This window comes from Marinimicrobium koreense, assembly GCF_003762925.1.
Taxonomy (GTDB): Bacteria; Pseudomonadota; Gammaproteobacteria; order Pseudomonadales; family Cellvibrionaceae; genus Marinimicrobium; species Marinimicrobium koreense.
Window position 1 is genome coordinate 2,187,018 of record NZ_RJUK01000001.1, and the last position, 56,180, is coordinate 2,243,197.

The 56,180-nt window shown below is 59.9% G+C and carries 57 protein-coding genes (2 of these 57 cut by a window edge); 38 read left to right on the forward strand and 19 right to left on the reverse strand.

The annotated features are described in order from the left end of the window. Both epmA and efp read right to left on the reverse strand, forming a co-directional pair. A protein-coding gene (gene epmA / locus EDC38_RS09545) for an EF-P lysine aminoacylase EpmA (protein ID WP_123638308.1) crosses the window boundary here: on the reverse strand, window positions 1–485 show its 5' portion. It extends 463 nt beyond the left edge of the window; only the first 485 of its 948 coding nucleotides appear in the window; it begins with the start codon at window positions 483–485; its stop codon lies off the left edge, out of view. A 66-nt stretch (window positions 486–551) separates the two neighbouring features. Then, the gene (efp, locus tag EDC38_RS09550; RefSeq protein WP_024461289.1) at window positions 552–1,124 is read right to left on the reverse strand and encodes an elongation factor P; all 573 of its coding nucleotides are present in this window, start codon (window positions 1,122–1,124) and stop codon (window positions 552–554) included. A 35-nt stretch (window positions 1,125–1,159) separates the two neighbouring features. On the opposite strand from efp, the gene epmB reads away from it, so the two are divergent. The 3 genes from epmB to EDC38_RS09565 all read left to right on the forward strand — a co-directional run bounded on the left by epmB (window position 1,160) and on the right by EDC38_RS09565 (window position 6,419). Next, window positions 1,160–2,185 carry an EF-P beta-lysylation protein EpmB gene (gene epmB, locus EDC38_RS09555; protein WP_123638309.1) on the forward strand — a complete coding sequence of 342 codons (1,026 nt, stop codon included), beginning with the start codon at window positions 1,160–1,162 and terminating at the stop codon, window positions 2,183–2,185. 104 nt (window positions 2,186–2,289) lie between these two features. Continuing rightward, window positions 2,290–4,095, forward strand: a complete 1,806-nt coding sequence (locus EDC38_RS09560) for a hypothetical protein (protein WP_123638310.1) — start codon at window positions 2,290–2,292, stop codon at window positions 4,093–4,095. Window positions 4,096–4,322: 227 nt separating this feature from the next. Continuing rightward, complete coding sequence (locus EDC38_RS09565) at window positions 4,323–6,419, forward strand: EAL domain-containing response regulator (RefSeq protein WP_123638311.1); 2,097 nt, start codon at window positions 4,323–4,325, stop codon at window positions 6,417–6,419. A gap of 89 nt (window positions 6,420–6,508) precedes the next feature. Here the strand turns inward: EDC38_RS09565 and serB are convergent, their stop codons facing one another. Beyond that, window positions 6,509–7,732 (reverse strand): phosphoserine phosphatase SerB, encoded by a 1,224-nt coding sequence (serB, locus tag EDC38_RS09570; protein ID WP_123638312.1) that lies wholly within the window; start codon window positions 7,730–7,732, stop codon window positions 6,509–6,511. A 201-nt stretch (window positions 7,733–7,933) separates the two neighbouring features. Between serB and EDC38_RS09575 the strand changes: the two genes are divergently transcribed. The 12 genes from EDC38_RS09575 (at window position 7,934) to EDC38_RS09630 (ending at window position 17,410) form a co-directional block, all read left to right on the forward strand. Continuing rightward, the gene (locus tag EDC38_RS09575; protein WP_123638313.1) at window positions 7,934–9,064 is read left to right on the forward strand and encodes a hypothetical protein; all 1,131 of its coding nucleotides are present in this window, start codon (window positions 7,934–7,936) and stop codon (window positions 9,062–9,064) included. Between the two features lie 77 nt (window positions 9,065–9,141). After that, complete coding sequence (gene olsF, locus EDC38_RS09580) at window positions 9,142–10,857, forward strand: bifunctional ornithine lipid synthase OlsF (RefSeq protein WP_123638314.1); 1,716 nt, start codon at window positions 9,142–9,144, stop codon at window positions 10,855–10,857. A gap of 245 nt (window positions 10,858–11,102) precedes the next feature. Then, entirely contained in the window at window positions 11,103–11,777 is a 675-nt protein-coding gene (locus EDC38_RS09585) for a hypothetical protein (protein WP_123638315.1), read from the forward strand. A gap of 128 nt (window positions 11,778–11,905) precedes the next feature. Next, window positions 11,906–12,400, forward strand: coding sequence for a signal peptidase I (gene lepB, locus EDC38_RS09590; protein ID WP_170162885.1), 495 nt, complete (start codon window positions 11,906–11,908; stop codon window positions 12,398–12,400). Between the two features lie 93 nt (window positions 12,401–12,493). Beyond that, the gene (locus tag EDC38_RS09595; protein WP_123638317.1) at window positions 12,494–12,865 is read left to right on the forward strand and encodes a hypothetical protein; all 372 of its coding nucleotides are present in this window, start codon (window positions 12,494–12,496) and stop codon (window positions 12,863–12,865) included. 208 nt (window positions 12,866–13,073) lie between these two features. After that, complete coding sequence (locus EDC38_RS09600) at window positions 13,074–13,394, forward strand: VOC family protein (RefSeq protein ID WP_123638318.1); 321 nt, start codon at window positions 13,074–13,076, stop codon at window positions 13,392–13,394. Between the two features lie 140 nt (window positions 13,395–13,534). Beyond that, window positions 13,535–13,720 (forward strand): glycine zipper domain-containing protein, encoded by a 186-nt coding sequence (locus EDC38_RS09605; protein WP_123638319.1) that lies wholly within the window; start codon window positions 13,535–13,537, stop codon window positions 13,718–13,720. Between the two features lie 46 nt (window positions 13,721–13,766). After that, entirely contained in the window at window positions 13,767–14,276 is a 510-nt protein-coding gene (locus tag EDC38_RS09610; protein WP_123638320.1) for a GNAT family N-acetyltransferase, read from the forward strand. 14 nt (window positions 14,277–14,290) lie between these two features. Next, a complete protein-coding gene (locus tag EDC38_RS09615) occupies window positions 14,291–15,349 on the forward strand; it encodes an AraC family transcriptional regulator (protein ID WP_123638321.1) in 1,059 nt (352 codons plus the stop codon). A gap of 95 nt (window positions 15,350–15,444) precedes the next feature. Continuing rightward, window positions 15,445–15,969, forward strand: coding sequence for a YybH family protein (locus EDC38_RS09620; RefSeq protein ID WP_123638322.1), 525 nt, complete (start codon window positions 15,445–15,447; stop codon window positions 15,967–15,969). Window positions 15,970–15,983: 14 nt separating this feature from the next. Further along, entirely contained in the window at window positions 15,984–16,925 is a 942-nt protein-coding gene (locus tag EDC38_RS09625; protein WP_123638323.1) for an alpha/beta hydrolase family protein, read from the forward strand. Continuing rightward, the gene (locus EDC38_RS09630) at window positions 16,922–17,410 is read left to right on the forward strand and encodes a DUF1993 family protein (RefSeq protein ID WP_123638324.1); all 489 of its coding nucleotides are present in this window, start codon (window positions 16,922–16,924) and stop codon (window positions 17,408–17,410) included. The genes EDC38_RS09625 and EDC38_RS09630 overlap by 4 nt, the downstream gene beginning before the upstream one ends. 38 nt (window positions 17,411–17,448) lie before the next feature. On the opposite strand, the gene EDC38_RS09635 is transcribed toward EDC38_RS09630, so the two are convergent. Further along, window positions 17,449–18,054, reverse strand: coding sequence for a methyltransferase family protein (locus EDC38_RS09635; protein ID WP_123638325.1), 606 nt, complete (start codon window positions 18,052–18,054; stop codon window positions 17,449–17,451). A gap of 144 nt (window positions 18,055–18,198) precedes the next feature. Between EDC38_RS09635 and EDC38_RS09640 the strand changes: the two genes are divergently transcribed. Both EDC38_RS09640 and EDC38_RS09645 read left to right on the forward strand, forming a co-directional pair. After that, complete coding sequence (locus EDC38_RS09640; RefSeq protein ID WP_123638326.1) at window positions 18,199–18,819, forward strand: LysE family translocator; 621 nt, start codon at window positions 18,199–18,201, stop codon at window positions 18,817–18,819. Window positions 18,820–18,964: 145 nt separating this feature from the next. Continuing rightward, window positions 18,965–19,213 carry a hypothetical protein gene (locus EDC38_RS09645; protein ID WP_123638327.1) on the forward strand — a complete coding sequence of 83 codons (249 nt, stop codon included), beginning with the start codon at window positions 18,965–18,967 and terminating at the stop codon, window positions 19,211–19,213. Between the two features lie 5 nt (window positions 19,214–19,218). On the opposite strand, the gene EDC38_RS09650 is transcribed toward EDC38_RS09645, so the two are convergent. Next, window positions 19,219–21,168 carry an endo-1,4-beta-xylanase gene (locus EDC38_RS09650; RefSeq protein WP_123638328.1) on the reverse strand — a complete coding sequence of 650 codons (1,950 nt, stop codon included), beginning with the start codon at window positions 21,166–21,168 and terminating at the stop codon, window positions 19,219–19,221. A gap of 171 nt (window positions 21,169–21,339) precedes the next feature. Here EDC38_RS09650 and EDC38_RS09655 point away from each other — a divergent pair, with 171 nt between their 5' ends. The 4 genes from EDC38_RS09655 to EDC38_RS09670 all read left to right on the forward strand — a co-directional run bounded on the left by EDC38_RS09655 (window position 21,340) and on the right by EDC38_RS09670 (window position 24,613). Next, entirely contained in the window at window positions 21,340–21,852 is a 513-nt protein-coding gene (locus tag EDC38_RS09655; protein WP_123638329.1) for a hypothetical protein, read from the forward strand. 53 nt (window positions 21,853–21,905) lie between these two features. Continuing rightward, the gene (gene msrA, locus EDC38_RS09660; protein WP_123638330.1) at window positions 21,906–22,472 is read left to right on the forward strand and encodes a peptide-methionine (S)-S-oxide reductase MsrA; all 567 of its coding nucleotides are present in this window, start codon (window positions 21,906–21,908) and stop codon (window positions 22,470–22,472) included. An 87-nt stretch (window positions 22,473–22,559) separates the two neighbouring features. Further along, complete coding sequence (gene mpl, locus EDC38_RS09665) at window positions 22,560–23,921, forward strand: UDP-N-acetylmuramate:L-alanyl-gamma-D-glutamyl-meso-diaminopimelate ligase (protein WP_123638331.1); 1,362 nt, start codon at window positions 22,560–22,562, stop codon at window positions 23,919–23,921. 80 nt (window positions 23,922–24,001) lie between these two features. After that, entirely contained in the window at window positions 24,002–24,613 is a 612-nt protein-coding gene (locus tag EDC38_RS09670; protein WP_123638332.1) for a flavin prenyltransferase UbiX, read from the forward strand. 156 nt (window positions 24,614–24,769) lie between these two features. On the opposite strand, the gene waaA is transcribed toward EDC38_RS09670, so the two are convergent. Together waaA and EDC38_RS09680 are read right to left on the reverse strand one after the other, a co-directional pair. Then, window positions 24,770–26,038 carry a lipid IV(A) 3-deoxy-D-manno-octulosonic acid transferase gene (gene waaA / locus EDC38_RS09675; protein ID WP_123638333.1) on the reverse strand — a complete coding sequence of 423 codons (1,269 nt, stop codon included), beginning with the start codon at window positions 26,036–26,038 and terminating at the stop codon, window positions 24,770–24,772. A 59-nt stretch (window positions 26,039–26,097) separates the two neighbouring features. After that, on the reverse strand, window positions 26,098–26,997 hold the full coding sequence (locus tag EDC38_RS09680; protein ID WP_123638334.1) for a LysR family transcriptional regulator: 900 nt from the start codon (window positions 26,995–26,997) through the stop codon (window positions 26,098–26,100). 136 nt (window positions 26,998–27,133) lie between these two features. On the opposite strand from EDC38_RS09680, the gene EDC38_RS09685 reads away from it, so the two are divergent. The 9 genes from EDC38_RS09685 (at window position 27,134) to EDC38_RS09725 (ending at window position 36,266) form a co-directional block, all read left to right on the forward strand. Further along, window positions 27,134–28,708: an NADH-quinone oxidoreductase subunit L gene (locus EDC38_RS09685; protein ID WP_123638335.1), complete on the forward strand. Its 1,575-nt coding sequence runs from the start codon at window positions 27,134–27,136 to the stop codon at window positions 28,706–28,708. Further along, entirely contained in the window at window positions 28,705–31,197 is a 2,493-nt protein-coding gene (locus tag EDC38_RS09690; protein ID WP_123638336.1) for a YbcC family protein, read from the forward strand. The genes EDC38_RS09685 and EDC38_RS09690 overlap by 4 nt, the downstream gene beginning before the upstream one ends. A gap of 152 nt (window positions 31,198–31,349) precedes the next feature. Then, window positions 31,350–31,760, forward strand: coding sequence for a phosphoribosyl-AMP cyclohydrolase (hisI, locus tag EDC38_RS09695; protein WP_123638337.1), 411 nt, complete (start codon window positions 31,350–31,352; stop codon window positions 31,758–31,760). A gap of 2 nt (window positions 31,761–31,762) precedes the next feature. After that, window positions 31,763–32,116 carry a phosphoribosyl-ATP diphosphatase gene (locus EDC38_RS09700; protein WP_123638338.1) on the forward strand — a complete coding sequence of 118 codons (354 nt, stop codon included), beginning with the start codon at window positions 31,763–31,765 and terminating at the stop codon, window positions 32,114–32,116. A gap of 15 nt (window positions 32,117–32,131) precedes the next feature. After that, complete coding sequence (gene tatA / locus EDC38_RS09705; protein WP_024461318.1) at window positions 32,132–32,401, forward strand: twin-arginine translocase TatA/TatE family subunit; 270 nt, start codon at window positions 32,132–32,134, stop codon at window positions 32,399–32,401. A gap of 101 nt (window positions 32,402–32,502) precedes the next feature. Continuing rightward, the gene (gene tatB, locus EDC38_RS09710) at window positions 32,503–32,994 is read left to right on the forward strand and encodes a Sec-independent protein translocase protein TatB (protein WP_123638339.1); all 492 of its coding nucleotides are present in this window, start codon (window positions 32,503–32,505) and stop codon (window positions 32,992–32,994) included. An 8-nt stretch (window positions 32,995–33,002) separates the two neighbouring features. Continuing rightward, window positions 33,003–33,767 (forward strand): twin-arginine translocase subunit TatC, encoded by a 765-nt coding sequence (tatC, locus tag EDC38_RS09715; RefSeq protein ID WP_123638340.1) that lies wholly within the window; start codon window positions 33,003–33,005, stop codon window positions 33,765–33,767. Window positions 33,768–33,864: 97 nt separating this feature from the next. Then, window positions 33,865–35,358 carry a methyl-accepting chemotaxis protein gene (locus EDC38_RS09720; protein ID WP_123638341.1) on the forward strand — a complete coding sequence of 498 codons (1,494 nt, stop codon included), beginning with the start codon at window positions 33,865–33,867 and terminating at the stop codon, window positions 35,356–35,358. Between the two features lie 8 nt (window positions 35,359–35,366). Then, window positions 35,367–36,266 (forward strand): ABC transporter substrate-binding protein, encoded by a 900-nt coding sequence (locus tag EDC38_RS09725; RefSeq protein ID WP_123638342.1) that lies wholly within the window; start codon window positions 35,367–35,369, stop codon window positions 36,264–36,266. On the opposite strand, the gene EDC38_RS09730 is transcribed toward EDC38_RS09725, so the two are convergent. After that, window positions 36,263–36,445 (reverse strand): DUF2061 domain-containing protein, encoded by a 183-nt coding sequence (locus EDC38_RS09730; RefSeq protein ID WP_036160783.1) that lies wholly within the window; start codon window positions 36,443–36,445, stop codon window positions 36,263–36,265. The genes EDC38_RS09725 and EDC38_RS09730 overlap by 4 nt on opposite strands. Before the next feature lie 308 nt (window positions 36,446–36,753). Between EDC38_RS09730 and EDC38_RS09735 the strand changes: the two genes are divergently transcribed. Further along, on the forward strand, window positions 36,754–37,518 hold the full coding sequence (locus EDC38_RS09735) for an EAL domain-containing protein (protein ID WP_123638343.1): 765 nt from the start codon (window positions 36,754–36,756) through the stop codon (window positions 37,516–37,518). 177 nt (window positions 37,519–37,695) lie between these two features. Continuing rightward, window positions 37,696–38,883 (forward strand): cyclopropane fatty acyl phospholipid synthase, encoded by a 1,188-nt coding sequence (gene cfa / locus EDC38_RS09740; protein ID WP_123638344.1) that lies wholly within the window; start codon window positions 37,696–37,698, stop codon window positions 38,881–38,883. A 99-nt stretch (window positions 38,884–38,982) separates the two neighbouring features. On the opposite strand, the gene EDC38_RS09745 is transcribed toward cfa, so the two are convergent. Beyond that, window positions 38,983–39,780 (reverse strand): class I SAM-dependent methyltransferase, encoded by a 798-nt coding sequence (locus EDC38_RS09745; protein WP_170162886.1) that lies wholly within the window; start codon window positions 39,778–39,780, stop codon window positions 38,983–38,985. 82 nt (window positions 39,781–39,862) lie between these two features. Between EDC38_RS09745 and EDC38_RS09750 the strand changes: the two genes are divergently transcribed. From EDC38_RS09750 to EDC38_RS09760, 3 genes are read left to right on the forward strand one after another with little or no spacing between them, the layout of a single operon-like run. Next, on the forward strand, window positions 39,863–40,990 hold the full coding sequence (locus EDC38_RS09750) for a DnaT-like ssDNA-binding domain-containing protein (RefSeq protein ID WP_123638346.1): 1,128 nt from the start codon (window positions 39,863–39,865) through the stop codon (window positions 40,988–40,990). Further along, window positions 40,902–41,573, forward strand: coding sequence for a replication protein P (locus EDC38_RS09755; RefSeq protein WP_123638347.1), 672 nt, complete (start codon window positions 40,902–40,904; stop codon window positions 41,571–41,573). The genes EDC38_RS09750 and EDC38_RS09755 overlap by 89 nt, the downstream gene beginning before the upstream one ends. 60 nt (window positions 41,574–41,633) lie before the next feature. Beyond that, window positions 41,634–42,536, forward strand: a complete 903-nt coding sequence (locus EDC38_RS09760; RefSeq protein ID WP_123638348.1) for a glucosaminidase domain-containing protein — start codon at window positions 41,634–41,636, stop codon at window positions 42,534–42,536. Window positions 42,537–42,735: 199 nt separating this feature from the next. Here EDC38_RS09760 and EDC38_RS09765 read toward each other — a convergent pair whose 3' ends face one another. The 4 genes from EDC38_RS09765 to EDC38_RS09780 all read right to left on the reverse strand — a co-directional run bounded on the left by EDC38_RS09765 (window position 42,736) and on the right by EDC38_RS09780 (window position 46,888). Beyond that, entirely contained in the window at window positions 42,736–43,854 is a 1,119-nt protein-coding gene (locus EDC38_RS09765) for a polysaccharide deacetylase family protein (protein ID WP_123638349.1), read from the reverse strand. Window positions 43,855–43,864: 10 nt separating this feature from the next. Next, window positions 43,865–44,128, reverse strand: a complete 264-nt coding sequence (locus tag EDC38_RS09770; protein ID WP_024461329.1) for a PilZ domain-containing protein — start codon at window positions 44,126–44,128, stop codon at window positions 43,865–43,867. A 66-nt stretch (window positions 44,129–44,194) separates the two neighbouring features. Then, a complete protein-coding gene (gene parC / locus EDC38_RS09775) occupies window positions 44,195–46,447 on the reverse strand; it encodes a DNA topoisomerase IV subunit A (protein WP_123638350.1) in 2,253 nt (750 codons plus the stop codon). A gap of 21 nt (window positions 46,448–46,468) precedes the next feature. Further along, window positions 46,469–46,888: an LEA/WHy family protein gene (locus tag EDC38_RS09780; RefSeq protein ID WP_246004376.1), complete on the reverse strand. Its 420-nt coding sequence runs from the start codon at window positions 46,886–46,888 to the stop codon at window positions 46,469–46,471. Between the two features lie 469 nt (window positions 46,889–47,357). On the opposite strand from EDC38_RS09780, the gene EDC38_RS09785 reads away from it, so the two are divergent. Further along, the gene (locus EDC38_RS09785) at window positions 47,358–47,702 is read left to right on the forward strand and encodes a hypothetical protein (RefSeq protein ID WP_123638352.1); all 345 of its coding nucleotides are present in this window, start codon (window positions 47,358–47,360) and stop codon (window positions 47,700–47,702) included. A 102-nt stretch (window positions 47,703–47,804) separates the two neighbouring features. Then, window positions 47,805–48,932: an FAD-dependent oxidoreductase gene (locus tag EDC38_RS09790; RefSeq protein WP_123638353.1), complete on the forward strand. Its 1,128-nt coding sequence runs from the start codon at window positions 47,805–47,807 to the stop codon at window positions 48,930–48,932. A 35-nt stretch (window positions 48,933–48,967) separates the two neighbouring features. Here EDC38_RS09790 and EDC38_RS09795 read toward each other — a convergent pair whose 3' ends face one another. The 4 genes from EDC38_RS09795 to EDC38_RS09810 all read right to left on the reverse strand — a co-directional run bounded on the left by EDC38_RS09795 (window position 48,968) and on the right by EDC38_RS09810 (window position 52,837). Next, a complete protein-coding gene (locus EDC38_RS09795; protein ID WP_024461334.1) occupies window positions 48,968–49,330 on the reverse strand; it encodes a DUF2750 domain-containing protein in 363 nt (120 codons plus the stop codon). Window positions 49,331–49,364: 34 nt separating this feature from the next. Then, complete coding sequence (locus tag EDC38_RS09800; RefSeq protein ID WP_246004377.1) at window positions 49,365–50,048, reverse strand: M48 family metallopeptidase; 684 nt, start codon at window positions 50,046–50,048, stop codon at window positions 49,365–49,367. A 32-nt stretch (window positions 50,049–50,080) separates the two neighbouring features. Beyond that, complete coding sequence (locus tag EDC38_RS09805; RefSeq protein ID WP_123638355.1) at window positions 50,081–51,202, reverse strand: GNAT family N-acetyltransferase/peptidase C39 family protein; 1,122 nt, start codon at window positions 51,200–51,202, stop codon at window positions 50,081–50,083. Window positions 51,203–51,268: 66 nt separating this feature from the next. Next, on the reverse strand, window positions 51,269–52,837 hold the full coding sequence (locus EDC38_RS09810; protein WP_123638356.1) for a Na/Pi cotransporter family protein: 1,569 nt from the start codon (window positions 52,835–52,837) through the stop codon (window positions 51,269–51,271). Between the two features lie 92 nt (window positions 52,838–52,929). Between EDC38_RS09810 and asd the strand changes: the two genes are divergently transcribed. After that, complete coding sequence (asd, locus tag EDC38_RS09815; RefSeq protein ID WP_123638357.1) at window positions 52,930–53,781, forward strand: archaetidylserine decarboxylase; 852 nt, start codon at window positions 52,930–52,932, stop codon at window positions 53,779–53,781. Window positions 53,782–53,820: 39 nt separating this feature from the next. Here the strand turns inward: asd and EDC38_RS09820 are convergent, their stop codons facing one another. Next, window positions 53,821–55,188, reverse strand: coding sequence for a cyclic di-GMP phosphodiesterase (locus EDC38_RS09820; protein WP_123638358.1), 1,368 nt, complete (start codon window positions 55,186–55,188; stop codon window positions 53,821–53,823). A gap of 328 nt (window positions 55,189–55,516) precedes the next feature. Next, window positions 55,517–56,180: the 3' portion of a uroporphyrinogen decarboxylase gene (hemE, locus tag EDC38_RS09825; protein WP_123638359.1), read on the reverse strand. The gene runs 404 nt beyond the window's last position; only the last 664 of its 1,068 coding nucleotides appear in the window; the start codon falls outside the window, past its right edge; its stop codon occupies window positions 55,517–55,519.

Genomic DNA, 56,180 nt, shown 5'->3' on the forward strand with positions numbered 1-56,180 from the left:
GCCGCCAGCTCCGCCACCGAGGCAGTGTGCGGATCGATCTGCAGGTGCCGCTCAAACCACTGGCGATAGCTCAGGTAAGTCACTTCCAGGCCTGGCATCAGTAACTCGATGAGTGCCTGAACTTCCCCCATCAGCGCCCGGTCATCCCACCCGGTGCGATACCACTCAAGCAGAGTGAACTCCGGGTTGTGTTTGCGCCCCCGCTCACCGTTGCGAAACACTTTGCCCAGGGCGTAGATCGGCCCCGCACCCGCCGCCAGCAGGCGCTTCATGGCAAATTCCGGTGAGGTCTGCAGATAATAGGTACGGCCCGCGCACTGAGCGGTGACCGAGCCGATAAACGGGTCGGTCACCGCCGCGGCGCCCATCACCGGCGCTTCAATTTCCAGCACCTCGCGCTCGGCAAAAAATTGCCGGATACGCTGGTACACACTCGCACGCAGATGCACAAGCTCCAGTGAGGCGGAAGGTTGCCAATCAGTCATGGGCGGAACATCAGGGAGGAGAAAGGAAAGCACCACCCGACCGATGTCGGGTGGTGAAGGCGGGCATCAGTCTTTGGACGCACGCCCCAGGTATTCGCCGGTGCGGGTGTCCACACGGACCACATCGCCCACGTTCATGAACAGCGGTACCTTCACCACGGCGCCGGTGCTCAGGGTGGCCGGCTTGGTGCCGCCCTGGGCGGTGTCGCCCTTCAGGCCCGGATCGGTTTCGGTCACTTCCAGCTCCACGTGGTTGGGCGGGGTCACCGCCAGCGGCGCGCCGTTGAACAGGGTAATCACGCACTTGTCCTGCTCTTTGAGCCACTTGGCCGAATCGCCCACGGCGCTCTTGTCCGCCTGGTGTTGCTCAAAGGTGGTCGGCTCCATGAAGTGCCAGAACTCACCGTCGTTGTACAGGTATTCCATATCCAGGTCAGTCACATCAGCGCCTTCGAGGTTCTCGCTGCCACGGAAGGTACGCTCCCACACGCGCCCGGTTTTCAGGTTGCGCAGCTTGACCCGGTTAAAGGCCTGACCCTTGCCCGGCTTGACCAGCTCGTTCTCGACAATGTTACAGGGATCGCCATCGAGCATGACTTTCAGACCGACGCGGAAATCGTTGATAGAATAGGTGGCCATTACGCCCTCTCGCTTCTCTGGATTAAAAGGCGCACATGATACATCGAACCGCTGCCACTTGGCAGGCCCCTGCCGGCAAAAGTACCCCCCGCTGGCAAAACGAGCTCGCAGACCTGATTCGCTCGCCTAAGGAGTTGATCACCCTGCTGGAGCTGGACCCGGCCCAGTTGCCGGCGGCCCTCGCCGCCAGCCAGGATTTCGCCTTGCGGGTGCCCCGCGCTTTTGTCGAGCGAATGCGCAAAGGTGACCCGGACGACCCACTGCTGCGCCAGGTGCTGCCTCTGGGCGAGGAGCTTCAAGCGGCCCCGGGCTACAGCCAGGACCCGCTGGGCGAAGCCGACGCCAACCCCCATCCCGGGCTGATTCACAAATACCACGGGCGGGTGCTGCTGATCGTCTCCGGCGGCTGCGCGATCAACTGCCGCTACTGCTTTCGTCGCCACTTCCCCTACGCCGACAACAACCCCGGCCGGGCCCGCTGGCAGGAGGCGCTGGATTACATTGCCGCCGACCCGAGCATCACCGAAGTAATCTACAGCGGCGGCGACCCCCTCAACGCCCCGGACCGGCAACTGGCTTGGCTGACCGAGCGGGTGGCGGCCATCCCCCACGTCAAACGCCTGCGGGTCCACTCCCGCCTGCCAATCGTGCTGCCCAACCGGATTGACGATGACTGTCTGGACTGGCTCACCGGCCATGGCCTGCAGACCACGCTGGTGATTCACAGCAACCACCCCCGGGAGCTTGACGACAGCGTGGGGGCCGCACTGGGCCGGCTGCGCCGGGCGGGCATCACCCTACTCAACCAGGCGGTGCTGCTGCGCGGCATCAATGATCAGGCGTCCACGCTGGCCGCGTTGAGCGAAGGGCTGTTCGACCGGGGCGTCCTGCCCTATTACCTGCACCTGCTCGATCCGGTCGCCGGTGCCCACCACTTTGACGTTCCGGAGGCTGAAGCACGTGCTCTGATGGACCACCTGCGCGCCCGACTGCCCGGCTACCTGGTACCCCGGCTGGTGCGGGAAATCGCCGGGGAGCCGAACAAGACCCCCATAGCCTGAACTGCCCGATCTGCTACCGACGGAGCGATCTGCTATAGTCAGGACAACTCAAGCCGGACCGCCGCCCCCCAGTGCCGCGGCGGCCGCCTCAGACAGGATAGTGAATGACCGCCGACATGCCGCCGAACGAGCTGCTGAACCGTTTCAAAGTCCCGCCCCAGGACCTGGACACACTGTCGTTTTGTGCCCCCAAGGCCGCCAAAGTCGCCGACTGGGTGCGCGCCTTGCCCATGACCCGCATCAGCTTCGTGAGCAGCCTGCTGTATAAAGCACTGCCTGAAATCGGCCGGCTCAAAACCACCCCCCAGGTACGCCTGGACATGCTTGAGGCACTGCGCCCCGCCGTGCAACAGGCCATTCAGGGGCTGACCCCGCAGTTTCTCAATCAACCCCTGATTCTGCCCGAAACCGCCCGCAAAACCGCCACCGTCGCCCAGGCCCTGCAAAAGCACATGAGCAACGCCTATCTGGTGACGGTGCGCGAGCTCGGGCAAGCCACCAAAGGGGATGCCGAGGCCTTGCAGAACCAGCGCGCACTGGCGCTGCACCGGGCCATGACTGGCCTGGGTCTGCTGCTACTGCGCAGCTACCAACTGTACACCCCGGTTCCCAGCCGACTGTGGCTGGAAATTCATACCCTGTACCAATTGGCCGAGCAGTGGCAGGTCCACCGCCAAGCGGTGACCGAACCTCTGCCCGGCCATCAGCAGACCAACACCATCGAGCGCTGCTACCAGCGTCTGCTGCTGCTCGCCAGCGCCCGTCCTAACCAACTGCGGCAGACCGAAGTCAGCAACACCTACGACGCCCTGGAGCAACTGGCCCCACTGGCGCATATGGTGGCCTACGATCCCGCGCAGGAAGACAACCTGTTTGCGGTGGTGCTCGACAGCGACAGTGCGCCCTTATATAAGTCCCGTCTGCCCGAAGCCCCCGGCGGGGCCATCCGGGAGTTGGATACCGGACCGGTGGTCACCGCGCTGGAAGAGGCCCGGGCATCACTCGGCACTCGCCCGGGCGGTGGCCGGGACAACCTGGGGCTGACGCTCTCGCTCAACGAGCACCTGAGCCACTCCTGGCACCTGCTCGCCCAGCGCAGCTTTGAGCGGCGCGCCAGCGGCGGGCAGATGAATGTCACCATCGGCCTGTCCAACGTGCACTTCCAGATGGCCGGAGGACAACCCTTCAAGCTGTTCATGAACCAGGCCACCCATGTACACCGGGAGGAAAACGGTCTGTTTGGTGGGCGCCTGCCTACCGCCGCCACCGCCGAGCCGGACCCCTGGGGCTCCGCGTTCGATGCCGGCGGCGGCAAACTGGCCGGCGACCACCTGGCCACCTTCAACATTGAGAACAATATTCGTCAGCGCCAGCAGCAGGACTATCGGGGCGAGCACCCCACCTTTCAGGTACCTATCGTGGACGTCAGTCTGGGCGGTTACTGCCTGGAATGGCGCGAACAGGTACCCACACAGTTGAAAGCCGGTGAGCTGCTGGGCCTTCAGGAAGTGGGCCGACTTAAATGGAGCATCGGGGTGGTACGCTGGGTGCAGCAGTCCCGGGAGTCCACCCTGATTGGCGTTCAGACACTCGCCCCACAGGCGACGCCACTCGGCGCGGCGGTGATCTACAAGACCGGCGGTTTCTCGGAATTCCTGCGCGCTCTGGAAATTCCGCCCCTGAAGGCCATTAACCAGCCGGCCACCCTGATCACCAACGCCGTGACCTTTCACGAATACAGTAAGGTGCGCCTATACCGGCGCAACAGTGGTCAACAGGAAGACAACCATAGAACCCAGACCACCGTACAACTCACCCGGCGCCGTTTTTCCACCGGCGCCATAAGCCAATTCGAATTTCGTGAGCTGATGCCCGGCCAGAGCGATGCGGGTGAAAGCGACGATTTATAGCGTCGTCACCCCGAGAACAGAAGGCTGATTCACAAATATCGCCATCAATGAACGGTTGTTGGCGGATGTATCAACATTAGTATTGAGGGTATTTGTCAATCAGTTAATATAGCCGAAACGAACAGGATTAAAGGGATGACAACCCCTGTCCGACGCACGGAAGCATTCATCGACCGAGCGGCCTCACAGACACGGGTCAGGCTTGCAAGAGAGTGCAGTAACCTTTTATGGATCCCAACGAGACAATCCGCCTGCTGATTTTGAACGACTCCCGCTCAGAGGCCGAGCGGTTGACCAGCATGCTCCACAACGCCGGTCGCTCCAGTCGCGCCCAGCACGTCGACAGTGAGGAACGCCTGGGAAAGCTGCTACAAGAGCAGACCTGGGACCTGCTCATCGGTCATGACAAGACCACCAATGTCACTCCCGAGGCCGCCATCCGGCAGATCCGGCGCCTGAACCGCGATGTCGCCGTCGTTCTGCAAACCGACGATGAAAGCAGCGCGGCCGTGGTCGAGGGGATGAAGCTCGGCGCGGCCGATGTGGTGCGCCTGGACGAAGACCAACACCTGCTGCTGGTCATCCAGCGCGAAATGGACAACCGGGAGCAGCGCCAGCAACGGCGCATCGCCGACCGCCGTTTCCGCGAGGCCGAGCGCCGCAGCCAGGCCCTGCTCGATAGCTCCCGGGATGCCATCGCCTACGTCCAGGACGGCCTGTACCTCTACGCCAACGAATCCTTCGCCGAGCTGTTCGGCTATGAGGATCGCGATGATATCGACTGCCTGCCGATCATGGACATGGTGGCCGAGAAGGATCACAAACAGCTCAAGCAGTTCCTGAAAAACTTCACCCTCAAGGGCGATGACGCCGAGACCACCAAGGTCGAATTCGAAGGGGTCAAGCACAACGGCGAGGCCACCCATATCAGCCTGGAAGTCTCCCGGGCTACCTATGATGAAGAGCCTTGCATCCAGTTTCTGGCCCGCGCCGGCGTCGCCGAGACCAGCGAGGAGCTGGAAGCGCAGATCGCCCAGATCAAGTGGCAGGACCTGGCCACCGGACTGTACAACCGCCAGTACCTGGTGGATCGCCTGGAAAAGATGCTCACCAGCGAGGCGGGCAAGCAGCCGGCAGAAGCCAGCCTGATCTATATTGATATCGACCACTACGCCGAGCAGGTCCAGGCCGCCTTCGGTGTCGCCGGTGCCGACATGGCGCTGAGTGACATCGCCGCGCTGCTGCGCGAGCATGCCCAGGAGAATGACCTGCTGGCCCGTTTTGGTGACAGCGCCTTTATTATGCTCGCGCCCAACATCAAACCCGACGCCGCGGTCATGCGGGCGGAGAAAGTCTGCAAGGCCATCGAGGACCACATCGTCGATGTGGACGGCAAGACCATTCAGTTGACCGCCAGCATCGGCGTCTCCCTGATCAACGACACCAGCTCCAGCGCCGAGTCGGTGATTGAGCAGGCGGTCAGTGCGATGGAAAAAGTCCGCACGGAAAACCAGGGCAACGCCGCGCGCCTGTACGAGCCGGAAATGACCGCCGATGAACGCAAAGAGCGGGATGTGATGACCGAGGTGCAGCACGCTCTGGACAACGACCGGTTTCGCCTCCTGTTCCAGCCGATCATCAACCTGCGGGGCTCGGACGACGAATACTACGAGGTGTTGCTGCGCCTGCTCAACGCCGACGATGAGGAGGTTTCCCCCACGGAGTTCCTCGACGCCGCTGCGAAGATGAACGTGATTCACAAGATCGATCGCTGGGTGATTCTGGAGTCGATCAAGATGCTGTCCCAGCATCGCAACAAGGGCAACCACACCAAACTGATCATCAACCTGAGCGGCCAGTCTCTGTGCGATGACAGTCTGCCGCCCTGGCTGCGGGTCGCCTTCAAGGCCGCGAAACTGCCTACCGATGCCATTGTCTTCCAGGCCAGCGAGGTGGATATCACCAATCACTTGACCGCGGCCAAGGCGTTCGCCAAGCACTTGGAGAAATTCAACAGCTGCCTGAGCATCAGTGGGTTTGGCTGCTCACTCAACCCCTACAACGTCTTCAAACACGTGCCGCTGGGCTTTGTGAAGGTGGACGGCTCGTTCACCCAGGACATCCAGAACAACAATGAAAGTCCGGACACCCTGGTGGAGATGATCAAGAAATTGCACGAGGAAGACGTGACCACGGTGGTGCCCTTTGTGGAAAACGCCAGTGTGTTGGCGACCCTGTGGCAGGCCGGGGTGCATTACATTCAGGGCTATTACCTGCAGGAGCCGAGCAAGTCGATGGATTACGATTTCAATATGGAGAGTTGATTCGGGTAGCGGTAACGGCGGATGCGGATCTAAACCGCTGCGCTCGGCCGTAGGGCGGATAAGCCGAAGGCGCATCCGCCGTGACCGACCTATGACAAATCCCCATGCTCCCGATCGCGAAAACCCAACAAATACAAAATCGCATCCAACCCCAAGGTCGAAATCGCATGCTCCGCCGAGGCCTTCACCAACGGCTTGGCCCGAAACGCGATGCCCAATCCGGCGGCGTTCAACATGGGCAGATCATTGGCGCCATCACCCACGGCAATTACCTGCTCGGGGGTAATGCCCTCGCGCTCCGCCAACTGCTTGAGTAACTGCGCCTTGCGCGCGCCATCCACCACCGTGCCCGATACCTGTCCGGTCACCTTGCCGTCGACAATCTCCAGCTCGTTGGCGTAGACATAATCCACACCCAGACGCTGCTGCAGAAAGCGGCCAAAGTACTCAAAGCCTCCCGAGAGAATCGCGGTTTTGTAACCCAGCTTTTTCAACGTGGCGATCAACTTCTCCGCCCCTTCGGTCAGGCGCAGGTTGCGAGCAATACCCTCAAGCACCGACTCATCCAACCCTTTGAGCAGGCTCAGGCGCTTGGCGAAACTCTGCTGAAAGTCCAGCTCCCCGCGCATGGCCGCTTCGGTAATGGCAATCACCTCATCACCCACGCCGGCGGCTTTGGCGAGCTCATCGATCACCTCCGCCTCAATCAGGGTGGAGTCCATGTCGAAACACACCAGGCGGCGATTGCGCCGGTAGGGAGTATCCTTCTGAAACGCAATATCCACTTCCAGGCGGGTGGACAACTCCATCAGATCCGCCCGCAGTGCCTGAGTGTCCGCCGGCGCACCGCGCACCGAAAATTCCACACAGGCACTGCTGTGAGTATCCAGCGCATCCAGGGGTACCCGGCCGGACAGGCGGTTGATGTGGTCAATATTGAGCCCGTGGCGCACGGTCACCGCCGTCAGCTCGGCAATCTGCTCGGCCATTACCTGACGGGACAGCAGGGTCACAATATGCCGCGGCTTGCCCTGTTGCTCCACCCACTCCTGATAGCGTTGGTGATCGATATTCTCAAAGCGTACCCGCACCCCCAGATCGTCGGCGCGGGTGCGAATGGCGCTCTGCAACGTCTCGGCCGTGGCCCGGCCGGGCTCTAGCGCCACCAGCATGCCGAGCGCCAGATCATCGTGAATCACCGCCTGGCCGATATCCAGAATGCTGGCGCCGAAGCCGGACAGCTCGGCCGCGAGCGAGGAGGTCACCCCGGGTTTGTCATCCCCGAAAACGTTGATCAGTACGATGTCTTTCACGCGGACTCACTTGATTGGCAATAAGGAATGGAACGGGCGGCAATTATACCGGTTCCCCGGGGACAGATGCCATGTGTTGGTGTTTCTGTGGTCTTTATCAAATCCCCGGGCCAACGCGCTGGCATCCACAGGAACAACGCCCGTAAAATAGGCGACTTTGAAACGGGTGCCCCGCCCGGGCACCCACACTCAAGGATCTGCATGGCCCTCTACGCTCGACTCAAGTCCCACTGGCAACCGATTGCCGGCACCGCCCTGATTGTGCTGCTCGGCCTGTTAGCCGCCGGGTTACACGCCCGGGCGAGCCTGCACACCCAGAGTCAGCAACTGGACAGCTTCGGCCAGACCCTGGCCCGCAGCACCGCCCAGCGCGCCGTGGACGCCACCCTGAGCCAGGACATGATCAGCCTGCAGGTGGTCCTTCAGGAGCTGACCCGCCACCCGCAGGTGATCGGGGCCACCATCCACGATGTGGAAAACCACCTCCTGGTACAGAGCGGCTTCCCTCCCGGCGAGGCCGAGCCCGGTCAGTTCCGCCGCTACACCGCCACCATCGCCCTGGCCGACAACATCGCCGGGCACCTGCAGGTAGCGATGATTCCACCGGCCCTGAGCGGCGCCGACCGACAGTTTCTGCTCCTGTGGAGCCTGCTGGTCCTGGCGGCCGCCGCACTGCCCTGGCTGCCGGCGCTGCGCCGGCCACCGGTGATCGTTCAGGGCCAGTCAACGCCCGATGTGCAAAGCTCCCAGGTCCCGTCGGACGAATCGGCCGATGACGATGACGACAAGGCCGATACCCCGCCGCCGGCCCAATTGCGTCTGCGACTGAGACTGCTGAATATGGAGACCCTCAGTCGGCAACTGAACGAGGAAAGCTTCGCCCAGCAACTGAGCCAGTTCGAGCAACAACTGCGCAACATCCTGTCGCTGTACAGCGGCAAGCAGGTCGCCCTGTCGGGCGATACCCTGCTGATCGATTTCTTCGGCGAAAGCGACAGCGACTGCGCGTTCCGCGCTCTGTGTAGCGCCCAGTTGCTGGGGGAGCTATCCCATCTGAACCCGGGCCCGAAACTGAAACTCGCCGCGCGCATTCACCCACTACACCACCGCGACCTGACCGCCGCGTTCCAGGATCAGCAGAGCGCCGCAACGCCCGGCGCCAGCGGCATCGAGATCGCGCCGGAACTGATTGACGACGAGCTGCACCAGCACCTCGAGCTGGACGCCGATACCGGCGTGTTGATCGGGGTCAAAGCGCCCTACCGGCAATTGCTCGACAAGCAGCAGGCGCAGCTACAGCGGCTGATCGGCGCCGACCCTGACGGTCATTAATCCTTCATCGCTCCGTCACCGGAGCGTCACAGTTCGGCCCTAGCCTCGGCGGAAGAGTCCACCGAGGTCAGCCGTTCATGCTCAATATCGAAGAATCCCTCAACCACAAATTCCCGCGCTTCGCCCGCAGCGCCCCCATGTTGCGCAAACCCACTCTGGGCCTGCTGCGCAAACTGGTCCACGAGCGCGCCATCAACCAGTTTCTGGAGGAGCACCGGGGCGCCCGGGGCCTGGACTTCATAGAGCGGATCTTCGATTACTTCAACTTTACCTACAGCGTGCCCCAGCGCGAGCAGAACAATATCCCCGCCCAGGGGCGAGTGGTGATCATCGCCAACCACCCCATCGGCTCGCTGGACGGACTGGCCCTGATCCATCTGGTCAGCCGGGTGCGCCCCGATGTCAAAATCGTCGCCAACGACCTGCTAAGCGCCTTTGAACCGCTGCGCGAACTGCTGCTGCCGCTGGACAATATGACCGGCGGCGCCTATCGCCAGAGCTACAAGCGCATTCGCCAGGCCCTGGAGCAGGACCAGGCGGTGATCATCTTTCCCGCAGGAGAAGTCTCCCGCGCACGCCCCACCGGCATTCGCGACGGCGCCTGGCGCTCCGGGTTTCTGCACTTCGCCCGCAAGAGCGACGCGCCCCTGTTGCCGGTCCACATTCAGGCAAAAAATTCCTGGCTGTTTTACAGCGCGTCCGCCGTGTTCAAACCCCTGGCTACCGCCCTGCTGGCCCATGAGATGTTCAACAAACGCTCCGCGGAAATCCGCTTCCGGGTGGGCGAGCCCATTCCCGCCCACGCCCTGGAAGCCAAAAACCTTGCGGACAAGCCACTGATTCAACGCCTCAAAAAACACCTGTACAAACTCGGCCGGGGCAAGAAAACCCTGTTTGTCACCGAAAAGACCATCGCCCACCCGGAGCACCCACTGCAACTGCAACAGGAACTGTCCAGCGCCGAAAAACTCGGCCACACCCGGGACGGACAGACCATTGTGCTCTGCCAGTGGGACCAACACCCTACGGTCATGCGTGAACTGGGCCGCCTGAGGGAAATTGCCTTTCGCAAAGTGGGCGAAGGCACCGGCCGGCGCCGCGATCTGGACCGCCACGACCAGAGCTATCAACACCTCGTCCTTTGGGACCCGAACCGCCTCGCTATCGCCGGCGCCTATCGCATTGGCGTGACCGGCGAGTTGATGGCGAAAGCCGGACTGGAAGGACTCTACACCGCGGAGCTGTTCCATCTGCGGCCGGCGCTAAGGCCCTACCTGGAACAGGCGTTGGAACTGGGCCGCAGCTTCGTCAACCCGGACTACTGGGGCAAAGCCAGCCTTGACTACCTCTGGCAGGGCCTGGGCGCCTACCTGCGTCACCATCCGAACATCCGCTACCTGATCGGACCGGTCAGCCTGAGCGCCGACTACCCCAAACCCCTGCGCGACGCCCTGGTGGCCTACCACCAGCGCTACTACGCCATGCCCGCCGCCCTCGCCAGCGCCCGCCACCCGCACCTGATCGACCCGCAAAGCCGCATGGCCCTCAACCGCCTGTTCGTCCCCATGGACCGCGACGCCGCCTACGAGCACCTGAACACCAGCTTCAAAACCGCCGGACATCCCCTACCAGTGCTGTTCAAGCACTACCCCGCCCTGTTCGAGGAGGGCGGCTACCACCTGCTCGCCTTCAGCGTCGATTCGGATTTTGGGGAGTGCCTGGATGGCCTATTCCTCGCGGATTTGAGCAAGATGAAAGCGAATAAGCGCAAGCGGTACTTGGGATCTGATTGATACCGCACAGCCCCCTTCAGGCCCTCAGAATCCAGTGGGCCTAGCGACATTTCCGTATAACCTCCCACACGCGGAAGATTTTCGTATTTTATGCCAGCTTCGTTATAGCGATGCGTTCTAAGCGCGGAGTGACGGGGCTTTCCGGGCATGTTATAAAAGTAGCCAAATGTGATAGACGGAAAGTTTCCGGGTTTAAACCCGGAAACTTTCCGTCTAATAATATTGTTACATGAAAGGAGAGTGAGTTGGCCACTTGGAGCTTAAAAGAACTCCGGGAATCATTCGGAAGAATTAACAACAAAAATAGGTCGAAAATTGATCTAATAAATTCCGTCGGTAGAAGTGTTGCTATATTTCACTACCACCTGGAGCAGGCAAGGGATGCCATGAAAGACTTTCATAAAAATGGTGAGGCTTCCGATCCAGAACAATTCAAAGTCATGTTTAGTGATTCTGAGGACGGGGTCGAGTATGAAGTAGCTAAGTTAACAAACCAAGCTAACTCGATAGCATTAATTCTCACTGTAAGATCAATGTATGACATTTTCGCTCAGCTTATTAGAGCAATGCTTTTAGAGGATGAGCTAACTGAAAAGCAGTGCGAAATATCTCGAGTTGCAAAATGCCTTCCGGATTCAGATCTTAAAACTACATTAAATGAACTTTTGGATAGTTATAGTTTTAAGTACGTTAGAGCATTTTCTAATGTCACTAAACACCGGTTCTCAATAGAACAGTCGTCTACTATCGACTTTGAAGAAAATAGAGCAGGAATTCAGTTCAAGGGATTTTCTTATAATGACGAGAAATATCCAAAAATGTGGTCTGATGAGCTTTTAAGGTTAGTGTTGGAAGCAAAGAACCAAATTGTTAACTGCGGAAACGCACTAAACAACTTTCACTTCCAAGAAAACATGTAACAAACGGCTCCACGCAGACGCCCAAACCTACGCGGCTTTTGTGGGTTTCTCTGCGCTACACTTTACCACAAAAACCTCTCCGGTTTGGGCGCTGGTGAGCCGGGCGTTATGCAGTCAAAGGAATGGTAATGAGAAAAACGTTACTTTTGATGATCGTCACATTGTTCAGTGCGTCTGCATCCGGACGAGAATTCGTTCAAACCGGATCATCAATGGAGCCAACGATAAAAGACGGCCAAAAAATTGAAGTAGGCATCCTTTCTTCGTTCAGCTACGATCCTAAGCGTTGGGACTTAGTTGCATTGAAAAATCCTCAAGATTTCAATTTGTTAGTTTTTAGAATTATCGGTCTTCCTAACGAAACAATAAGGCTTGAAAAAGAGGGGATCCACATCAACGATGAAATGATAAAAATACCGATGGAGCTTGTCCAAGCTGGCGTATATTACTGGCCTGCGTCAGCTATCACAAACAATGAAAACTATTCTGACAACCTATATAGAACGAAAGAAGGAGAGTACTTTCTTCTAGGTGACAACACTTTAAATGCTAATGACAGTCGCTTTCAATTGGGTATTATCCATCGAGATTCAATACTCAATAAAGTTGAAGGCAGCTTATAGAAAATGCATAACCAAGCCATCAAATACGCTCCCCTCGGTCGCTGGACCTCGCTTCACTCAGCCGTTTATGGCGAGCGCTATGGGTACTAGTGCATGATCAGTTTTCGGTCAGTTCTAGCTGGGGTATTAGCAGTATCGCTTCTAGCCAATATTGCGCTTTTTATTTACGTTTCCTCGCTGCAAGAAACTAACTCAATGGTGCCAAGGTTAAAGAACGAACTGAAAACCATCACCAGCGTCATTCCAAAAGACCTTGCAATGGAGGAGGCAGCGGCGGCACTTCGTTCAGCTGGCTATGAAGTGCAAACCGACGGAGAATATTATTACGCCCCCAGACCAAACGAAACGCTGTCTGTAGGTACGACATACTTTGTATTTTCACCGAGTGGACGCTTAATGCAAATTTATAGTCTATCGGACTCCATGGATCCGATTTATGACCACCATAACCAAGCGCACCACTAGACCGCCGCGAGCGGTGGTGGGACGCTCCGAACCTGCACCACTTTCACACGCAAAGTGTCCGTGAGAGCGGTGCAGGATCACAGCCTCGTTATAGCAATGCGTTCTAAGCGTTGAGTGACGGAGCTTTCCGGGCATGGTATAAAAGCACCCAGATGCGGAAGACGGATAGTTTCCGTTTAATAATAGTGTCAAAGGTCAAGGGAATACTGTGAAAAAACTTCATATAGCCATATCAACTGACAAGATCGATGAAACCGTTGCGGATTACAGCCAACGACTGAATGCAGAGCCGAGTTTGGTCGTCCCTGGCGAGTACGCGTTGTGGCGAACAGCCACTCTGAACCTGTCTGTGCGCCAAGATGCTAACGCAGATCCGGGCTCTTTGCGTCACCTTGGCTGGGAAGACTCATCTTCAGAACAGTTCACGCAGGATGTGGATGTAAATGGCATTGTGTGGGAGCTGTTTAATGCCGACCTTCAAGCAAAGGAAATTAATGAGCTATGGCCTGATGCGGGTTATCAGCCATGAACTTTGACCGGACAAAGAGTTGCATTGCCTGCGGTCGCCGTCCCTTCGCAAGCCTTCGCCGCTGCGTTTGACGCTAGCAGTTCACTCACACATCTACGAAGGCGCCAAAAAGTGCCTCACGCGTAACAGGGAGAGACAAAATGGACAAGTTTTCCAAAGTGTGCTTTAGAAACAAAATGGGAATGGGGATCGCCACAGGAATAGCTGTTGGAGCAGGATTTGGCGCCGCCACAGGAAACATGGCACAAGCCATAGGTTTTGGTGCTGCGCTTGGTGTTGCACTTGGGGCCATTTGGACTCGCCGTGGCAATCGTCAAGCCCGCTAACAACAAGGAAGTAGCCCCAACGCTTTATACGTCTGAGTAGAATTGCATGAATTTCCGGGAAGCAGAACCAAAAGACGCGGAAGCAATTGGCCGGATAAGGGTCGCTGCTTGGAGAGCGGCCTATCAGCCGTTTATGCCAAAGGAGTTTCTCAAATCACTGAACGCCGCCAGCAAGCTATCTGAACTTAGAGCGCGGCTTGCCAATCAGAATTCTGACTTCACCCTATCCGTAGCGGAAGAGCAAGGAAAAGTCGTAGCGTTTTCCATCGTCGGAAAACCTCGCCATGATGCGGCGCCTAAAACAATAGAGCTCTGGGCCGTGAATGTTCTACCTGAACATTGGAGAATGGGCATCGGAACCAGCCTTGTAGAACGGGCAATCGCTTTTTCGTCCCGCTCAGGGTTCAATAGCATTGAGCTCTGGTGTATCAAGGGCAACACACCAGCTCAGGAGACGTATAAGAAACTTGGCTTTATCGAGTCGGGCCGAGAAAGGTCTTCATCCCGGCTGACGGGGATTACATTGCATGAATTGCATTATGCCAAAGCTCTCTAGAAAACCAGGCTAACATGCTATTAACAACACTAGCGCTACTCGACGTCGCATTGAGGGCGGCGACAATCGGACAGTTGGTTCTTCTGGTTGGCGTCGGGCTTAACCGTAAACCAATTCGTGAAGGAACGCTGTTACTACTGGCTGCCATAGCCTGCGGCATAGCCTATCTGTTGCTTACAGCGCCAGTGCCTGACGCTGCCTACGGCATGATCCGCAACATACTGCTGCTCCTGACCGATGCCTGGGCCTATGCGCTCTGGTTGGCCGCCATGTATTTTTTCCAGGAGGGGTTCTCCGTTCGTCATACCCCCATTTGGGTCCGCCCGTTTGTCATTGTGTGGATCGCCTGGCACCTTTACTTTTTTGGGTTCAGAGGTGGTGATGGCATCTATCACCAAATCAACCATGGCCTTTCCATTCTGATACTCGCGCACATCATATACACGGCCCTAACGGGACTGTCTGATGACCTGGTGGACAAACGCCGCCGTCTGCGGCTGATGCTCAGCGGTGCTTTGGCGGCGTATGGTGTAATGTTGGCCATCGACCAGCTTTGGCTGGGTCGACAGCTGCAGTCGGCGACACTCAGCCTGGCAAACGCCACCCTGGTCTTTGCCAGTGTTACGTGGTTTAGCGTGTACCTGCTTCGTACCAATAAGGGGTCGGTGATCCCGGAACCAGATAGCGGCTTCGACACACGTTCTCAAACGGCGCTTCCTCACGAGTACGTTAACCTGAAGCGCGCCCTGGACGACTTTATTGAGCGAGGCGACTACATGCAGCCTGAGTTAGATATAGCGTCCATGGCCTCCCAACTAGGCGATAAAGAGCACCGGCTACGCCGCCTGATCAACCGCCAACTCGGCTTTCAGAACTTCAGTGGTTTCCTCAATCAGCTACGAATTCAGAAGGCTCGTCAATGGCTCGCGTCGCCCCAACACGCCTCCACTCCCATAATGAATATCGCCCTTGATCTGGGGTACGGCTCTATCGGACCATTCAATCGCGCGTTCAAGCGCAGCACCGGGCTGACGCCGACGCAATACCGGGCCCAATTTCACAATCAGCCATAAGTTTTTGAAATCGGCAAGACTTTTTCCCATGTAAAACAGATAGTTACTCCCGTGCCTGAGAGCCCACACATACTGTTGACGCATGGAGATCGACAATGAAATTACTTCTGATAACCACGTTTTTACTGCTGCTGGCATCGCTGTCGTCGGCCCAAAGCTTTTACCCTGTACCGGACTATCGCGACTACGGCATTCCCGACTCGCAAGAGCAGACGCAAGAGGTTGACGCATTTATCCTCGAATTTCGAAAAGCATGGCGCAATCAAGACGCAGCCACCGTAGCCAGTTTACATACGCGGGATGTGGAGTGGATCAATGCGTTTGGCCGCACGTTTCGTGGACGGGACAATCTCCAGGTGTTTCTGGAGACCGTTCTTTTCCCCGGCTTTTCTCCTGCACAGTGGCAAGAGGCCATGGCCTCCTATCGTCCGGTATCCAGGCACTATTTGGGGGAGGTTGTTGTTATCAACAGTCAGTTGCACAGCTCGCCCGGATCTGCGGTCGACGGAGATCAGCGCCGGGTGTCCCTGAACTTTGTCCTGGTCAGGCAAGCCGGGCAGTGGCAGATAGCACAACAGATCATCTCGGACCTCAGGCCGCGCCGCACACCCGGTCAATAAGGAGCAACGGTACAATGCGTATACTGATAATCCTGACATGGCTATTGGCACTCCCCACAGATGCCAACGAACAGCGGGTAACCAATGGTTCAGGTCACTACACCTACTCATCTGGCGCTGGCCAGCAGCAAACCCGACTCAAGGTTTACTACCACCAGCCCGACTCTTTTGCGCCCTCCTCACCGGTACTCCTGGTGTTGCCCGGAGCCGGACGCAATGCATGGGACTACCGGGATGCCTGGAAAGCTGCATCCGAGAAATACGGAGTGCTGGTCATCTCTCCACACTACGCAGAGGAACGGTACCCGGAGTTCTGGAACTACAATATCGCGGGAATGCTTACCAATGTGACCATCAATGAAACCAGGACCGGGTTCGCGAGCTACGAGATCACCCAGGACCCACAGCAGTGGCTATTCAAGGATTTTGACGGTATTTTCCTGGATGCCCGCAAAAGGTTCGGAATCGATGCGGACCGCTACGATATGTTCGGGCACTCCGCAGGTGGCCAAATAATCCACCGGTTCGCCCTGTTTGGTACCAGCGTCCATGCGGATCGGTTAATTGCCGCCAACTCCGGGTGGTACACACTACCGGACTTCGACGTCAAGTTTCCCTTTGGTTTAAAAGGGAGTCCCTTATCGGAAAAGGCGCACCGTATAGCGTTCTCGAGAAATCTGGTGGTATTTCTCGGCGAGCTGGACAACGCCGATGAGACCCGGGGCCACCTTGCCCGGAACGATAAACTCGACGTGCAAGGGTTGCACCGTTTCTCGCGCGGCCAGTATTTTTACCGCGAATCAAAAGCCATTGCCGAGGATATAGACGCCGACTTTACGTGGCAAAAAATCCATGTACCAGGAGTGGGGCACGACTACCGTCGAATGAGCGAGAAAGCCGCTCAATACCTGTACACCCCAAGAAACCAACAACATTCACGACAGGAACCCCAATGAACCATAGTATCAAGAAGATGTTTCAACGCTATTTGTCCCAACTGGATACAATAGTCGCCAAGATCCCTCCGGAAACGTTCACATCGTCACTCGCTGACGACATGTTCAATCTGGAGACGAACGCCAAAATCGCGGCCAACTTTATACTTCGAGGGTATTGTCCGCTGATAAACAGGAAAGTCGCCTCCTTCACCAAGGAGGAATCAGGCAAAGCGGCTGTTCAAGCCCAGATAACGGAAACGGCAAATTACCTGGACGATCTTCCAGAAGCTCAACAGCTCGACGCTACCAGACACTTGAGGGATAAAGCCGGCTTCTCTGAAGTAGACCTTCCGGAGCCCGAGTTCATATACCATTATATTATTCCAAACTTTCTGTTTCACGCGAGTATGGTCTATGCAATAGCCCGGGCAAATGGTGTCAAGCTGAGCAAGGGAGATTACGACGGTATTCATTCATACCCTGCAGGATTCTGCTTTTTGTAACGGATTTGAATTACCACGAAAGTCACCACTCAGGGTCACTATAACCAGCGCCGCACTAACAGGCGATAGTCCTGATATTCGACTCCGTAGGCCCGACCCAATGCGACTTCTTCGCGGCGCGCCTGCAGTACGATCACGACGGCGCCCACCAGCAGACAAAGCAGGGTGAACACGCTGGGGAAGGTCAGAAACAATCCCAACTGACCGAGGATGATGCCGATGAACAGAGGATTTCGGGTAAGCCCATAGGGGCCCTGAGTCAGGAGCGGCTGACGTTTGTCCGGGTCGATACCGGAGCGCCAGTCATTGCGCATGTAGGCGTGGACGTAACTGACGATGCTGTAGGACACCAGCAGCATTGCCATGCCGGCCAGCAGCACCGGCGCCTGGTAGAGCGCGGGAAAGACGCCGAGCCAAGGATCGATGGGCCAGACGATACGAGCCAGGCACACCCCCAGAATGGCGGCACGGAAGAGGTTGAACGTTTGCCGGTACCACCAGGTGGCGGAGCCCCGGTTGCCGTAGCGAATGTGGCTGATTCCGGTACGCTTCCACAGGCCGACACTGGTGCTGGTGTAATGCAGGCCGATAAACAGGAAGTAGAGCCCGAGAAAGTGGCGGGAGAGCTGGTCAATATCGGGCATGCGGGTATTCCTGATCTTATCGGTGCTTCACTTGATACGGTTCACCGTCGATACTAGCGGATGGGGGCGCGGCGATGCCAGCCTGAATGTCATGATTGCGCCCATCTTTACACTTAACCCCTTCCAACTACCGGGAACTCCTTGATGCTATCGGTGGTCGATGCTCTGACATTGTGTGTGGTGATGATGGCGCTCGCGGCCACGCCGAGTACCAGTGTGGCTCTGGTGCTGGCCCGCTCGGCGGCCTCGGGGGTCGCGGCCGGTGCCGCCGTCGCGGTTGGGATTGTGCTGGGCGACCTGTTGTTTGTGTGTCTGGCGTTACTGGGTATGAGCGCCCTGGCGGAGTCACTGAGTGGTGCCTTCTACTGGGTGCGGCTCGCGTGCGGCGGCTACCTGATCTATCTGGGCTGGTGTTGCTGGCGTGCCGCGCCGCAATCCGCGAACCGCCCAATGGCCTCCACGCCGGTACGCCTGTGGCGCGATACGCTGACGGGACTGCTGATCACACTCGCGGATGTAAAGGCCATCGTGTTTTACGCCAGCCTGTTTCCGGCGTTTGTCGATCTGTCCCGGATGACCGTTCAGGGGCTGGGCGTGGTGGTGGCCATTACCATCCTGGCGGTGGGCGGCACCAAACTGGCTTATGCCTACGGCGCCCATCGGATTACGCAGGCAACATTGATGAAGCGGTTCGAGCGCCCGGCGCAGCGAATCGGCGGGACGTTGCTTGGCGTCATTGGTCTGTATCTGATCATTGGAGCCTGAGCGCGCTCTGCTACACTGACAGCGTGTTTCCGCAATGGCGGGTTCGCGGATCATTGATTCACCAAAACGGAGCGGTGACATGAAGTACCAAGCGGGACTCTTGTTCGTAATCCTGTTGTCTGGTTTGACCGGATGCGCGCAACTTGTGACGGACCAATACCTGGACCGCCACTGCGACAAATCTCATATCGACTGCCCGGGCCGGGAAACCGTCGAGCGCAAAGCGCAGAAAGCCGACATGGCGGCATTTCGGGCCATTGGCGAGCAGTTTGAAGACAAAGGCAACACGCCTGAACCCGCTCCACCCTATCGCGACCCCGCCGAGCCCCTCTGCCCTGACGGGCAGAAGAAGGTGTGCTCGGCCAGTGCCGGTTGCCGCTGCGAAGCGGACTGAGCCGGTTATTCTCCCAGAGTGAACTCGAACTCGGCGGTTTCACCGGGTAACAGCTCAATGGTCTGTTCGACTTGGCCATTGATCGTTACCTGATACTCGCCATAGAAACCGCGCTCGCTGAACTCCCCTTCGCCATTGGTGGCACCGGTAAAGTCGTTCCACCAGTCATTGAAAATGGCGTCTTTCCAGGCGACGGCGTTGGGTTTTTCCCGCCAGTCTTCGGTATACATGGCACCATCCGGCGTCCAGTGGGCGCCCGCCCAGAAGCCCCACTTCTGCACCCCGACGGTGGCCGGATGGCTGAACACGGCGGTAAGGAAATCCCGGGTGTAGTCCGCCTGCAGCGCCTCGTCCGTGGTATTGATGTCGAATTCGGTCACCCGGATGGTCAGCTCGGGAAAGGCCGCGTGAAAGCGATCCAGAATTTCCAGTACCCGGGGAATGGCCGTGGGTGACGGGCCAAAATGCCCCTGCATGCCAATGCCGTCAATCGGTGCGTTCTGGTCAACCAGATACTGGATGGTCTGCTGATAGTGATCCTGATGGGCGGCGTCGCGTCCACCGCCGGACAGAATGGAATAATCGTTGATGTAGAGTTTGTGGTGGGCCAGGTTCAGGCGCGCTCGCTCGAACCAGTCGACCATCACCTCATCGCCAAAGGCGTCCATCAGGTAGTGGTTGTCATAGGGCTCGTTGAGCACATCCCACTCATCCAACACATCCGCCGTGGCACTGGCGATATCGTCGATATGATCGAGGACGATCTGCTTTGCTTCCGGATCGGCGTTTTCCGGCTCACCTTCCGGCAGGTACTCCTGAATCAGGTTGGGCAGGTTGCGCTTGGACGGCCAGACCATGACGTGGCCTCGGGTGTAAAAGTCGTTATCCTTGAGCCACTGAAGCGCATCGATGGTGGTCTGCTGGCTAAAGTCCTGGCCCCACTCACCCGCCCAGGGCGCCCACTTCAGGTCATTTTCCGGGCCGCTCTGATTGAACAGTTCCAGCACCTTTTCCCGGTAGAGGTCGTTATCCTCGCCTTCGCCCATGAGGATGTGGCCGACGGTCACCGAGCCAAAGTGATAGGCATGGCGGGTCATTTCGACCGCCACGTCAGCGCCCTCAATCGGCTGACCTTCACCGTCCAGTACCCGCACGGTGAAATCCCCTTTGCGGTGCTCATCAATGCGCGCGGCGGCCTCGGCGCGCCAGTCGGCATCGGCCTCCCGACCGCCGTAGCTCAGCTCGGTTCGGGGCAGATCGTCCACCGCCAGGTTCTGCCCGAAATGCAGCACTTCCACGCCGCCGATATCGAAGCTCTGGGGGCGATCGCCGCCTCCAAAACCGATCTTCAGAATCAGGTCGTTGGCGGCCTCGGCCCCGGACATTTCCAGCGGAATGTCATAGGCCTGCCAGTCACCAGTACTGGTGATTTCCCGCTCGGCGTATTTGGTGTAGTCCGGTCCCGGGCCTTCCAGGAAGGCGGTGGCGAAGGTCGCACCGGTTTCATCGGTGGTACTGACCGAACGCATATAGAGGCGAATCAGCATCACATCGCCTTCGGCCGTGGCCCGGAGAATGGGGTACTGCAACTGACCATTGAAAAACGCGCCCGGGGGATTCTCGGCGTGAATGCGCACCGCCTGGGTGAATCCGGAGTGGTCTGCGGCCACGGTTTCCGCCCGGCCGACCGGCTCACCGTCGTTGTCGCCTTCCCAGAAGCTGTATTCGGTGGCGGGCGATGCGGTGATCACCAACTCACCCTGGTCCAGGGGGTCACCGTCAGGGTCGGGGTCGGGCTCAGGCTCTGGTTCGGGTTCAGGCTCTGGTTCCGGCTCGGGCTGCGGTTCTGGATTTTCGGTAGGTGGCGTCGAGCCGCCACCGGAGCCTCCACCGCAGGCGGTCAGTTGGACGGTAAAACCGAAAATCATCAAAAATATGAGCAGGGCGCGATACATGCGGAAAACTCCAAAAGTCACTCGTTATTGTTTATATGACTTTATGCTACCCCGTCTACGGCGTGATCACAATACATCCTCCGGCGCCATCTGAACGTACACCCTTTTTAGAACCCATCACTATCAAGGACTGGACATGACCCCGAACGCCATCCTGAAAGAGAGCACTGAATGACCCGCACCTCTGTCTTCACCCGGTATTTTGAAGCGCCCGTCGCTGTTCACGAGCCGCTATTCACCCTCGAGCCCCTGGCGCCCAAACACAACGACCTGGACTACGGCGCCTGGCAGTCCAGCGTAGAGGAGCTGCAGGGGATTTTTGGTCCGGGTCATGAATGGCCCAAAGCGGAGTACAGCAAGGCCCGGAACCTTGAGGACCTTCAGCGTCATTACCGGGAGTTCGAGCAGGGTGAAGCTTACGCCTACACCATTCTGAGCCCGGACCAAGGCCTGTGCATTGGCTGCGTTTATATTCAACCTCCGCTCGTGCACTCTTACGATACGCATGTCGACTTCTGGTTCAGGAACTCCCACAAGCACCTTGAGGCTCCCTTCATGGCCTGGCTCAAACAATGGCTGGCGTCAGACTGGGGGCTCAAAACCCCAGCCTTCCCGGGCCGGGAGCTGTCGTGGCAGGACTATCACCAACGCCGGGATAAAATGGCTGATAATCCCGGGGCGTAATCGGGCGGTATCAGCAGTCATAACATTAAACCCACATAGAGAAAGGAGGCCCCATGCGCTTACTTTTGTTGTTCTTTGCTCTGATCAGCCCGCCCCTCTGGGCCGACGACACGGCCGAGGCGATTTTTGCCGGCGGTTGCTTCTGGTGTATGGAGCCGCCGTACGATGAGGTGGAAGGCGTGAAGGAAACCATTTCCGGGTATATCGGTGGCACGGTCGCCAACCCCAGCTATGAGCAGGTGGTGGCCGGAGGCACGGGGCACACTGAGGCCGTCAAGATCGTTTACGACCCGTCCAAGGTGGACTATCAAGCGCTTCTGGAGATTTTCTGGCGCAATATTGATCCTCTGGATGCCGGTGGTCAGTTCTGCGACCGGGGTGACTCCTATCGGGCCGGGATCTTTTACCTGAACGATGAGCAGGAAGCCCTGGCCCGATCGACCAAAGCCGAGGTGGAGGCGCGCTTTGAAAAGCCGGTGGTCACCGAAATCACCGAGGCCACGGCGTTCTATAAAGCGGAGGGCTACCACCAGAATTACTACCAGAAAAATCCCGTGCGCTATAAATACTACCGCTACCGTTGCGGCCGGGACGCACGACTGGATGCACTGTGGAAATAGATTCGCAGCGGGCTGGCCCAACAAGCCTACTCCCGGACAGGCCGAACGCGTAAACTGTCGCTTTTGAACCGGACAAGCGACGCACTTATGCACATTCACATTCTCGGGATTTGCGGCACCTTCATGGGCAGCCTGGCGCTGCTGGCGCGGGAGCTGGGGCACACCGTCACCGGCAGTGACGCCAACGTCTACCCGCCCATGAGCACCCAGTTGGAAGCGGCGGGCATTAAGCTGCTGGAAGGCTACAGCCCCGAGCACCTTGAGCCCGCACCAGATTTGGTGGTGATCGGCAACGCCCTGAGCCGGGGCAACCCGGAGGTGGAGGCGGTGCTGGATAAGGGCCTGCCCTATACCTCCGGTCCGGAATGGCTACGTGAGCAGGTGCTTCCGGGCAAGTGGGTGCTGGCGGTCTCGGGCACCCACGGCAAAACCACCACCGCCAGTATGCTGGCCTGGATTCTGGAATACGCCCATATGGCGCCGGGTTTTCTGATTGGCGGGGTGACCCAGAATTTCCCCCAGTCCGCGCGCTTGGGCGAGACGCCGTTTTTTGTGGTGGAAGCGGACGAGTACGACAGCGCCTTTTTCGACAAGCGTTCCAAGTTCGTTCACTACCGCCCCCGCACGCTGGTCATCAATAACCTGGAGTACGACCACGCCGACATTTTCCCGGACCTGGCGGCGATTCAACGCCAGTTTCATCACTTGGTGCGCACGGTGCCGGGCTCGGGGCTGATTGTCAGTCCCGCCGGGGTCGAGGCCATTGAACAGACGTTAGATCAGGGCTGCTGGACGCCCCGGGAAACCCTGGGCGCCGAAGGTGACTGGCAGGTGAAACTGACCGCCGCCGACGGCAGCGCGTTTGAGGTATGGCACGAGGGCGCCGCCATTGCGACGGTGAACTGGGAGCATACCGGCGAGCACAATGTGATGAATGGCCTGGCGGCGCTGATCGCGGCCCGGCATGTGGGAGTAACGCCTGAAATCGGCGCTCAGGCGCTGGCGGCGTTCAAGGGAGTCAAGCGCCGGATGGAGTGCCTTGCGGACGTGCACGGTATTCGGGTGTACGACGATTTTGCCCATCACCCGACGGCGATCAAGACCACTCTGGCCGGGCTGCGGGCCAAGGTGGGGGATGAGAAGATCATCGCGCTGATTGAGCCGCGCTCGAATACCATGCGCCTGGGTGTGCACCGGGAGGCGCTGAAAAACTGTTTCAGTGATGCCGATGCGGTATTGTGGTATCAGCCCAGCCATAGTGATTGGGATCTCGATGAGCTGGTGAATCACAGTTCTGTGCCGGCGCAGTTGGAGCACACTATCGATGAGTTGATTCACGGGGCGCTGTCGTTGGCGGAGAGCGGCAGTCATATTGTGATTATGAGTAATGGCGGGTTTGATGGGATTCATCAGAAGTTGGTGGGTCAGTTGAATCGGCATGCGTTGTAATTTGTCGCGGAAAGTCCGGTAACGGCGGATAAGGGCGAAGCCCGCATCCGCCGTAACGATCAATGAAACGGGGACCCACTATGGACTACCAACGTACCGTCACCCTGGCCATGACCGGCGCTTCCGGGGCGCAATATGGTCTGCGGTTGTTGCAATGTCTGCTGGCGGCGGACTGTCGGGTGTATCTGCTGTTGTCGAGTGCGGCGGAGGTGGTGATTCGCACGGAGACCAATGTCGAGTTGCCCGGTGATCTGGAGGAGCAGCAGTTGATGCTCAGTCAGATGTTTGGCGCTGAGGATGAGCAGTTGCAGTTGTTTTCCCGGGAGGATTGGTTTTCGCCGGTGGCTTCGGGGTCGAGTTCTCCCAGTTCGATGGTGATCTGTCCGGCCAGTGGTGGGTCGTTGTCGGCCATCGCCCACGGCGCGAGTAACAATCTGGTTGAGCGGGCGGCGGATGTGGCGTTGAAGGAGCGGCGGCAGTTGATTCTGGTTCCGCGGGAGGCGCCCTATTCCGAGGTGCATCTGGAGAATATGTTGAAGTTGACCCGGATGGGCGCGGTGGTGGTGCCGGCCAGCCCGGGGTTTTATATGCAGCCGACCCGGATTGAGGAGTTGGTGGATTTTATTGTGGCGCGGGTGTTGGATCAGTTGGGGATTGAACAGGATTTGATGCCGCGTTGGGGAGAGGATTGACGGAGCTTCTTTGGTGAGTTCGGGCCGAGATGGGGAAGGTCTTTCAAGACACGCCGTGAACCCATCCCTGGGGGCTCGGATCGCGGGTCCCCCGCTCCACGGTCTTGAAAGACCTTCCCCACCTCGGTCCTACGTGCCACACATTTTGTAAGACCGCTACAAATACCGCCGAATCAACGTCAGGGTTTTCTCCAACGCTCCCCGGTTGGCTTCGGCCACTTCTCTGGCCGCCTGGCCCCGCACTGTGCGCAGCTCCTCGGTTTCAGTCAGGCTGATCACCTGCCCCGCCAGTTCCTCCGCGTTTTCAATGACCTGTAAGGCGCCCGCCTCTTTCAGCAGGTCCGACACTTCCGCAAAGTTGTACAGGCTCGGGCCACTCAGAATCGGCAGGCCCCAGGCGGCGGGTTCGATCAGGTTGTGGCCGCCGTTGTCGATCAGTGAGCCGCCCACAAAGGCGATGTCGCTGGCGCCATATAGGGTCAGCAGTTCGCCCATGACATCGCCCACCAGTACCTGAACATCCGCTCCCGGGGCCTCTCCGGTACTGCGCCGGGCGGTGACGAAACCGCGCTCGTTGCTCAATTCGGCCACCGAGTCAAAGCGCTCGGGGTGACGGGGCACCAACACCAGCAGTGGGTTGCTGGTGGTTTGCGCGCGCACTTGGGCAAACGCCTCCAGTAGGGGGCCGTCCTCGCCGTCGTGAGTGCTGGCGGCGATCCAGATGGGACGCGCCGGGTTGCCTTGCCACTGGGCCCGCAGCGCCGCTGCGCGTTCCCGGACGCTGTCATCCAGGGTCAGGTCAAATTTGATACTGCCGGTGATGTGGGTGGCATCCGGGCGCAGCCCCAGGTCCTGAAAGCGCTCGGCGTCCGCCCGGTTCTGGATGCCGGCCTCGGTCAGGCCCTGAAGCATGGGTCGGGTCAGGGCCGCAAAGCGCTGATAGCCCCGGGCGGACTTTTCCGAGAGCCGACCGTTGATCAGCACACCGGGAATTTCCCGCGCCCGGCAGGCGGCCAGGGTATTCGGCCAGAGTTCGGTTTCCATCATCAGATACAGACGGGGCTGCACCCGGTCCAGAAACCGGCGCACGCTGCCCGGCAGATCAAAGGGCGCATAAACGTGTTGAACCTGATCGCCAAACAGGGCCGCGACCCGGTCGGCACCGGTGGGCGTGGTGGTGGTCATCAGCAGTTGCAGACCGGGCTCCTGCAGCAGCGCGCGGGCCACCGGCGCGGCCGCCAACACTTCACCCACCGAGGCGGTGTGCAGCCACACCAGGGTACGGCCGGTCTCCTGAGGCGGGACCCGGCCAAACCGCTCCCCCCAGCGCAGCGCCCAGGCCGGGTTGCGCCGGGCGAGCAGGCGCAGCCGCAGCAGCAACAGGGGCGTGAGCAGATAGAGCAGCAGTGTGTACAACCAGCGCATGCGCAGCGTCATCCTTTCATGGGGCGGACGCACAGGATACCACTGCGCCCAAGCCCAGGCTAAGCCAGGTCTTTCAGCGACCGGGACAGGAGTTCGGACACCAGGCTGGGCATAAACTCCCGGGGCAGGGTGATGGCGAAGAAGTTCTCGAACAGGTTGGGCAGACGCTCGTAGCCGCGCAGGCGGCCCTGCTGCAACTCGTCTTTCACCACCACTTCGGGCAGCACGGTAACGGCTCCGGTGTCCCGGGCCAGCAGACGCAACATGGCCATATCATCCACTTCGGCGAGAATGTCCGGCTGGTACTGATGCAGGCTGCACAGGGCGTCGAACCCCCGGCGGATTTCGTGGTTGGCCCCCGGCAAGACCCAGCGCAGCCCCTGATACCCCGCCGGAAAGGCGGCGGCCGGATCGAGATCCGCCGGACCGATGATCGACAGCGGCTGACGCGCCAGCAACTGGCTCTGCCAGGCCACCGCCGGTGCCCCGGAGGGCTGTATCTGGGTGTTGGTCAGCACCACATCCAGCTCGTGTCGGGCCAGGCCGTTGAGCAGATTGGTCATCCCCATGGCGTGCAGGCTGAAACTCACATCGCGCTCATTGCGAGCCAGCAAGGGCTCGATGAAGGACTCAATGAAATTACGGGACATGGTCGAGAGCATGCCAATGCGAATTGTCTGCTGTTCCGGCTCGATGCCCCGGCTGATCAGGGACTCCAGCTCCTCACCTTTGGTGAAAATCACTTCGGCGTAGTTGAACACCTGACGCCCGGCCTCAGTGAGCACCAACTTACGGTTGCGCCGCTCGAACAGGGGCTTTCCCATGCGCTCTTCCAACTGGCGGATCTGGGCCGACAGGGCGCTCTGGGAAACGTGCTGCTGCTCGGCTACCCGCGTCAGTTTGCCCTCACTGGCCACTCGCCAGAAGTAGTACAGATGATGGTAGTTCAACCGGCTCATGCGTGGAGCGCCCCTTAACCGTTCGCTTTTATAGAACGCTTGATACATTTATATCTATTTTACTTAAATTACCACCAAAGGGATACTCCGCCTCAACCGTTTACGGACTCAAAGATGATGACTGTGGAGTCGATGCATGAACTGGAGTGAAGCCCTCCCCACCCTGCTACTGAGCGCCGTTCCCCTACTGCTGGCCCTGGGAGCGGCATTCAGTGCCCGCCAGGCAAGCCCCGACCCGGCCTGGCGCCTCGCCAAAGTTTCCACATCCAGCGCGCTGCTACTGGCCATCGGTCTGTTGGCCTGGGCGCTGGTTCCGGGCGCTGAGGCCGGATTCTGGCAGTCCGCCCCACTCAACCTGGTGATGCTGACGCTGGTGAGCTTCATCGGCTTTGTGGTGGTCCGTTACAGCGCCCAATATCTTCAGGGGGAGCCTCGCCAGACCCGCTTCGCCGCTCTGGTGCAGGCGGTGTTCGCCGCCGTCAGTGTCGCGGTGCTTAGTGACCACTTACTCCTGTTTCTGGCGGCCTGGCTGGGCATCAGCCTGGCCATGCACCAATTGCTGATGTTCTACCCCGAGCGCCCGCGCGCCGCGCTGGCGGCCCACAAGAAGTTCCTGTTTGCCCGGGCTGCCGAGCTGTGCGCCCTGAGTGCCTTTGCGCTGCTGTACCTGCACCACGGTACTGGGCACATCAGCACCATCGTCGCCGCCTATGCCGAGCCGGCATCCCTGACCCTGACCGAGCACTTGGCGGCCAGCCTGCTGGCGATGGCCGCGCTGATCAAATGCGCCCAGTTGCCGCTGCACGGCTGGCTGATTCAGGTGGTGGAAGCCCCCACCCCGGTGTCCGCCACTCTGCACGGCGGGGTCATCAATCTGGGTGGTTACCTGCTGTTGATGTTTGCCCCGCTGGTGCTTCAGTCCGCCCCGGCGCAGGCGCTGCTGTTGGTCGTGGCGGGTCTTAGCAGCGTGCTGGCCGCTCTGGTGATGATGACCCGCATCAGCATCAAGGTCCGCCTGGCCTGGTCCACCAGTGCCCAGATGGGCCTGATGCTGGTGGAAATCGCCCTGGGCCTGGTGGAGCTGGCGCTGCTGCACCTGCTGGCCCACTCCTGCTACAAAGCCTACGCCTTCCTCAGCTCTGGAGAGGCCGTCGTTCAGGACCGGCAGCGGCGGCTGGCCCCGGCCCGTACGCCTCCGATCGGCCAGTGGCTTGGCGCCGGGCTGTGCAGTGTTCTGCTGGTGGCCGGGCTGCTGTCTGCGGGTCACTATGGCCTCGGCCTGGCCTGGCCGGAGACCTTCAGCCCCTGGGTGCTGCTCGCCCTGGCACTGACCACCCTGATGGCCGAGCGCGACAGCCGGCTCAGCGCTGGCTCACTGCTGCGCTTCGCTGCCCTGGCGGTCGTGCTGGCCGCCGTCTACTTCGGTCTGAAAACCCTGTTTGGCCTGTTTTTCCCCGACTACCCTCGGGCCACCCCACTGTGGGCGGACCTGTGGATGAGCACCCTGTTCGCCGCGCTGTCCATGGCCTATGCGCTGCTGCGCCACGGTGCCCACCGGCCCGCAGTCCAGCGGCTGGCGGTAGCGCTTTACGCCGGTTTCTATCTGGATGAATGGGTCACCAAAACCACGCTCAAACTCTGGCCGCACCGGCTCCCGACCCGGGCGCGCCCCAAGCAGTTACACCCCATCTCTGAGGAGGGTTTGCTATGACCGCGTTCGAGAAGACGTCCGCCCCACTGACCCGGGAGCCCGACACCACCGAGCAAGCCCGACTGCTGACCACGGCGCAAGAGCAGGCTCTGGATCGCGCTTGTTCCAGCATCGCCCCCAACTGGCCGCTGGACCGCATGATTGCCGTCAACCCGCTGTGGGCCATGCGCGAGCAGCCCATCGACGAGGTGGCCGCGCGCCTGTCATCGCTGGCCTATATCCACTCCCTGATGCCCCCCAGCCATTATCTGCAGCGCTGGCAGAATGGTGACATCCAGGCGGAGCACCTGACCCGGGCGGCGGCCGAGCTGGACTATCCCGGCAACTACCAGAACCTGCTGAAAGTGGTGAAAACACTGAGTGAACTGCCCCACTGGCACAACATCAGTGACCTGGTGGACGCCGCCCGGGACCGGCAGCACAAGATGGCCTGGCGGGACGAGATCATCCATCAGATCAGCCAGTTCTGTGCCGCCCATTACCAGGAGGACGGCCCGTTCAACACCGAGCGGCTGAACCCGCAGGGCGAGCGCTCGTCCAATCCCACGCTCTACCAGCAGTGGCTGCGCATTACCCGCGTGGACCGGGGTATTGCCATTCTGATGGCGGAGCCGGGCCTGGGACGGTTTTTCGACACGCTGCCTGCGACCGATGAAGGGCTGTTCCAGGCGGCGGCCGCCGAACTCGGCGTCAACGCCACGCAGCTTGGCGACTACGCCCAGGCGCTGCTGCTGGACATCAACGGCTGGGCCGCCTGGGTGGCCTTTCGGGATTGGCAGCGCGAGCTGGGTGAGAACGACAGTGCGCCGGCCACGGAGATGCGCAGCCTGCTGGCCATTCGCCTGGCCTGGGAACTGGTCCTGTGGCGCTACCTGCACCGTCGCCACCCGGAGCAGGCGCAGAACCTGAGTTGGCTCTGGCGGCGCGAACTGGACAGCCTGCCCGAACTGTTCGAGCGTCACCGTCAGGCCCAGCGGCCCCTGTGGGTGTGGCAGCGGGCGGCCGAGCTGGCCTATCAACAGCCACTCAACCGGTCACTGACCCAGGCGGTGCGCGCGCCCCACACGGTGGCGGACACGCCCTCGCTGCAGGCCGTTTTCTGCATCGATGTGCGCTCGGAGCCTCTGCGTCGCGCCCTGGAGCAGCAGAACCCGGACATCCAGACACTGGGCTTCGCCGGTTTCTTTGGCTTGCCCCTGAGCGTCGTCACCCCCGGCTCGGCGCTGGCCCAACCGCACCTGCCCGGACTGCTGGCACCTCAGGTGGAAGTGCGCCTGGGCACCCCCGAGCAGGCCAACGCCCAGGCACGACAGCTCAACTGGAGCGCTCGCTTTCAGGAGTGGTCGCAAACCGCCGCAGCCACCTTCACCGCCGTGGAGGCCGGCGGCCTGCTGTACGCTGGCAAACTGTTGGGCCGCTCGCTGTTGCCGGGCAAAGCGCCCAAACGCCTTGAACTGAGTTCACTGCGTTGGCACTGGCGTGACTCCGGAAAGCCCTTGACCCAGGCCGACCAGGTCACCCTGTTGCGCAACGTACTGACCGCTATGGGGCTGACCGAGCGTTTCGCCTCACGGGTGCTGCTGGTCGGCCACGGCAGCCACACCCAGAACAACCCGCACGCCGCGGGTCTGGAGTGCGGCGCCTGTGGCGGTCAATCGGGGGAAGTCTCGGTACGCGCCCTGGCCCGCTTGCTGAACGATCCGTCGCTGCGCGCACCCCTGGCGGAGGCAGGCATCACCCTGCCCGACGACTGCCGCTTCGTGCCGGCCCTGCACCACACGGTGACCGACCGGATCGAGCTGCTCGAGGGCGAGGATTGGCTGAGCGCCGAGACCGCCGAGTGGTTGCGCCGGGCCAGCGCCGGAGCGCAGCGCGAACGCGCGGCCGCCCTGGGGTTGAGCCCCGATCAGGCCGACCTGGATCAACAACTGACACAGCGCAATAGCGACTGGTCCCAGACCCGCCCGGAATGGGGCCTGGCCAACAACGCCGCGTTTATCGCCGCGCCGCGCTCGGTGACCGCCCCGATCGATCTGCAGGGGCGGAGCTTTCTGCACGATTACAACTGGCGTACCGACCCGGAGTTCAGCCGCCTGGAGCTGATCATGACCGCCCCCCTGGTGGTGGCCCACTGGATCAACATGCAATACAACAGCTCCACGCTGGATAATCGGAAGTTCGGCAGCGGCAACAAAGTGTTGCACAACGTGGTCGGCGGCCACATCGGCGTGTTTGAAGGCAACGGCGGCGACCTGCGCATTGGCCTGCCCCTGCAATCGTTGCACGATGGCGAGCAGTGGCGGCACGAGCCCTTGCGTCTTAGCGCCTACCTGGCCGCACCGACCAGGGCGATTGACGCCATCATCGCCAAGCATCCGGTCCTGCAGGCGCTGACTGGCAATGGCTGGCTATACCTGTTCAGCCTCGACGATGAAACCGGAGCGGTGCAGGCCTATCACGACGGCCACTGGACCCGCACGACGGACTGAGCCTTCAGCGGCCAACTGACTCAGCGCCAAGGAAGGCACGTCCCACCCCAATGGCGGCGCGAGTCAAAAAGCCGGCGGTGAGTCGTGACGCCGCAGCCCCGGGGCTGCTACACTCTCGCTCCGACTAACCGCTTGCGAAGCGCCAAATCACCATGAGCACCCCGGATACCCCCGACAATACTCAGAGCACCTGGCTCGATCAGGTAAAATGGAACGACGATGGGCTGGTTCCCGCCATCGCCCAGGACGCCGACAGCGGCCGGATTCTGATGATGGCCTGGATGAACCGCGAATCCCTCGCCCTGAGCGCCCGGGAAAACCGCGCCGTTTACTGGTCCCGCTCCCGGGGTAAGCTGTGGCGCAAAGGCGAATCCTCGGGCCATGTGCAGGAACTGAAAAGCATTGAGCTGGACTGTGACGCCGATGCCATTGTGCTCAAGGTGAAACAACTGGGCGGTATCGCCTGCCACACCGGCCGGGAGTCCTGTTTTTACCGGACCCTGAAAGAGGGCCAGTGGCAGACCATGGAGCCGGTTCTGAAAGACCCCAACGAGATTTACTGAGCATGAGCACACCGAACACCGAGCAGGTTCTGGCCGAATTGACCCGCGTTCTGGAGGCCCGCAAACAGAACGCGGACCCCAAGTCATCCTACGTCGCCAGCCTGCACGCCAAGGGGCTGAACAAGATTCTGGAGAAAGTGGGCGAGGAGTGCACCGAAACCCTGCTCGCAGCCAAGGATGCCGAACGCAATGGCGACAACCAGCACCTGATCATGGAAACCGCCGACTTGTGGTTCCACAGTCTGGTCATGCTGTCGCATTTAGGCGAAAATGCCGACGCGGTGCTCAACGAGCTGGCGCGGCGCTTTGATTTATCCGGCCACGCCGAAAAAGCGGCGCGCAACAACCAAACATAAGTAGAGGGTAAGGTTATGGGATTTGGTGGAATTGGCATTTGGCAGTTGCTGATCATTCTGGCCATTGTGGTTCTCCTGTTTGGCACCAAGCGTCTGGGCAGTATTGGCAGCGATCTGGGTAAAGCCATCAAGGGCTTCAAGAAGTCGGTCAGCGATGACGACGCCGAGAAAGACAGCGAAAAAGACGACGACAGCGCCAAACGCAACGTTGAAGACAAAACCGACCCGAACAGCGCTCAGACCCAGCAGGAAAAATCCGCAGCGGAAGACAAGAACCGCTCGTGATCCCCGGCAACGCCCTCGGGCGTGCCCTGACTGAGCCAGCGGCGCAACTCCCGGGCGGGAGGGCGCCAATCCAGTGTCTGCCTTATTGGAAAGGTGTTTGAGTGTTCGATATCGGTTTCTTTGAGCTGCTGATCATCGCGATTGTGGGCCTGGTGGTCATAGGCCCGGAGCGCCTGCCAGAAGCGGCGCGCGCCGTAGGCCTGTGGATCGGCCGGCTCAAGCGCAGCCTACGGGAAACCCGCAGCGAGCTGGAAAAACAGCTTGGCGCCGACGATATTCGCCGCCAGTTGCACAATGAAGAGGTGATGCGCAGCCTGGAAGCTACCCGCCGCCAGGTGCAGGAAGCGGTGGAGGAAGGCTCCTTCCAGACACCGCTGAAAAAATACAAGGACGAAGACGAGCCCGAGCTGCCCGATCACGCGCACACTGAGCCAGACGAGAACACGGAGCCAAAGAGCAGCGACTCGTCCAGCCGCTCCGGGGCCGATACCGACACCCGCGAGGCGGACGGCAAGGGCACTGATTCCGAGCCCACCGATGCCTCATCCGAGCCGGCCAAGGCACCCCGCGATTCACAGACGCCCTCTTCCTGAGCCCGAGCATGACCGTAACCCCGAACGACAAAGAACTGCCCCTGGTTCAGCACCTGATCGAACTGCGCAATCGCCTGCTGCGGATCATCATTATCGTGCTGGTGATCTTTCTGGGCCTGTTCTACTTTGCCAACGATATTTACACCCTGACGGCGGCCCCGCTGCAGAAATTCCTGCCCGAATCGGCGGGGATGATCGCCACCGACGTGGCCTCCCCCTTCCTGACACCATTCAAGCTCACCCTGTTTGTGGCGGTGCTGCTGGCCGCGCCGTTTATCCTGCACCAGATCTGGGCCTTTATCGCCCCCGGCCTGTACACCCACGAGAAGCGCCTGGCTCTGCCGTTGCTGGCCTCCAGTGTGGTGCTGTTCTACGGCGGTATGGCGTTCGCCTACTTTGTGGTGTTCCCGCTGATATTCGGGTTTTTTACCAGCGTGGGGCCGGAAGGCGTGGCGGTGATGACCGACATGGCCAAGTACCTGGACTTCGTCCTCAAGCTGTTTTTCGCCTTCGGGGTGGCGTTCGAGATTCCCATTGCCACCATCCTGATGATTCACGCCGGCATTATCACCCCGGACGGGATCGCCAAGAAACGCCCCTACGTCGTGGTCGGCTGCTTTGTCATGGGCATGGTTCTGACCCCACCCGATGTGATCTCCCAGACGCTGCTGGCCCTGCCCATGTGGCTGCTGTTCGAGGTGGGCGTATTCTTTGGCCGCATGGTGTACCGGCGGGACCGCGCCCGGGAGGCGGAGGAAGAGCAGGAGCTCTAAACAGCGATATTTGACGCCACTCCGGCGTGTATATTTTTCCGACCTGTGCTATAAATGGTGAAAACTACTATAAGTAACCATTGCAGCAGGGCCCCCTATGCTTCGCTCACTCTCTTTCAAACTCATGGCCGCGATGGCGGCGCTGATGCTCACCGTGGCCGCCATTATTCTGGCCGCCAGTTACACTTACCTGGCTCGACAACAGCAGAGCAACTTCGAACAGGAAGTTGACCGCAACCTTGAACTGATAAACTCGTCGCTGCTCGAGCCCCTGTTCGCCTATGACTTCCAGCAGCTTGAGGCCATCGCCGAATCCCTGGTCAATACAGCACTCATCGACCAACTGGAAATCACCGACCACCGGGGTAAAGCCATGGCCGACGCCCAGGTCAGTGACCAGGCAGCGCCCGGCAATCAACACCGGCGCGATGCGGTGGAAGTGATCCGCGACGGCGATGTGATCGGCCGCTACAACGTGGTGTTCTCCTCGGAGCAGATGGCGCAGGTACTGAGTAATCAGGTGTCTCTGGGCGTGATCATGGTCGTAGCCCTGCTGGTGGCGGCGTTGTTCACGTTAGCGTTGCTGGTTCGACGCATCGTTCTCAAACCACTGAACCTGATTACCGACAACCTGAGCCATATCGCCGAAGGCGGTGGCGACCTGACCCGGCGCCTGCCGACCGACAGCGGGGACGAAATTGCACACCTGTCACACAGCTACAACCGGGTGATCGACCAGATTGCCGCCATCATTCGCGGGGTGGTCGAGGTGACCAACACCTTCGACGAGCACGTCCAGCAAATGAACCAGGCATCCAACGACAGCTCCCACTCGACCGACGAACAGCTCAAGCAACTGGAGCAGGCCTCCACCGCCATCAACCAGCTTTCGGCGTCCGCCGAAGAGGTGGCCCGTTCCTCGGGCGAAACCGCCGAGCGCACCCGGGACACCCACGATGCCTCCAGCCGCGGGGTCAGCGTGGTGCAGTCATCCCAGGGCAACATTCAGCGCCTGACCCAACAGATCGAGCAGACCGCCGACAAGATTACCCTGCTGAAAGACAGCAGCCAGAATATCGGCAAGGTCATTGAGGTGATTCGCGCGATTGCCGAACAGACCAATCTGCTGGCGCTGAACGCCGCCATCGAGGCGGCCCGCGCCGGAGATCAGGGCCGCGGCTTTGCGGTCGTGGCCGATGAGGTCCGCACCCTGGCCCAGCGCACCCAGAGCTCCACCGAGGAGATCGAGCAGATTGTATTGCAACTGCAGACTCACGCCGATGAGGCCCACGATGCCATGGAACAGAATACCCACTGGGCACAACAGACCGTGGAGAGCGGCAAAGAGGTGCAGCAGGTGCTGGAAAGCGTTCAGGCCCACATCAGCACCATCAACGACATGAATCATCAGGTGGCCACCGCCGCGGAAGAGCAGAGCTCTGTGGCCAGCGAGGTGAATCGCTTCATCGAGTCCGTTTTCGCCCTCTCGGGCAAAGTGTCGGACAACGCCCGTAGCATGCGGGCCAGCTCAGACGAGCTGCTGCAGGAAAACAATGAACTGCAGCGGCGCATGCACAACTTCAAAGTTTGAGGCTCACCATGTCACACACGTTACAGCGGCTGTTCGGCCACGCACGACGCGGATGCGGGGTTCTGGCCCTGATCGGCATCACGGCCGCCAGCCAGGCCCAGACCACGCTGCGCGTCAATCAGACCGATCATCCACTGGATGAGTTTGCCGTGGGCGCCCTGCGGGTCGCGCTGGAGTTTATGGACGGCGACTACGAGCTCGCCATCAGCGATGACCCCATCACCCAGACCCGCGCCATTGAGCGGCTGGAGTCGGACGAGATGGACGTGATGTGGCTGTCGTCAAACCAGGAAGTGGAAAACCGCCTGCGTCCCATCCGCTTCCCGCTCCTGAAGGGCCTGCTGGGCTACCGGGTCTTCATCATCAACCCGGATCGCCAATCCACCATGAACCGGGTGGAAGACAGGGCCGACCTGAGCCGTCTGACCTTCGGGCAGGGCGCCGGCTGGCCCGACATTGCGATTCTGGAGGCCAATGGTCTGGAGGTCATTACTACCAGTAAGTATGACAACCTGTTCTATATGGTGGAGGGCGGTCGGTTTGACGCTTTCCCGCGCGGGGTTCTGGAGCCCTGGACCGAGCTGGCGGCACGACCGGACTTGCCGCTGACGGTGGAGGATCGCCTGGTTCTGGTGTATCCGCTGCCGTTTTACCTGTTTGTCAGCGAGGAAGACGCGGCCCTGGCGGAGGCCATTCACAGCGGGCTGGATCGAGCTCTGGAAAGCGGGCGCTACGATGAGTATTTCTTCCAGCACCCGATGATTGAAGATGCGCTGACCCGCTCAAACCTCGCCGAGCGGCGCGCTTTCCCGCTGGAGAACCCGACTCTCACGGAAGAAACACCCCGGAGCCGCGAGGAGTACTGGCTCGACATGGAGCGCTTGCGGGAACGGAGCGCCGCAGACTAATGGGCCGCCCGGCGCTCCAGGCGCTTCCAGCCGAGCTCGTGAAAGTGGTAGGCCACGGTGTTGATCGCCGGCTCGATCAGCGCCACCGCGCCGCCCAGCACCCAGCTACCGGTGATCACGTAGGCCACGCTGAAGGCCACGGTAAAGTGCAACACAGCGAACGTCATTGTTTTGGTCATGATCGCCTCCCGACCCTCTGAACATCATGGTGGCGAGGGAATTCCCGCCCTTTACAACCATAATAATGATTCCCATTTATAAATAAACTTGATTTGCCATATCGCCCTGATAGCCCTGAACTAACAACCAGGAAATGCCGGCCAGTGTAAACATGGCGCATTTTTACACTTTTTTGCGCCCTCGCATGACGCTATTTGGGGAGAACTTGTCTATACTGAACTCGCCGGCCGTCCGTCGAGAGGGTGGGCATATCCATCACGTATAAGGCATCCAAGAAGTGCCGTTCAAACGCAAAGGGCTGGTTTTCATGTCGCAATCCGAACCCCAGATAGCCACAGGCTGCAGTCGCTGTCGGGATCTCCCCTCACTCCCCTTCGAGTTCACCATGGCGTTTCAGCCGATTGTGGATATTGAAAAGCGCGAAGTGTTCGCCTACGAAGCTCTGGTGCGCGGCACTCAGGGCGAAGGCGCCTTCCAGATTCTCCAGAAAGTCACCGATGACAATCGCTACCAGTTTGATCAATCCTGCCGAACCAAAGCCATCGAGCTGGCGGCCAAGCTGGGGATGACCACGTTTCTGAGCATCAACTTTCTGCCCAATGCCGTCTACGAACCCAAAAGCTGTATTCGCGCCACCCTGGCGGCGGCGGACAAGTACGATTTTCCGTGCAACCGCATCATCTTTGAGGTCAACGAATCCGAGCCGGTGGGCGACCCCGGTCACCTGGAAGGGATTTTCGAGGAATATAACGCCCAGGGCTTCACCACCGCCATTGACGATTTTGGCGCCGGCCACGCCGGGCTCAACCTGCTGGCCGACTTTCAGCCCGGGATCATCAAACTCGATATGGCCCTGATCCGGCATATTGATACCAACCGGATTCGCCAGTCCATCGTCCAGGGCGTGGTGAATACCTGCCGGGAGCTGGGCGTGGAGGTCATAGCCGAAGGCGTGGAAACCGCTGGAGAGCTGACCACATTACGCTCTATGGGCGTTCGCTTAATTCAGGGTTACCTGCTGGCCAAGCCCGAGGTGGAAGCCTTGCCAGAGGTGGATTACGGCGCGCTCTGAATCCATGCCAGAGGGGGGCACCCAAACGGCCGCCCTCATTGACAATGGCCTAAATTACTTTTATTTATTGGATAAGCCGGTTTACGGAGGCTATGTTTTAAGCTTAAGGTCAAAACGGCGCGCGGATCAGTGACGTACCGCCTCCCTGTTTTTAAAACTGCAGGAGAATGATGGATTATGGCGAATACCACCTCAGCCTCGGAAGCAGCAGCGCAAACCCCACCCAGTACCGAGAAACACACCGCCGCCGAGCAGTTTTTTATCGAACTGGCGGCCGAAGCCGACATCCGCATCAACGGTGATCGCCCCTGGGACATCAGGGTGTACGATCCATCGTTTCTGTCCCGTGCACTGTCTTCGGGCGCTCCCCTGGCCTTTGCCGAAGCCTACATGCAGGGCCATTGGGACTGCGATCGCATCGATGAGATGATGACCCGCGTGCTGCACGCTCACCTGGAGCGTCGGCTGAAAAAGTTTGGCACGCTTCAGCTATTGAAGGCGTACTTGAGCGCCGCGGTGATCAACAAGCAGGACCCCAACCGGGCCTTCAAAGTGGGCGAGGTTCACTACGATATCGGTAACGACCTGTATCGGCGTATGCTCGACTCCCGCATGATCTACAGCTGTGCGTTCTGGGCGGACGCCGACAACCTGGAAGAAGCGCAATACCAGAAGCTGGACATGATCTGCCGCAAGCTGGAACTGAAACCGGGCATGACCCTGCTGGATATCGGTTGCGGCTGGGGCGGTCTGGCCGAGTTTGCCGCACGCCACTACGGTGCCAAGGTCACCGGCATTACGATTTCCAAAGAGCAACAGCGACTGGCCCAGGAGCACTGCGCCGGGCTACCGGTGGAGATCCGCCTGGTGGATTACCGGGCCCTGGAAGGTCAGTTTGACCGCATCGTCTCGGTCGGCATGTTCGAGCATGTCGGGCACAAAAATTACCGCACCTACTTTGATACGGTCAGCCGCCTCCTCGCCGATGACGGCCTGTTTCTACTGCACACCATCGGAACGGACCGGCAGCAAAATGGCGTCGATCCGTTTATTGAAAAGTATATTTTTCCCAACGGCGAAATCCCCTGTCGCAAGCTGATCAACGACACCAGTTTGGGGCTGCTGCGTCTGGAAGATTGGCACAACTTCGGGCCGGATTACGACCGCACCCTGATGGCCTGGTGGCACAACTTTGACGCCGCCTGGCCGGAGCTGAAAGACAAGTACGATCAGGGGCATTTTTACCGCATGTGGAAATATTATCTGCTGAGCTGCGCGGCCTATTTCCGCTCCCGTGAAGGGCAGCTGTGGCAGATTGTTTACAGCAAGCCGGACAGCATGCGGGAGTATCGTAGTTTGCGGTGAGGTGGTAACGGCGGATTGAGGTTACGGCGGATGCGGCCTTCGGCCTTATCCGCCCTACGCGAACTACTGTGCTATCCGCCGTAATCCCCCCACGGCAATTCAAACCAACGCGGCAATATACGCAAGCCACCCCGGCTGATTATCCATTTTCTTGCGTTCCCGAAAACTGCCATCGACCACATCCCAATAGATGTGCAGCTTTTTGAAGCCGGCCTCGGTCAGCAGCTCGCGAATTTCCACCATGGACCACTGGCGCCATACGTATTTAAACGCGCGCTTCATTTCACTGCCGTCCCGAAACCGGAAGTGAATGTAATTGACCGCCACATTGTTCATTGGATCGAAGCTGTGCTGGTCCCACACATAGGTAAAGCCGCCTTCGATCTTGCGGGCCTCCTCCATGACCTCCTGGGATTCCCAGCCGCCGTACATATCCAGGAAGAAGATGCCGTCTTTTACCAGAGACTTTCGCACGGCCTTGAAGTAACGGACCATCTCCGCCCGCTCCTGAAAAATCCAGTAACTGAAGTTCATGGCATTGACCAGGTCGAACTTCTCCCGGGTGACCTGACGCACATCGCGCTGAGCCAGCGTGACCCGGTTGCCCGGTTCCCCGAAGGGCTTGAGGTTGTTTTCGACTCCCCACTGCAATACATCGGGATCGATATCCACGCCGAGTGCCGTGCGTTTTTTATGGCTGTCCACCCAGTGGCCACACAGTAGCGCGGTACCACAGAAGTCTTCGCGCATGGAGTAAGGGCGGCGTTTGCGAAGCTTTTTAAACGTTTTGTCAAAGAACTCCACCTCGAACTCCGGAGCCTGAACACTGCGCTGATACAGATCGTGTCGGTCCGAGTTCTTGGCCGTAAAACGGGGTTTGGACTTTCTCTTTGGCAAAGTGACCTCCGGGTTTTGAATGACAGCGGGTATAATAGCAGGCCCATGCACCCCACCCCCAAACAGTGCTAAAGTAGCGCCCATGACCTCATCGCTGATCCCCGAAAAACCCCTGCTGTTCTCGCCCTCACTGGCCGCCACCATTGGCCTGGAAGAAGCGATTCTGCTCAGCGCCCTCAGCGATGTTGCCCACTACCGGCCGGGTACCTACCGGCAGGGGCACCACTGGCTGAAGCTCGAAGCGCCGCAACTGCAATCGCTGCTGCCCTTCTGGAGCGACCAGGACCTGCAGCGGGTGAGTAAAAGCCTGAGGGACAAAGGGATCATCCTGATCGAGTCCGCCCCCTACACCGAAAGCCGCCAGCTGCTGTTTGCCTTCAACGAAACCGACCGGACCCAGAGCGCCCCGGCCGCTCCTGCCGCCCACAACCCGGACCCGCAGACCGGTGCCAACCGGATCAGCCCCCATTGGCGACCGGATGCCGAGCTGATGCGGCACATTGCCCAACACAACATTCCGGACCACTTTGTGCGCGAGCAACTGCCGGAGTTCATTGCCTACTGGCGCGAGCGCGGCGAGAGCCACCACGCTTGGGGAGCCAAGTTCCTCAAGCATCTGCTGCGCCAGTGGCGCGAGGCCCAGACCGAGCACCAGGTCCGCCGCGACCGGGAGGTCGCCATGCACAGCGGCTGGCGGCCCAGCCGGGATGCGCTGGAAGTGCTGGTCAAGCACGCCAATATCAGCCTGGCGTTCATCGAGGACGCCATTCCCGAGTTCGTGCTCTACTGGCAGGAGCGGGGCGATGTGGGGCGCACCTGGAACAGCAAATTCATCCAGCACGTCAAACGCCAGTGGCTCAGGTATAATGCCGCTCTTGAGCACGATACCGAGCCGCGGCGCATCCCGGAGAACTGGCAGCCCAGTCAGGATGTGTACGACGTGCTCAAACTGGCCAATATCGACCTGGCGTTCGCCCAGCGCCAGGTGCCGGAGTTCGTGCTCTACTGGCGCGACAGCAACCAGGTGCACAGCTCCTGGAACACCAAGTTTCTGCAGCACGTAAAGTATCATTGGGCACGCCAGCACGCTCTGACCACGCACAACCCACAGGCAGGCCAACATGCAGGACAGCAAGACCCTTCTCGACCAGGCACAACGCGCGATCGCAGCCTCGTCCAGGACCTCACCGACCGAAGCTGGGCCCGCTGAACAGCAGCGCCGGGCCGCGACCGATGGGCATATTGATGCCCTCAACGAGGCCTTTGCCCTGTTCCGCATCAATTACCATAACCAGTACTACAAGGCCTACAGCGACACCCAGGTGCTCAACCAGATCAAAAAGCTCTGGCTGGACAGCCTGACCCGCTTCGAGCCGGACACCATCCGCCGGGGCGCGCGCAAGGTCATTGAAGAGTCCGAGTTCCTGCCAACCCTGAACCGCATGATGCGCGCCTGCCAGGGCGACCCGACCGAGTTTGGCCTGCCGGACGCCCACAGTGCCTATGTGGAAGCCTGCCGGGCGCCCAGTCCCAAAGCGGCCCAGCACTGGAGCCATCCGGCGGTATACCACGCGGGCCTGGCCAGCGACTGGTTTTTCCTGGCCAGCAGTGCCGAGAAAGTGGCTTTCCCGGTGTTTGAGCGTCACTACCAGCGCTTTTGCGAACAGGTGATGAACGGCGCGGAGTTACCCCTCCCCCAGGCGCCGGCCCTTCCCGAAACCACCGAAACGCCCCTGTCGGCCGATGAGAACCACCAGCGGCTGGAGGCGCTCCGGCGCGAGCTGGATCTCTGATCCTTTGCCCGCCCAACGACGTAACTCTTTGTTTGGATTGATGTATTAGAAGGTGATTGTATGAAGCAGGGTTTCACCCAGTGGTTACTGGGCCTGGGCCTGGTGGCCTTCCCTCTTGGCTGTCTGGTGCTGACGTTTTACCTGGCCTACCACCCGCCCCAGCCCATGGAAGAGTCCGTGGCTGGTCGGCAGGAGCCACCAGCGGTACCGCGCCCCGCCGAGGTAAAGCAGCTACCGGATTTTGCCAGCATCGGCCATATCCCCGATCGCAAACGGGCCTTTTTTGAGATGCTGATCCCCATGGTTGAGTGGCGCAATCATCAGTTGGAGCAGCTGCGCGAAGACGTGATTGACATGCGCTCGGTGCTCGCCGCCGACAAGAGCCTCAGCAACCGCCAGCGGGCCCAGCTTGAGCGCCTGCGTATCCATTTCCGCGTGGATGAAGACAACTACCCGAACGCCTCGGACGCCCTGGACGAGCTGCACAAGCGGGTGGACATACTCCCGTTGGAGATGGTTCTGGCTCAAGGGGCGGCAGAATCTGGCTGGGGTACCTCGCGCTTCGCCCAGGAAGCCAACAACCTGTTCGGCCAGTGGTGTTACCGGAAAGGCTGCGGCCTGGTTCCCAACGCCCGCTCGGACGACATGAGTCACGAAGTACAGAAGTTTGCTACGGTGAATGAGGCCGTATCGACCTATTTCCGCAACATCAACACCAACCGGGCCTACCGGGAGGTGCGGGAGATTCGCGCTCAACAGCGTGCTCAGGACATGGCACCCACGGGTATGGCGATGGTGCAGGGGCTGATCCGGTATTCGAGCCGCGGACAGGCGTATATTGAGGAGCTCAAGGAACTGATCAGCTACAACGAACTGGAGCAGGTACATGAAGCCTGGTTGACGCCGGAGGAGCCCGAAGTCCCCGCGAAGGCCGAAGCAGAACCCCAGACCGAGGCGGGGTAACGGCTGCATCTATCGGGTTACGCGCGGCGCGCTCCGGTGCGTCGGAGCGCGCCGACCGACGGAACGAGCTGTGAGCCGGGCTGGCAATCGTCGGGTTACGCCTTCGGCTAACCCGACCTACGGGGTAGTTTGGTGGGTGTTCCTGGGTCTGCGTAGGTCGGGTTAGCCGAAGGCGTAACCCGACAATCACTGCCAAATCTCAGTTCTCGTGCACCCAGCGGCCGTCTTTATCAGTCACCAGCCACTGCTGCGAGAACCAGTAGAAGCGGCCGGACTCCCCGGTGCCCGCGGTACAGTTATAACGGGTCCGGCCCGGCGTCAGGGGCTTGCCGGGCTGAGTGATCAATTGGCGCCCCTCTACCCGGGTTTCTATGGCCCCCTGGCCTCCGGCAAAACAGTTGATTCGACCGGCCAGGTTGTCCTGTTCAAGATTCAACACCAACACCGGCCGGGCGCCGGATGCCACTACAACTTCCTCCAGGGGCTTATCCAGCGCCGCGTCCGCGTACAGCTCGGCGGATTCTATGGGCATGGGACGGGTTTGGGCCTTGGTGGCAAACTCTTCTATCTCACCATAGGGACCACCAAACGGGAAGCGCGGTAAGGCCCGCAAATCGCTGTGTGCGCCAATCGGGCCGGACTGCTGGCCGAAGGCCACATAGCCCAGGGACTCCAACAGGTCTTTCACTTCATTGTTGTACTCGCCATAGGGGTAGGCCAGCATCTTGTGGTTCTGGCCGGTCTCTTCCTTGATACGCCGCTCGGCGTCCACCACCTCGGACTCAATCCGCTCGCGCCACTGCGCCTGGCTTTCACCGGCTTTGCGGCGCTGCAGGTGGTTGTGTTTGGTGGAATGATTGGCGATGGTGGCGCCATGCTCGGCCATTTCACGCAGTTCATCCCAGGTGGTGAAGCCGCCTTTACCGTCGTCCAGCGGGTCGGTATTTACAAATACCGTGAACGGCCAGCCCTTCTCCTTGAGCAGTGGGTAAGCGGTGGTGTAAACCGAATCGTAGGCGTCGTCAAAGGTGATGGCTACAGTGCGGTCCGGTAGAGGCTCGCCGGATTGCAGTGCTTTGACCAGTATCTCGAGCGGTACCACGCCAAAGTTGTGATTCTCCAGGTAATCCATGTGCGAACGAAACCGCTTGGGCGTCACGCTGGTGGAAGCCGGTGTCGACTCGCTCACATGGTGGTATTGCAGCACCACGGCGGCCTGCGCCGGGCTGCCCGCCGCCAGAGAGAAGAGTAATCCCAGTGTCCCGGCAACCAGAGCCACCAGAACCAAGGAGCGCCTGACCGGCTTAGTGACGTGCATACAACCTCCGCTAATCCTGAAGAAACTTCAATCCGATACCGTCGGGTTCGGTGCGCACCACTTCCATTTTCACCACCGGTGCCTCCACCGGCATGCCCTGAACCTGTCCGGTCACCACCGACCCGATGGGCGGCATCTGATCCGGCTCGAGCACGACGAACACTCCACCATCGGAGATATCACGGGTTTTGACCATCAATTCGCCAATGGTTTCATGCTGAATTTTAATCCGGCAGGCCAGGGGCGTGCGCGTGTACTCCCGCTTGTCACTCATAGTGCGTCCTCAGGTTATTATTGTTGGTCCGACAGCCGGCGGTTCGGGGCCTCAGGAGACCAAGCCTCAGGAGACCTCGGCCCGGTCCACCTTCTGGAAGCCACGCGGCAGCTTGTTGCCCCGTCTGCCACGCTCGCCCCGGTAATGGTCCAGATCACCGGCCTTGAGCGTCAAGTGGCGCTTGCCGGCGTGCAGCGTCAACGACTGCCCCTCGGCGATGACGCCCACCGCAATCACATACTCCTCTCGGCTTTGCACGCGGGCCGACGGGATATTCATGATCTTGTTGCCCTTGCCGCGGGCCAGCTCCGGCAGCTCTGTGACCGGGAACACCAGGAGCCGCCCCTCGTTGCTCACCGCCGCCAACAGATCTTTCTCGGGGTTTTCCAGCACCTGGGGCGCCAATACCCGCCCGCCTTTGGGCAGGCTCAACATGGCCTTGCCAGCGCGGTTTTTGCTGTAGAGATCCCCCAGTTTGGCCACAAAGCCATACCCGGCGTCCGAGGCGAGCAGCACCCGCTGCTCATCACTGCCCATCAGGGCGCCCTCGAAAGTGGCTCCGTTAGGGGGATTCAGGCGTCCACTCAAGGGCTCACCCTGACCCCGGGCCGAGGGCAGGTTATGGGCCGCAATGGCGTAACTGCGCCCGGTGGAATCGAGTAACATCACACTCTGGTTGGTCTTGCCGCGCACGGCAAACTTGAAGCTGTCCCCAGCCTTGTAATTGAGCGCCGCCGGATCGATCTCATGGCCCTTGGCCGAACGGATCCAGCCTTTTTCGGACACCACCACGGTGACCGGGTCGACCCCGATCAACTCGGTTTCACTGAATGCCTGGGCCTCCTCGCGCTGAACGATGGGCGAGCGGCGATCATCGCCGTATTCCTTGGCCACCTGCTGCAGCTCTTTGCGAATCAGGGTTTTCAGGCGAGTGGCGGACCCGAGGGTTTTCTCCAGTTGGTCCCGCTCTTTTTCCAGGGCTTCCTGCTCGCCCCGGATCTTCATTTCCTCAAGACGCGCCAACTGGCGCAACTTGGTGTCCAGAATGTAGTCGGCCTGAACGTCGGACAGTTTGAAGCGCTCCATCAACACCGCTTTGGGCTCGTCCTCGGTGCGGATGATGTGGATGACTTCATCGATGTTCAGATAGGCGATCAGCAAGCCTTCCAACAGGTGCAGGCGCTTCTGCACCTTGTCCAGGCGGAACTGCAGACGACGCCGGGTGGTGACCGTGCGGAAGCTGAGCCACTCGGACAGAATGACATCCAGGCTTTTCACGCCCGGACGACCATCGATGCCGATCATGTTCATATTGACCCGGTAGGTTTTCTCCAGGTCGGTACTGGCGAACAGATGCTGCATCAACTGCTCGGCATCCACCCGGTTGGAGCGTGGGGTGATCACCAGCCGGGTGGGGTTTTCGTGGTCCGATTCATCCCGCAGATCGGTGACCATGGGCAGTTTCTTGGCCTGCATCTGGGCCGCGATCTGCTCCAGAATCTTGGCGCCACTGACCTGATGAGGCAGTGCGGTAATGATGATATCCCCGCTGTCCTTTTCCCTGGTCCAGACACCGCGCATGCGCAGACTGCCCCGGCCGGTCTGGTACATCTTGATCAGATCTTCCCGGGGCGTGATCAGCTCCGCCTCGGTGGGCATATCCGGGCCCTGAATAAACTGGCACAGTTCGTTCACATCCGCCTTGGGGTTATCGAGCAGATGAATACAGGCCTCGACCACCTCCCGCAGGTTATGGGGCGGGATGTCCGTGGCCATCCCCACGGCAATGCCGGTGGTGCCATTGAGTAGCACATTAGGCACCCGGGCGGGCAGCACCTTGGGCTCGTCCATGGTGCCGTCGAAATTTGGCTGCCAATCCACCGTACCCTGGCCCAACTCCTCCAGCAGCACCTCACTGTAGCGCGCCAGACGCGACTCGGTGTACCGCATGGCGGCAAACGACTTGGGATCATCCGGCGACCCCCAGTTCCCCTGCCCGTCCACCAGGGTGTACCGGTACGAAAACGGCTGGGCCATCAACACCATGGACTCGTAAGCGGCCGAATCCCCATGCGGGTGGAACTTACCGATCACATCGCCCACTGTACGGGCCGACTTCTTGAACTTCGCCGTCGCCTTCAGCCCCAGCTCGCTCATGGCATAGACAATACGGCGCTGAACCGGCTTGAGCCCGTCACCGATATTGGGCAGGGCGCGATCGAGAATGACGTACATGGAATAATCCAGATACGCCTTCTCGGTATAGTCTTTGAGGGGAATGCGCTCTTCAGCGTCGGGGGATACTACGACTTCGTTCATGCAAATTCCTGGTCGTTATCGTTAATACTGCAGCTTGATCTCGCCCTGCTCCGAGACCCGCATGGACGGCAACCACTGGCTGAAATCCAACTTGGCGTCGAAATTGTAACTGACCCGGTCACTGACCGCCCGCTGGCTGAAGTGCTGGACCAACCGCGCAATGGACAACAGGTTGGCAGAGACCTCCACGGTCACCGGAGTCTCCTCATACGCCTTGAGGGTGGGCACCTGGCTGGAAACGCCACTCAAGACATCGATGTTTTCGATGCCGATGTTATAAGAGATCCCGCGCACGGACAAATCCCGCGCATTGGGATTGGTGATACCGAGATGAACCGCAATGCGCTGCTCCATACCCTGAGCCGGCAAAAGCTCAAGCCCCGTGACCTTGACCTGGGGCTCCTGAATACCGAAAGGAATCTGGGAGCAGGCGGCGAGCATTAAGGCCACCACGGCCAAAAGCCCGGTACGAAGCACTGAGGCGCGGATAGGGGTAGACCGTTCCTGGACCGTAGAGCGCGGGAAGCGCGGTTGCGAGCCCCCAGGGGCCGCTCCTTGGCATCCATGCCATCGCGGCATTCGTGCATCCATGCACATCATGGGTTTACGGCGTGTCCAGGAACGGTCTACCCCTATCCGTGCCGGACGTCCTGCACCCATCAAACGTTCTATAACCGTCAACAATTGATACCACATGCGCTCTACTCTCCTATCTAGCAGCAGACTGAAACCAGTCCAGTAATGTTTCCAAGCAGACTACACCACCCCGTGGATTGCAGTGACGGCCCCTGAAGCTTTTGTGAGGTATATCACATGACATCCGGGAGCGCTGTGGTGTAATCCCGCACGGACTGGCCAAAATGGACCACCCCAACAAGAATCAACCGAGCCAACAACACCGAGAGAGTCTATGCCCAAGCACCCGCTCAGCACCGACGAACTACTGGGCAGCCGGGAAATTCGTTTCATCGATCGCCAGGAAACCAACTACCCCAACCTCATGCGCCTGTGCCTGGACTTCGACTTCTGCGTCCTGCAATTGTTGCACAAAACCCCCGTGCCCACCGCCAATAAATCCTTCGTACTCGTCACCCGGGACTACCGGCTGACACCCACAGCCGCCATCAGCCCCGCCTTCGCCGAACTCGAACAACTCGAAACCTACGTCCACCTGCACCAGGTCGACATCCTCCACGACTACCTGTTCGGATTCGTCGACGAAGACATCGCCAACAGCGCCAGAGGCGGAGAATAACCGCTAACCACCCCAACCAGTCACTGTCAGAATTACCGGCACTCCGTAGACGCTGGGCACCGGGTTCGCTATGCTCTCGGCTTTTGCCTGAGCGCCGTTGTTATGCGAACTCTGCTTCTGGCCGGTGGCGGCCTGACGCACGCCCTCTACTTGGCCAACGCCCGCCACCTGCTACCCGACGATGTGCGAGTGATACTGGTGTCACCAGAGCGGTTTGTTCCCTACTCGGGCATGCTGCCCGGGCTGATTGCCGGACGCTTTCGCTTTCGGGATTGCCACATCGACCTGGGCCAGCTCTGCCGGGCCACGCACACCGAATTACAGTTCGGCCGCCTGGCCTCCCTGGACCTGGCGCAACGCCGTGCACAGCTCGACAATGGCGACGCCATTGGCTTTGACCTCCTGTCAGTCAACACCGGTCTGCAGGCCACCGATACCATCCCCGGACTGGCCGAGCACGGCATGAGCACACGTCCGATCAGTGGGTTTTTGCCCCGCTGGCAGGAAACACTGGCGGACCTGTGTGCCCGGGATCGGAACAACCCGGCCAACCTGGCCGTCATCGGCGGAAACCTCGATGGTGTGGAAATGGCCCTGGCCGTTCGCCAGCGGCTGCTGCATGAAGACAACCTGAAGGCGCCGGTGAGCATCCACCTGGTCCACGGTGGCGGTAAGCTGCTGCCCGAGTTTCCCCTGGCCGCTCAGCTACGCGCCGCACAATTACTGCAGGAGCGGGAGATTCGAGTCCACCCCCTGTTTGATGTGGCACGCGTGGATGACCAACAGATCTACACCGATCGCCATCAGCACCTGCCCATGGACAGCGTGATCTGGTGTGTTTCCGGGCAACCGGGCGCCTGGGTCAAAACATCGGGGCTGGCACTGACCGACCGGGGCCGGATTCAGGTCAATGCACATCTACAGGCGGTCAATCATCCGTTCGTGTTCGCCGCCGGCGCGGTCGCCAGTGTGACCGGCGGCCCAGAGCCCGGAGCCGCGGCAAACCTGGCACTGCGGCAGGCGCCAGTGCTGGCCGCCAATCTGGCCCGCGCTCTGGCCGGTGAACCACTCAGACGCTACAAGTCCGGCCGACGGACGCTGTCGATCATTACCACCAGCAATGATTACGCGCTGGCCCGTTACGGCAATCAGGTCTGGGGTGGCAAGTGGATAGAACGCTGGAAATATCGGCGGGACCGGAAGGTCATGGCGAGCTTCCCCCGGGCCTGAAGGCCCGGAGTTGGGGCGGATCAGGTACGCAGTCGCTACTCCATTTCCTGCTCAAACTCCTCGAGCAGGTCCATGGGCTCAATTTCTTCCCCTTCGAGGGACTCATCCCAGTTCACCCCGACCAGCAGTTCATCGTCGTGCATACCGGGCAGCCAGTCGTCCAGAAACTCTTCCAGATCGATCGGCACGGGTTTGTAGTCTGTCCACTCCTCCCGACAGTGCACCTGTGCCAAGGCCAGCTCGGACCACAGGGGCATCACATCGCTGTCATCATATTTCTCGGAAGGACACAGCGCCCAACCATCCGGGCCTTCGAGCCCGTAAACACAGCCGTGGTCCATCGCTTCGACAATAAAACGATCGAGGTTTTCAGCGGGGTCATCGCTCAGTGCGGTCATGATGGGCGTTTCCTTGGGCTTCTAACGACAGGGGTTACAATACCAGACAGCGGCCATTGGCTTTAAGCCAATCCCGCTGACGGAGATAATCGGGGCACACTTGTCCGACCAGTTGCCAGAATGCCCGACTGTGGTTCATGTGACGCAGGTGACAGACTTCGTGAGCGACAAGATAGTCCACAACCGCCTCCGGGGCCAGAAGAATCTGCCAGTTGTACTGAATCTCACCCGAGCGGGTGCAGTGCCCCCACTTTGATCGGGTCACTCTCACTCTGACCCCGGAGTGGCTCAGCTCCATCTGACGAGTCAACGCATCGGTTTTCGCGCGCAATCGCTCCAGTCCCTGCTCCCGGTACCACCCCTGCACCAGCCGCCGGGCCTGCGCCTCAGGTTCCAGCCGACTGCGTCGCGAGCAACAGACCGCCAATCGGTCACCCACCTGCTCTACCCGGCCACAACTCCCCATGGTCACCGAGAGCGTCAGTTGTTGCCCCATGAAAGGCAGGCGGGTGCCGGATACATAGCGATACTCCGGAATCCGGGCCAGCATCTGCTGCTGAGCGCGCACTTTGCGCGCGATCCAGTCGCTTTTCTGACGGACAAACCGGTCCAGATCCCGCTCCGCTATGCCCACCGGGGCTCGCACCAGCAACTGGGCATCGCGTACCTCCAGGCTGACCGTGCGGCGGCGCGAGGATCGTTTAATGGTATAGCGCACAGGCAGGGCTCGCTTTGCGTAACATCAAATTTTTATTCCCCCGGACCGGACAACTCACGGGACAGAATCACCGCGGTACGCAGCCGGCTTCGGCCGAAACTGGTCATCCGCTCGAAATCGGCCCGCGCCAGAGGAAGGTATTGGCAATCCAGCGCGGTCTGCCCCTGGCCATCCGGATCCGGATCGTGAACATAAATACACTCTTCGTCATAGCCACTCATGACGACCCAGTGGGGCGCTTTTTTGCTGTCCATCCGGTAGGTACTGATCAGGATGATCGGTACCCCACCGCGATCAAACGCCGCGATCAGATCATCCTGACGAACCTCGCGATAGTGAACCGGAACGGCCCGCGCCTCAAGCGCGTGGCGATAATCCTCATGCACCAGCATCATGACCGGCTTTTTGGTCTCATCGCGCACCCCATCGAGAAACAGCGGCCCATCATGGTTGACCCAGACTTCCGCCCGGTAGCCCCGGGTGTCGGCGGCCAGCGCCATACCCATGGGGTGACAACCGCCATGCCCCGAGGTCATGAAGATGGTCGTGGATTCACGCCACAGACGCAGCTCCTCGGTATCGGAAGGCTGGTAGTCCGGTTTCAGGGCGGCCATGGCCATCATCAGCGACGCGGGACCGCAGGTAAAGCGGGTACTCTGGGCCAACCAGGGAATGGCCCGATGATAGGCCGTATCGCCCACCACCCGGATCCGTTTCTGGTAACGCAGCGCATCGGTGTGGTCCTCGTAGTAGTCCTGATACAGCCCGAACTGTTTGTACCCCAGGGTCTCGTAGAGGGCGATGGCGCTGGTGTTTTTACTGCTGACCTCCAGGCGCATGTAGAACCGGCCGCTGTCCCGCGCGCCGTCTTCCCCGGCGCCGATCAGGCGCCGCGCCAACCCCTGGCCCCGGTAGTCCGGATCCACCGCCAGAGAGTACATGCGGGCCAGGCGCGTCCCCCGGTGAAACAGAACCAGTATGTAACCGGCCAGACAGTCGCCATCGCGCGCGACCAGAAATACCCGCTGGTCACCCTCCAGCCAGCGGCGAAAGCTGCGGCGACTGAGGCGGTCGCTGGTAAAACAGCGTTGCTCCAGAGCGACAAGGGCGTCGAGATCATCGGGCCTTACGCTCTCAAGGGGGAGGGAGGACATGGATACCGCCTTCATCAGATTCACTTGCGATTGTTTCGAACGCTCAGGGCTATCCATTACTTGGGCTCAGGGCTGCTGATAATTCAATTCCCGGGTATGTACGTCGATGCGCCCGATGTGCACGGCGACCCGCTGCAGCCAGCGCACGACCTCCATCCGGGCGACCCCCTGCTTCAGCTCCAGTCGTCCCTGGGCAATGTCGTTCATGGTCTGCCGCCGGGTAGTTTGCTCGATTTGGGTGATTTGTGCGACCCGTTCCTGCACCTGGTCGGCGGGAAGCGAACGTTTTCCCCAGAGCGACAGCACCAGCGGACTGAGGGCGGCCTTGGCCTCGGCCAGATCGTCCCCGTTGCGCAACGTCACGGCCACGCTTTTATTGTCGCAACGCTCCAGCAGACGCTGCAGATGCTCGACGATCTGGATCGCCGCCAGTAGCCGCTCCCACTGACTGCCCGAGGTCCCTTCCAGGTGAATGGCATCCAGATATTCCTGCACATCGGACAGCTCTCGGGCAAGGTCCACCAGGGGGACCGAGCGACCAGACTCTCCGAGAATGTATTCCAGTTGCTCCGCCACCCGCTCAAACTGGGAGATCATGACCTTCTGCACCGCGGTCAGTGCCAGTTCGGGGTACTTGAGCAGCCCCCGATCCAGAATCTGCTGATAGCCGAAAGGCTTGTCCGGGAACAGACGCTCGACCATGTGAGCAAACTGTCCCGCAAACGGCACCACCAGCAACACGCCCAACAAATTGAACGCGGAGTGGAAACCCACCAGCGCAAACTCCTCGTGAACCACAAATGTCTCGGGCGCCACAAACCGCCAGGCGGCGATGTAGGGCACAATCAGAAACAGCGCCAGCGAACTCACGCAGGTGTTGTACAGCACATGGGAAAAACCGGTGCGTCGCACCGACACATTGCCACCGATGGTGGCCGCTGCCGCCGTGAAGCTGGTGCCGATGTTCATTCCCACCACCAACGATGCGGCCTGCTCGAAGACGATGGTATCCGTATGCAGTGCCGTCAGTGCCGCCACCACACCTGCACTGGAAGATTGCGTCACAACGGTAAACAGTACACCAATGACCACCAGTTGAAACTTGCCCCACAGATCGTCCGCCGGGAACTGACTGAAGTCCATCTGCTCCCGCAGGCCTTCGAGCCCGCCCTGAAGCGTATCAATACCGATGAAAATCAGACCAAAGCCGGCCAGCGCATATCCCAGCCCGCCCAGAGACCGGCGCCCAAACAGCTTGAGCATGGCCCCGGCAAACACAAACAGGGCGGCCAGCAGGGACAGCTTGAGCTTGAAGCCGATCAGGGCCACGATCCAGCCCGTGACCGTGGTCCCCAAAGCCGAACCGAAAATGATGCCCAGTGCCTGGGAGAAACCGATCAAGCCCGCGCCAACAAAACCCACGGTGGCCACAATGGTGGCACTGGAGGATTGCAGCACGGCGGTGCCTACCAGCCCCGCCAGAACCCCGCTGACCGGGCTGCGGGTAAAGCGCATCAACACCCGGCGAATGGCGTCTCCGGCCATGGCCTTCAGGCCCTCGGTCATGAGCGTCATTCCCAACAGGAACAAGCCCAGACCGCCCAATACTTCCACCAGCACCCGAATTAATTCCATGATGATCCGTCGTTCGACTCCGGTCAGCCTGCCAGAGGGATATTTGCTATGATGGCGCCTCCGGAAACCGACCCTGCAGGCCCCCTGACACCATGAATGAAAAACTGTTCGCTGCCCTTCAGTATATCACCCCCCAGCACGGGCTCTCCCGGGCGGCGGGTTGGCTGGCCAACCAGCGTACGGACTGGATCAAAAACCACTTTATCGAATGGTTCATCCAACGCTACGGGGTGGACATGAGCGAAGCGCTGGAAGAAAACCCCCGCGCCTATGCCCACTTCAATGACTTCTTTACCCGAGCGCTCAAGCCCGATGCGCGCCCGCTGGACGCCTCAGCGGACAGCATCGTCTGCCCCGCTGACGGGGCCATCAGTCAGCTCGGCGCCATTGAGGACGGGCGGATTTTTCAGGCCAAAGGCCAGCTCTACACCACCCGGGAGCTGCTCGGTGGCAGCGAGGCGTTGGCCGCCGAATTCGACCAGGGACAGTTTGCCACCGTCTATCTGTCGCCCAAGGATTATCATCGCGTTCACATGCCCTTTGGCGGCCAGCTGCGAACCACCGTGGCGATACCCGGCGACCTTTTCTCGGTTAATACCGCCACCGCCAACCAGGTGCCGCGACTGTTTTCACGCAATGAGCGGTTGGTGGCAATTTTCGATACCGACATCGGCCCCATGGCGGTCGTATTGGTCGGCGCCATGATCGTCGCGGGTATCGAAACCGTGTGGGGCGGCGAGGTAGCGCCGATCAAGCGGACGATTCAGACCCGGGACTTCCGACCCCGCGCGCCCATCACCTTGAATAAGGGGGAAGAAATGGGCCGCTTCAAGCTAGGCTCCACCGCAATCGTGTTGTTTGGCAAGGACAGAGTGCGCTGGGATGCCGCGTATCAGGCCGGCAGTGGAACGCGGATGGGGGAACGGTTGGGAGTCAGACTGTAAGGGCAACCACACCTTACCCTGCGGCGGGCCTGGTGCGCCCTAGGGCGTGAGCTTGTCGAGCAGCGACATCAGACCCGATTTTTCTTTCTTGAGGATATAGTTGTCGCGTATTGCGGCGATGTCTACCTCGTAAGAGCCGGGTTCCAGGTCTCGGGCAATTTCAATTTTTTCCACTTCCGCCGCCGTTTTTTTGCCCGAATCGATCAGTGCCTGCTTGCGCTTATCGTCCTCGGCCAGATCAATCAGTTGCGGATCCATGGGAGACTTGACGGCATCCAACACCAACATGATCTTGGGCTTGAGGCGCCGCTCAAAATTCTGCTCCACCACCACACCCACCTCGCCGGAACTCAACTCGACCAGGGTGCCGGTGGGATAAAGGCCAATGGCGCGAATGAACTCCACCACCAGCTCTTCCTGAAATTGGGTATTGCGCAGTTCGTATAACTTGCTGACGGCCTTGGAGGGCGCAATGGGCTGACTGGCACCCCGCGGATTGGTGGTATTGTCATAGAAGGTGACGATCCCGGCGATCTTACCCAGCAAGGGAATCTTGTCGCCCTGCAGGTGCAACGGAAAACCACTGCCGTTCAATCGTTCGCAGTGGGTTTTCACCACGCTGATCACCCTCGGTTCTACTCCCGGGGTTTTGCGCAAAATCTCAACGCCCTGCTCCACAAAGGTTTCATACAGGCGCTCTTCATCGGAGGAGCGGGATACTTTGGTCAGCAGCCCCTGATCGAGCTTGACCTTGCCCACATCCTTGAGCAGAACGCCCATGGCAAGCACGTCCAGGTCCCGCTTGGGCAGGCCGATATGACGCCCGAACAGGATGGCCCAGACCGAGCACCGGATGGCGTGACTGTAGGTATATTCGTCTTTCTCCTGCACGCGGGACAGCCAGGTGAAGGCATCCGGATTGCGCAGCACGCTGTCCACCATATCGCTGGCCAACCGCTTGGTCTCGACAATCGGTACCCGATGCAGCTCATTGTTACCCAGGTAATCGAGCACCTCGCCCACGGCATGGTAGACATTCTGATGCAGCTGGCGGGCACGTTTGATTTCTTTTTTGAGCGGTTGGACCGGCGGGTACTGATTGCGCTGTATGCGCAGGGGGGCCACTTTGACGTTGGCCGGGGTATGGACGTTCTCCCGGGCGCTGATCCGGCTGCGCAAGCTCTCCTGAGGCAGTGTCTGTAAATTGGAGGAGACTGGTGGGCGACCTTTGACGACGTCGATGTAGACGTGTTTGCACAGGCTTTTCAGCTGTTTGATTTCGTCCAGGTCACGGACATAGAAGCCTTGCAGCGGGAATGGAGTCTGAGTCCACGGACGGTCGAGTCCGGAGACATACATGCCAACAGTGACTTCGTTGACGTCGACTTTGACTTGCTTGATTCCCACGCGTTGTCCTCTCTGCCGGCGGTGCGGCAAAAATCCGTCTATGGCGCCAGTTTAGACAAAAAACGGGCCGGAGGATACGGATAGTGGGGCATGCAACGGACGTCGTCAAGCCTGTCGGAGGGCTATACAGTAGTGGTGAGAAGCGGATCACAGGGTTCGGTTACAGGATATGCGATCAGTTCAAATCACGTCCGGGCCGAGAAGGGGAAGCCCTTTCAAGACACGCCGTAAACCCGTCCATGGGGGCTCGACGCGCGGAGTCCCTCCGCTTACGGTCTTGAAAGGGCTTCCCCTTCCCGTCCCTCTGTGCCACCCAAAAACTTTTTACTTACTGACCGTGGTACTCGGCCGACAGCTCGTGGACCGCGCGGATAAAGGCGCCGGCGTGTTCCGGGTCGACTTCCGGGGTGATGCCGTGGCCCAGGTTGAAGACGTGGCCTGAGCCTTTACCGTAAGAGGCCAGAATCTGACCGACTTCCTCGCGAATCCGCTCGGGGCTGGCGTAGAGAATGGTCGGGTCCATATTGCCCTGTAGCGCGACCCGGTCACCGACCCGGGCGCGGGCGCGGCCGATGTCGGTGGTCCAGTCCAGACCCAGCGCATCGGCGCCGGTGTCGGCCATGGCCTCCAGCCACTGGCCGCCGCCTTTGGTGAACAGAATCACCGGTACTTTGCGGCCGTCGTGCTGACGGATCAGGCCTTTGACAATCTGCTCCAGGTAGCGCAGGGAGAATTCCCGGTAGGCATTGTGGGACAGGGCGCCGCCCCAGGTATCGAAAATCTGCACCGCCTGGGCGCCCGCCAGAATCTGGCCGTTCAGGTAGCGGATAACGGACTGGGCCAGGGTGTCGAGCAGGTGATGCATCAGCTCGGGCCGGTCGTACATCATCTGCTTGGCGCGGCGAAAATCCCGGCTGGAGCCACCTTCAATCATGTAGGTGGCCAGGGTCCAGGGGCTACCGGAAAAACCGATCAGGGGCACCCGACCGCCC

Excerpts from the sequence above, each read along its gene's own strand:
- EDC38_RS09610 (WP_123638320.1), top strand. The coding sequence starts at position 13,767 with ATGAATTTCCGGGAAGCAGAACCAAAAGACGCGGAAGCAATTGGCCGG.
- tatC (WP_123638340.1), top strand. The coding sequence starts at position 33,003 with ATGACCGTAACCCCGAACGACAAAGAACTGCCCCTGGTTCAGCACCTG.
- EDC38_RS09720 (WP_123638341.1), top strand. The coding sequence starts at position 33,865 with ATGCTTCGCTCACTCTCTTTCAAACTCATGGCCGCGATGGCGGCGCTG.
- mpl (WP_123638331.1), top strand. The coding sequence starts at position 22,560 with ATGCACATTCACATTCTCGGGATTTGCGGCACCTTCATGGGCAGCCTG.
- efp (WP_024461289.1), bottom strand. The coding sequence starts at position 1,124 with ATGGCCACCTATTCTATCAACGATTTCCGCGTCGGTCTGAAAGTCATG.
- lepB (WP_170162885.1), top strand. The coding sequence starts at position 11,906 with ATGAGAAAAACGTTACTTTTGATGATCGTCACATTGTTCAGTGCGTCT.
- asd (WP_123638357.1), top strand. The coding sequence starts at position 52,930 with ATGAATGAAAAACTGTTCGCTGCCCTTCAGTATATCACCCCCCAGCAC.
- EDC38_RS09725 (WP_123638342.1), top strand. The coding sequence starts at position 35,367 with ATGTCACACACGTTACAGCGGCTGTTCGGCCACGCACGACGCGGATGC.
- epmB (WP_123638309.1), top strand. The coding sequence starts at position 1,160 with ATGATACATCGAACCGCTGCCACTTGGCAGGCCCCTGCCGGCAAAAGT.
- EDC38_RS09565 (WP_123638311.1), top strand. The coding sequence starts at position 4,323 with ATGGATCCCAACGAGACAATCCGCCTGCTGATTTTGAACGACTCCCGC.
- EDC38_RS09780 (WP_246004376.1), bottom strand. The coding sequence starts at position 46,888 with ATGCTCGCCGCCTGCTCCCAGATTCCTTTCGGTATTCAGGAGCCCCAG.
- EDC38_RS09795 (WP_024461334.1), bottom strand. The coding sequence starts at position 49,330 with ATGACCGCACTGAGCGATGACCCCGCTGAAAACCTCGATCGTTTTATT.
- EDC38_RS09765 (WP_123638349.1), bottom strand. The coding sequence starts at position 43,854 with ATGCACGTCACTAAGCCGGTCAGGCGCTCCTTGGTTCTGGTGGCTCTG.
- EDC38_RS09750 (WP_123638346.1), top strand. The coding sequence starts at position 39,863 with ATGACCTCATCGCTGATCCCCGAAAAACCCCTGCTGTTCTCGCCCTCA.
- EDC38_RS09575 (WP_123638313.1), top strand. The coding sequence starts at position 7,934 with ATGGCCCTCTACGCTCGACTCAAGTCCCACTGGCAACCGATTGCCGGC.
- olsF (WP_123638314.1), top strand. The coding sequence starts at position 9,142 with ATGCTCAATATCGAAGAATCCCTCAACCACAAATTCCCGCGCTTCGCC.
- EDC38_RS09670 (WP_123638332.1), top strand. The coding sequence starts at position 24,002 with ATGGACTACCAACGTACCGTCACCCTGGCCATGACCGGCGCTTCCGGG.
- EDC38_RS09655 (WP_123638329.1), top strand. The coding sequence starts at position 21,340 with ATGACCCGCACCTCTGTCTTCACCCGGTATTTTGAAGCGCCCGTCGCT.
- hisI (WP_123638337.1), top strand. The coding sequence starts at position 31,350 with ATGAGCACCCCGGATACCCCCGACAATACTCAGAGCACCTGGCTCGAT.
- EDC38_RS09635 (WP_123638325.1), bottom strand. The coding sequence starts at position 18,054 with ATGCCCGATATTGACCAGCTCTCCCGCCACTTTCTCGGGCTCTACTTC.
- EDC38_RS09650 (WP_123638328.1), bottom strand. The coding sequence starts at position 21,168 with ATGTATCGCGCCCTGCTCATATTTTTGATGATTTTCGGTTTTACCGTC.
- waaA (WP_123638333.1), bottom strand. The coding sequence starts at position 26,038 with ATGCGCTGGTTGTACACACTGCTGCTCTATCTGCTCACGCCCCTGTTG.
- EDC38_RS09625 (WP_123638323.1), top strand. The coding sequence starts at position 15,984 with ATGCGTATACTGATAATCCTGACATGGCTATTGGCACTCCCCACAGAT.
- EDC38_RS09700 (WP_123638338.1), top strand. The coding sequence starts at position 31,763 with ATGAGCACACCGAACACCGAGCAGGTTCTGGCCGAATTGACCCGCGTT.
- EDC38_RS09605 (WP_123638319.1), top strand. The coding sequence starts at position 13,535 with ATGGACAAGTTTTCCAAAGTGTGCTTTAGAAACAAAATGGGAATGGGG.
- EDC38_RS09680 (WP_123638334.1), bottom strand. The coding sequence starts at position 26,997 with ATGAGCCGGTTGAACTACCATCATCTGTACTACTTCTGGCGAGTGGCC.
- EDC38_RS09595 (WP_123638317.1), top strand. The coding sequence starts at position 12,494 with ATGATCAGTTTTCGGTCAGTTCTAGCTGGGGTATTAGCAGTATCGCTT.
- EDC38_RS09790 (WP_123638353.1), top strand. The coding sequence starts at position 47,805 with ATGCGAACTCTGCTTCTGGCCGGTGGCGGCCTGACGCACGCCCTCTAC.
- msrA (WP_123638330.1), top strand. The coding sequence starts at position 21,906 with ATGCGCTTACTTTTGTTGTTCTTTGCTCTGATCAGCCCGCCCCTCTGG.
- EDC38_RS09770 (WP_024461329.1), bottom strand. The coding sequence starts at position 44,128 with ATGAGTGACAAGCGGGAGTACACGCGCACGCCCCTGGCCTGCCGGATT.
- EDC38_RS09685 (WP_123638335.1), top strand. The coding sequence starts at position 27,134 with ATGAACTGGAGTGAAGCCCTCCCCACCCTGCTACTGAGCGCCGTTCCC.
- EDC38_RS09630 (WP_123638324.1), top strand. The coding sequence starts at position 16,922 with ATGAACCATAGTATCAAGAAGATGTTTCAACGCTATTTGTCCCAACTG.
- EDC38_RS09805 (WP_123638355.1), bottom strand. The coding sequence starts at position 51,202 with ATGTCCTCCCTCCCCCTTGAGAGCGTAAGGCCCGATGATCTCGACGCC.
- parC (WP_123638350.1), bottom strand. The coding sequence starts at position 46,447 with ATGAACGAAGTCGTAGTATCCCCCGACGCTGAAGAGCGCATTCCCCTC.
- EDC38_RS09810 (WP_123638356.1), bottom strand. The coding sequence starts at position 52,837 with ATGGAATTAATTCGGGTGCTGGTGGAAGTATTGGGCGGTCTGGGCTTG.
- EDC38_RS09640 (WP_123638326.1), top strand. The coding sequence starts at position 18,199 with ATGCTATCGGTGGTCGATGCTCTGACATTGTGTGTGGTGATGATGGCG.
- EDC38_RS09615 (WP_123638321.1), top strand. The coding sequence starts at position 14,291 with ATGCTATTAACAACACTAGCGCTACTCGACGTCGCATTGAGGGCGGCG.
- EDC38_RS09785 (WP_123638352.1), top strand. The coding sequence starts at position 47,358 with ATGCCCAAGCACCCGCTCAGCACCGACGAACTACTGGGCAGCCGGGAA.
- tatA (WP_024461318.1), top strand. The coding sequence starts at position 32,132 with ATGGGATTTGGTGGAATTGGCATTTGGCAGTTGCTGATCATTCTGGCC.
- EDC38_RS09760 (WP_123638348.1), top strand. The coding sequence starts at position 41,634 with ATGAAGCAGGGTTTCACCCAGTGGTTACTGGGCCTGGGCCTGGTGGCC.
- EDC38_RS09620 (WP_123638322.1), top strand. The coding sequence starts at position 15,445 with ATGAAATTACTTCTGATAACCACGTTTTTACTGCTGCTGGCATCGCTG.
- EDC38_RS09735 (WP_123638343.1), top strand. The coding sequence starts at position 36,754 with ATGTCGCAATCCGAACCCCAGATAGCCACAGGCTGCAGTCGCTGTCGG.
- EDC38_RS09690 (WP_123638336.1), top strand. The coding sequence starts at position 28,705 with ATGACCGCGTTCGAGAAGACGTCCGCCCCACTGACCCGGGAGCCCGAC.
- EDC38_RS09730 (WP_036160783.1), bottom strand. The coding sequence starts at position 36,445 with ATGACCAAAACAATGACGTTCGCTGTGTTGCACTTTACCGTGGCCTTC.
- cfa (WP_123638344.1), top strand. The coding sequence starts at position 37,696 with ATGGCGAATACCACCTCAGCCTCGGAAGCAGCAGCGCAAACCCCACCC.
- EDC38_RS09560 (WP_123638310.1), top strand. The coding sequence starts at position 2,290 with ATGACCGCCGACATGCCGCCGAACGAGCTGCTGAACCGTTTCAAAGTC.
- EDC38_RS09755 (WP_123638347.1), top strand. The coding sequence starts at position 40,902 with ATGCAGGACAGCAAGACCCTTCTCGACCAGGCACAACGCGCGATCGCA.